General features: G+C 62.2%; 48 protein-coding genes (1 of these 48 running past the window's edge). 12 read left to right on the forward strand and 36 right to left on the reverse strand.

The window, feature by feature from the left end:
- Positions 1-46: 46 nt before the first annotated feature.
- Positions 47-808 (reverse strand): integron integrase, encoded by a 762-nt coding sequence (locus VES88_09640; GenBank protein HYN81751.1) that lies wholly within the window; start codon positions 806-808, stop codon positions 47-49.
- On the opposite strand from VES88_09640, the gene VES88_09645 reads away from it, so the two are divergent.
- Positions 779-1,888, forward strand: coding sequence for a HAMP domain-containing sensor histidine kinase (locus VES88_09645; GenBank protein HYN81752.1), 1,110 nt, complete (start codon positions 779-781; stop codon positions 1,886-1,888). The two genes, VES88_09640 and VES88_09645, sit on opposite strands and share 30 nt — an antisense overlap.
- Here VES88_09645 and VES88_09650 read toward each other — a convergent pair.
- From VES88_09650 to VES88_09755, 22 genes are all read right to left on the reverse strand, one after another.
- Entirely contained in the window at positions 1,868-2,689 is an 822-nt protein-coding gene (locus VES88_09650; protein HYN81753.1) for an ATP-binding cassette domain-containing protein, read from the reverse strand. The genes VES88_09645 and VES88_09650 overlap by 21 nt on opposite strands.
- Complete coding sequence (locus VES88_09655; protein ID HYN81754.1) at positions 2,686-3,681, reverse strand: ABC transporter ATP-binding protein; 996 nt, start codon at positions 3,679-3,681, stop codon at positions 2,686-2,688. The genes VES88_09650 and VES88_09655 overlap by 4 nt, the downstream gene beginning before the upstream one ends.
- On the reverse strand, positions 3,678-4,784 hold the full coding sequence (locus tag VES88_09660) for an ABC transporter permease (protein ID HYN81755.1): 1,107 nt from the start codon (positions 4,782-4,784) through the stop codon (positions 3,678-3,680). Before VES88_09660 ends, VES88_09655 begins: the two co-directional genes overlap by 4 nt.
- A complete protein-coding gene (locus VES88_09665; GenBank protein HYN81756.1) occupies positions 4,762-5,754 on the reverse strand; it encodes an ABC transporter permease in 993 nt (330 codons plus the stop codon). Before VES88_09665 ends, VES88_09660 begins: the two co-directional genes overlap by 23 nt.
- A 46-nt stretch (positions 5,755-5,800) precedes the next feature.
- Positions 5,801-7,288, reverse strand: a complete 1,488-nt coding sequence (locus VES88_09670) for an ABC transporter substrate-binding protein (GenBank protein HYN81757.1) — start codon at positions 7,286-7,288, stop codon at positions 5,801-5,803.
- 35 nt (positions 7,289-7,323) lie between these two features.
- Positions 7,324-8,850, reverse strand: a complete 1,527-nt coding sequence (locus VES88_09675; protein ID HYN81758.1) for an ABC transporter substrate-binding protein — start codon at positions 8,848-8,850, stop codon at positions 7,324-7,326.
- Complete coding sequence (locus VES88_09680; GenBank protein HYN81759.1) at positions 8,838-10,136, reverse strand: ABC transporter substrate-binding protein; 1,299 nt, start codon at positions 10,134-10,136, stop codon at positions 8,838-8,840. Before VES88_09680 ends, VES88_09675 begins: the two co-directional genes overlap by 13 nt.
- A 275-nt stretch (positions 10,137-10,411) precedes the next feature.
- On the reverse strand, positions 10,412-11,920 hold the full coding sequence (locus VES88_09685) for an ABC transporter substrate-binding protein (protein HYN81760.1): 1,509 nt from the start codon (positions 11,918-11,920) through the stop codon (positions 10,412-10,414).
- A gap of 6 nt (positions 11,921-11,926) precedes the next feature.
- Complete coding sequence (locus VES88_09690; protein ID HYN81761.1) at positions 11,927-13,465, reverse strand: ABC transporter substrate-binding protein; 1,539 nt, start codon at positions 13,463-13,465, stop codon at positions 11,927-11,929.
- A complete protein-coding gene (locus tag VES88_09695) occupies positions 13,462-14,904 on the reverse strand; it encodes an ABC transporter substrate-binding protein (GenBank protein HYN81762.1) in 1,443 nt (480 codons plus the stop codon). Before VES88_09695 ends, VES88_09690 begins: the two co-directional genes overlap by 4 nt.
- Positions 14,905-14,999: 95 nt before the next feature.
- Positions 15,000-16,532 carry an ABC transporter substrate-binding protein gene (locus VES88_09700; GenBank protein HYN81763.1) on the reverse strand — a complete coding sequence of 511 codons (1,533 nt, stop codon included), beginning with the start codon at positions 16,530-16,532 and terminating at the stop codon, positions 15,000-15,002.
- Between the two features lie 37 nt (positions 16,533-16,569).
- The gene (locus VES88_09705) at positions 16,570-18,108 is read right to left on the reverse strand and encodes an ABC transporter substrate-binding protein (GenBank protein ID HYN81764.1); all 1,539 of its coding nucleotides are present in this window, start codon (positions 18,106-18,108) and stop codon (positions 16,570-16,572) included.
- On the reverse strand, positions 18,105-19,631 hold the full coding sequence (locus VES88_09710) for an ABC transporter substrate-binding protein (GenBank protein ID HYN81765.1): 1,527 nt from the start codon (positions 19,629-19,631) through the stop codon (positions 18,105-18,107). The genes VES88_09705 and VES88_09710 overlap by 4 nt, the downstream gene beginning before the upstream one ends.
- Positions 19,632-19,658: 27 nt before the next feature.
- The gene (locus tag VES88_09715) at positions 19,659-19,976 is read right to left on the reverse strand and encodes a DUF5615 family PIN-like protein (protein ID HYN81766.1); all 318 of its coding nucleotides are present in this window, start codon (positions 19,974-19,976) and stop codon (positions 19,659-19,661) included.
- Positions 19,977-20,145: 169 nt separating this feature from the next.
- Entirely contained in the window at positions 20,146-21,522 is a 1,377-nt protein-coding gene (locus VES88_09720; protein HYN81767.1) for an erythromycin esterase family protein, read from the reverse strand.
- A gap of 44 nt (positions 21,523-21,566) precedes the next feature.
- Complete coding sequence (locus VES88_09725) at positions 21,567-22,526, reverse strand: hypothetical protein (protein HYN81768.1); 960 nt, start codon at positions 22,524-22,526, stop codon at positions 21,567-21,569.
- Entirely contained in the window at positions 22,523-22,822 is a 300-nt protein-coding gene (locus tag VES88_09730) for a hypothetical protein (GenBank protein HYN81769.1), read from the reverse strand. The genes VES88_09725 and VES88_09730 overlap by 4 nt, the downstream gene beginning before the upstream one ends.
- A gap of 120 nt (positions 22,823-22,942) precedes the next feature.
- On the reverse strand, positions 22,943-24,400 hold the full coding sequence (locus VES88_09735; protein HYN81770.1) for an isoaspartyl peptidase/L-asparaginase: 1,458 nt from the start codon (positions 24,398-24,400) through the stop codon (positions 22,943-22,945).
- A gap of 152 nt (positions 24,401-24,552) precedes the next feature.
- Positions 24,553-26,085 (reverse strand): ABC transporter substrate-binding protein, encoded by a 1,533-nt coding sequence (locus VES88_09740; protein ID HYN81771.1) that lies wholly within the window; start codon positions 26,083-26,085, stop codon positions 24,553-24,555.
- Positions 26,082-27,650 carry an ABC transporter substrate-binding protein gene (locus VES88_09745; GenBank protein HYN81772.1) on the reverse strand — a complete coding sequence of 523 codons (1,569 nt, stop codon included), beginning with the start codon at positions 27,648-27,650 and terminating at the stop codon, positions 26,082-26,084. Before VES88_09745 ends, VES88_09740 begins: the two co-directional genes overlap by 4 nt.
- Positions 27,647-29,173: an ABC transporter substrate-binding protein gene (locus VES88_09750; protein ID HYN81773.1), complete on the reverse strand. Its 1,527-nt coding sequence runs from the start codon at positions 29,171-29,173 to the stop codon at positions 27,647-27,649. Before VES88_09750 ends, VES88_09745 begins: the two co-directional genes overlap by 4 nt.
- A 105-nt stretch (positions 29,174-29,278) precedes the next feature.
- Complete coding sequence (locus VES88_09755; protein HYN81774.1) at positions 29,279-30,850, reverse strand: ABC transporter substrate-binding protein; 1,572 nt, start codon at positions 30,848-30,850, stop codon at positions 29,279-29,281.
- A gap of 335 nt (positions 30,851-31,185) precedes the next feature.
- Between VES88_09755 and VES88_09760 the strand changes: the two genes are divergently transcribed.
- Positions 31,186-31,308 (forward strand): hypothetical protein, encoded by a 123-nt coding sequence (locus tag VES88_09760; GenBank protein ID HYN81775.1) that lies wholly within the window; start codon positions 31,186-31,188, stop codon positions 31,306-31,308.
- A gap of 213 nt (positions 31,309-31,521) precedes the next feature.
- Here VES88_09760 and VES88_09765 read toward each other — a convergent pair whose 3' ends face one another.
- From VES88_09765 to VES88_09800, 8 genes are all read right to left on the reverse strand, one after another.
- Entirely contained in the window at positions 31,522-33,795 is a 2,274-nt protein-coding gene (locus VES88_09765; GenBank protein HYN81776.1) for a DPP IV N-terminal domain-containing protein, read from the reverse strand.
- A 121-nt stretch (positions 33,796-33,916) separates the two neighbouring features.
- Complete coding sequence (locus tag VES88_09770; protein HYN81777.1) at positions 33,917-35,446, reverse strand: ABC transporter substrate-binding protein; 1,530 nt, start codon at positions 35,444-35,446, stop codon at positions 33,917-33,919.
- Positions 35,443-37,038 carry an ABC transporter substrate-binding protein gene (locus tag VES88_09775; protein HYN81778.1) on the reverse strand — a complete coding sequence of 532 codons (1,596 nt, stop codon included), beginning with the start codon at positions 37,036-37,038 and terminating at the stop codon, positions 35,443-35,445. The genes VES88_09770 and VES88_09775 overlap by 4 nt, the downstream gene beginning before the upstream one ends.
- 11 nt (positions 37,039-37,049) lie before the next feature.
- Positions 37,050-38,597 carry an ABC transporter substrate-binding protein gene (locus VES88_09780; GenBank protein ID HYN81779.1) on the reverse strand — a complete coding sequence of 516 codons (1,548 nt, stop codon included), beginning with the start codon at positions 38,595-38,597 and terminating at the stop codon, positions 37,050-37,052.
- 201 nt (positions 38,598-38,798) lie between these two features.
- Positions 38,799-40,184, reverse strand: a complete 1,386-nt coding sequence (locus VES88_09785; protein HYN81780.1) for an ABC transporter substrate-binding protein — start codon at positions 40,182-40,184, stop codon at positions 38,799-38,801.
- A 264-nt stretch (positions 40,185-40,448) separates the two neighbouring features.
- Complete coding sequence (locus tag VES88_09790) at positions 40,449-41,990, reverse strand: peptide ABC transporter substrate-binding protein (protein ID HYN81781.1); 1,542 nt, start codon at positions 41,988-41,990, stop codon at positions 40,449-40,451.
- 309 nt (positions 41,991-42,299) lie between these two features.
- A complete protein-coding gene (locus VES88_09795; GenBank protein ID HYN81782.1) occupies positions 42,300-43,415 on the reverse strand; it encodes an FAD-dependent oxidoreductase in 1,116 nt (371 codons plus the stop codon).
- A gap of 133 nt (positions 43,416-43,548) precedes the next feature.
- The gene (locus VES88_09800; GenBank protein ID HYN81783.1) at positions 43,549-45,042 is read right to left on the reverse strand and encodes an ABC transporter substrate-binding protein; all 1,494 of its coding nucleotides are present in this window, start codon (positions 45,040-45,042) and stop codon (positions 43,549-43,551) included.
- A gap of 247 nt (positions 45,043-45,289) precedes the next feature.
- On the opposite strand from VES88_09800, the gene VES88_09805 reads away from it, so the two are divergent.
- From VES88_09805 to VES88_09825, 5 genes are all read left to right on the forward strand, one after another.
- Positions 45,290-45,712, forward strand: coding sequence for a tetratricopeptide repeat protein (locus VES88_09805; protein ID HYN81784.1), 423 nt, complete (start codon positions 45,290-45,292; stop codon positions 45,710-45,712).
- 168 nt (positions 45,713-45,880) lie between these two features.
- Positions 45,881-46,036 carry a hypothetical protein gene (locus VES88_09810; GenBank protein ID HYN81785.1) on the forward strand — a complete coding sequence of 52 codons (156 nt, stop codon included), beginning with the start codon at positions 45,881-45,883 and terminating at the stop codon, positions 46,034-46,036.
- Positions 46,037-46,148: 112 nt separating this feature from the next.
- Entirely contained in the window at positions 46,149-46,382 is a 234-nt protein-coding gene (locus tag VES88_09815; GenBank protein ID HYN81786.1) for a hypothetical protein, read from the forward strand.
- A complete protein-coding gene (locus VES88_09820; protein ID HYN81787.1) occupies positions 46,379-46,585 on the forward strand; it encodes a DUF2283 domain-containing protein in 207 nt (68 codons plus the stop codon). The genes VES88_09815 and VES88_09820 overlap by 4 nt, the downstream gene beginning before the upstream one ends.
- Positions 46,586-46,729: 144 nt before the next feature.
- Entirely contained in the window at positions 46,730-47,176 is a 447-nt protein-coding gene (locus VES88_09825; protein ID HYN81788.1) for a hypothetical protein, read from the forward strand.
- 48 nt (positions 47,177-47,224) lie between these two features.
- On the opposite strand, the gene VES88_09830 is transcribed toward VES88_09825, so the two are convergent.
- Positions 47,225-48,538 (reverse strand): amidohydrolase, encoded by a 1,314-nt coding sequence (locus tag VES88_09830; GenBank protein ID HYN81789.1) that lies wholly within the window; start codon positions 48,536-48,538, stop codon positions 47,225-47,227.
- 167 nt (positions 48,539-48,705) lie between these two features.
- On the opposite strand from VES88_09830, the gene VES88_09835 reads away from it, so the two are divergent.
- From VES88_09835 to VES88_09850, 4 genes are all read left to right on the forward strand, one after another.
- Positions 48,706-49,887: a serine hydrolase domain-containing protein gene (locus VES88_09835; protein ID HYN81790.1), complete on the forward strand. Its 1,182-nt coding sequence runs from the start codon at positions 48,706-48,708 to the stop codon at positions 49,885-49,887.
- Positions 49,888-50,040: 153 nt separating this feature from the next.
- Positions 50,041-50,331 carry a hypothetical protein gene (locus tag VES88_09840; GenBank protein HYN81791.1) on the forward strand — a complete coding sequence of 97 codons (291 nt, stop codon included), beginning with the start codon at positions 50,041-50,043 and terminating at the stop codon, positions 50,329-50,331.
- A 73-nt stretch (positions 50,332-50,404) separates the two neighbouring features.
- On the forward strand, positions 50,405-51,865 hold the full coding sequence (locus tag VES88_09845; protein HYN81792.1) for an Nramp family divalent metal transporter: 1,461 nt from the start codon (positions 50,405-50,407) through the stop codon (positions 51,863-51,865).
- A 105-nt stretch (positions 51,866-51,970) separates the two neighbouring features.
- A complete protein-coding gene (locus VES88_09850) occupies positions 51,971-52,303 on the forward strand; it encodes a multidrug efflux SMR transporter (GenBank protein ID HYN81793.1) in 333 nt (110 codons plus the stop codon).
- 1 nt (position 52,304) lies between these two features.
- Here the strand turns inward: VES88_09850 and VES88_09855 are convergent, their stop codons facing one another.
- The 3 genes from VES88_09855 to VES88_09865 form a co-directional block, all read right to left on the reverse strand.
- Positions 52,305-53,327 (reverse strand): hypothetical protein, encoded by a 1,023-nt coding sequence (locus VES88_09855; GenBank protein ID HYN81794.1) that lies wholly within the window; start codon positions 53,325-53,327, stop codon positions 52,305-52,307.
- Positions 53,324-54,361 carry a putative zinc-binding metallopeptidase gene (locus VES88_09860; GenBank protein ID HYN81795.1) on the reverse strand — a complete coding sequence of 346 codons (1,038 nt, stop codon included), beginning with the start codon at positions 54,359-54,361 and terminating at the stop codon, positions 53,324-53,326. The genes VES88_09855 and VES88_09860 overlap by 4 nt, the downstream gene beginning before the upstream one ends.
- Before the next feature lie 222 nt (positions 54,362-54,583).
- On the reverse strand, positions 54,584-54,802 hold the full coding sequence (locus tag VES88_09865; protein HYN81796.1) for a hypothetical protein: 219 nt from the start codon (positions 54,800-54,802) through the stop codon (positions 54,584-54,586).
- Between the two features lie 127 nt (positions 54,803-54,929).
- Here VES88_09865 and VES88_09870 point away from each other — a divergent pair, with 127 nt between their 5' ends.
- The gene (locus VES88_09870; protein HYN81797.1) at positions 54,930-56,006 is read left to right on the forward strand and encodes an endonuclease; all 1,077 of its coding nucleotides are present in this window, start codon (positions 54,930-54,932) and stop codon (positions 56,004-56,006) included.
- 69 nt (positions 56,007-56,075) lie between these two features.
- Here VES88_09870 and VES88_09875 read toward each other — a convergent pair whose 3' ends face one another.
- A protein-coding gene (locus VES88_09875; GenBank protein HYN81798.1) for a TonB-dependent receptor crosses the window boundary here: on the reverse strand, positions 56,076-57,671 show its final stretch. The gene runs 1,650 nt beyond the window's last position; 1,596 of the gene's 3,246 nt are visible here — the last part of the coding sequence; its start codon lies beyond the right edge, outside the window; it ends in the stop codon at positions 56,076-56,078.

Genomic DNA, 57,671 nt, shown 5'->3' on the forward strand with positions numbered 1-57,671 from the left:
GGACTCCGGACGCCTAACCCTCCGCGGTTCAGCACGTGGGTGTAGATCATCGTCGTACTGACGTCCGTGTGTCCGAGCAGTTCTTGGCAAGCGTCCGAATGTCGTACCCGTCTTCCAGCAGGTGAGTCGCGAAGGAGTGCCGCAGCGTGTGACACGTCGCCCGCTTCGCGATCCCGGCCTCGCGAACAGCGCGCTGCATTGCACGCTGCACCGCGCTCTCATGCACGTGATGCCGACGCTCTTGCCCACTGGCTGCGTCCCGATAGCGACGCGAGGCGGGAAACACCCACTGCCACGCCAGGTCCGTGGCCCAGGCGGGCGCCTTACGGTCGAGCGCCGTTGGCAACGCGACACGCCCCGCGCCGTCGTGCAGGTCGCGAGTGTGCAGCGCACGCACGCGCACCAGGTGCTTCTCCAGTGCTGCCCGGGCGGTATCGGGCAGCATGGTGACACGGTCTTTTCCACCTTTGCCGCGTCGCACACGGATTTCTCCGCGCGCGAAGTCGAGGTCCTTCACGCGTAACGTCAGGCACTCCAGCAAGCGCAGGCCCGCACCATACAGCAGCAGGACAATCAGTCGCGTGGTGCCGTGCAGCTGACCGAGTAGCGCACGCACTTCCCCACGACTCAGCACGGCGGGAAGGCGCGTCGGCGACGCGGATCGCAACACACACCGCAGATCGCCTATGGGCGTGGCGAGCACCTCGCGATACAACAGCAGCAGCGCGCTCAACGCCTGCATCTGCGTCGAACGTGACACGCTCCGCTCGGCGGCCAGATGCGTGAGAAACGCGATGATTTCGGTCACGCCCAAGTTCGGTGGGATGCCGCGTGCCGTGATATCGGATATAGCGGACGATCCATCCCACGGGGCGCCGACTGGCTCGCGGTCCATCGCCGGCTCGTCGATCCGGAAATCACTCTGACCATGGCAGCACCGCTCGGCGCGTATGTCGAGCCTTTCGAACACGCCGCTCGCACCGGGGTGATCACGCTGGCGGTCGTGGCGCTGCTCGCGCTCGTGCTGAGTGCGTTGCTCACCACGCGACTCACGGCATCCATCGAGCGATTGGCCCTCGCGGCAGACGCCGTTGCGGGCGGCGATCTCAACCACCGCGTTGACGGAAATGGAGCTGGCGAGGTCGGCCGGCTCGCCCTGGCATTCAACAGCATGACCGAGAGCCTGCGGCAAACTCTCACGGAGCTCACGAAGCGGCAGGCGCTCGCGGCCGTCGGAGAGTATGCAGCGTCACTCGCGCACGAGGTGCGCAACGGCCTCACCGCCGTGCGCGTCGATTTGCAGCGCGCGCAAGAGAAGAGCGCGAGAGACACACCCGGCCGGCCGCTGATCGATCGAGCGCTCGAGAATGTGAAACGACTCGATCGGACGGTCAGCGGATCATTGCGCACGGCGCGCAGCAATCATGCGCCTCGCCGGCGAATCGATCTGCGCTCCGTGCTCCGGTCGGCGACGCAAATGGCGGAAGGAGCATTCAACGAGAGCGGGAGCACGTGCGATCCGGTTGCGCCGGGCAGCGATGCCGTCTGGGTGCTGGGTGACGCACTCGCGCTCGAGCAATTGTTCCTCAACCTGCTGCTCAACTCGGCCCAGGCATTGCAGCGCGGCGCGCGCGCCGGAATAACGCTCGACGTTGACGGGGCCGAATTGCGAGTTGTGGTGAGTGACACGGGAGGCGGAATCCCGCCGCAAGATCTCGAGCACGTGCTCGATCCCTTCTTCTCGACGAAAGCAGACGGGACGGGGCTCGGTCTTCCAATCGCACGTCAGATCGCCACGGCGCACGGCGGCTCGCTGCGGATCGAGAGCGTACCGGGAGCGGGGACACGCGTCGAGGTGCGGCTCCCGTTAGCAGCCGCGCCGGGGTAGCATTGGAGCCTCGTACGGCAACACGGGCACCGCCGCTAGAAGGGTCCGCGTGTAAGCGTGCTCCGGCGTCGCGATCAGGCGGGCGGCATCACCCTCCTCCACGATCTTGCCCTTGTACATCACCGCGATTCTGTCGGCGACCCGCTCCACAACGGCGAGGTCATGGGAGATGAAGAGCAGCGACACACCCCGCTCGCGTTGCAGCTCAAGAAGCAGGTTGAGCACCTGGGCCTGGACCGACACATCGAGCGCCGAAACCGGCTCGTCGCAAATTATGAAGTCCGGCTCCAGTGCGAATGCGCGCGCGATCGCGATGCGCTGCCGCTGGCCTCCACTCATCTCGTGCGGGTAACGGTGCATGAAGTAGCGCTCCAGTCCTACCATCTCCAGGAGCGCCGCGACTTTTTTTTCGATATCACCCTTCGCAACGAGACGATGCAAACGCAGGGGCTCCGAAAGTATGTCGCGGATCTGCATGCGCGGACTGAGCGACGAGTATGGATCCTGGAATACGATCTGCATCCTCCGTCGCAGCGCACGCAGCTCGGGCCGTCCCAGGGTGAGGACTTCCTGACCGTCAAACCGAACGGAGCCGCTGCTCGGCTCGACCAGCCGCAGGATCGATCGGCCGAGTGTGGTCTTGCCGCTTCCGGACTCGCCGACGACTCCCAGGACCTCACCACGAGCGATACTCAGGTCAACGTCATCCACGGCGTGGACCCACTCGCGCGCGCCGAGCCAGCGGCCGCCGAGCGGGAACCAGGTTTTGAGCGCGGTGACCTCGAGCAGTGTATCGCTCACGACGCCCGCTCCGCATCAGTCGAAACCGGCACCACTTTATAGCAGGCGCAGCGGCGGACCGCGTCGATCTCGATCAGCGGCGGGAAAGTCACCGTGCAGCCTTCGTCGCCGATCGGGCAGCGAGGATGGAAGGTGCATCCGGAAGGCAAGCTGAGCAGATCCGGCACGCTGCCCGGAATTCCTCGGAGCGGCGTACCACGACCGGACCCAAGTCGCGGCGCCGACGCAAGCAGTCCGCGCGTGTACGGGTGAAGGGGACTCCGGAACAATGCCCCCGCCGGTGCTTCCTCGAACAGGCGTCCCGTGTACATCACCAGCACACGCTCGGCGATCGTCGCGACCACACCGATGTCGTGACTGATGATGAGGATCGCCATACCGTACTCGCTCTGAATGCGACGAAGCAGTTTCAGAATCTCGGCCTGCACTGTCACGTCGAGCGCCGTGGTTGGCTCGTCGGCGATGAGCAATTTCGGGTGGCCACTTATTGCCAGCGCAATAGCGACCCTCTGCCGCATCCCGCCTGAAAGCTCAAATGGGTACGAGCCGAATCTTTTATCGGGCTCTGGAATCCCGACGTCATCGAGCAGACGAAGCGCCTCTCGGCGTGCGTCGGTTTGTGAAAGACGGCGATGCAGGCGCAGAACCTCGACGAGCTGCGCCCCGACCGTGAACACCGGGTTCAGCGATGCACCCGGCTCCTGAAACACGAGGCCAATCTCACCACCGCGCACCTGTCGCAGCCGCTCGGTCGAAACTGTGAGCAGATCCTCGCCGTTGAACCAGACGTTGCCGCGCATGATCCGTCCCGGCCACTGAACGAGTCTGAGCAGCGACAGCGCGACGATCGTCTTGCCGCACCCCGACTCTCCCACGATCGCGACAGTCTCCCCGGCGCGCACGTCGAATGAGACGCCGTCAACCGCGCGCAGCACTCCCTCGTCGAGCAGGAAGTGAGTGGACAGATCCCGAACGCTGAGGAGCAATGTCACACGTACTTCCGCATCAGGGTCTTTGGATCGAGGGCGTCGCGCAGGCCGTCCGAGAGCAGGCTGAACGAAATGATCGTCAGCGCCAGCAGGCAGCCGGGGAAGAACGCGATCCACCATGCGACGAGCAGAGCGTCCTGACCCGCGCTGATCATGTTGCCCCACGAGGGAGTTGGCGGACGGATACCGATCCCGAGGAATGACAGCCCGGCCTCCGCGCCGATCATGCCTCCGACCATCAGCGCGGCGCTCACCAGTACCGGCGCGAGCGCGTTCGGTATGAGGTGGCGGGCAATGATGAGGTGCGCGGGCAGCCCGATTGCCCGGGCGCCCTCGATGAACTCGCGCCGCTTGAGCGAGAGGATCTCACCCCGCACGAAGCGCGCGGTGCCCGTCCAGGATGTGAAACCGAGGATCAGCACGAGGAAGAATATGTTGGCCTCGAAGAGCCCGACGAGCGTCAACATCAGAAAGAAGGTCGGAAACGCGATGATCACATCCACCAGTCGCATCAGCGAGTTGTCCATGGCGCCGCCGAAGTACCCGGCGATGGCGCCATAGAGCGTACCGAACGAGACAGCGACGAGCATCGCGAGGAGGCCGATCGAGAGCGAGACTCGCGCACCGTAAACTGCGCGGCTGAACAGATCGCGGCCGAAATCGTCGGTGCCGAATGGATGCTGCCACGAGGGTGCCTGATATCGCGTTGAGAGTACATCCTCTATCGCGGAGGGGTCGTAGCCGGCGATGATCGGGGCCACCAATGCCACAAGGTAGAAAAAGAAAATCACGTACAGCGACGCCACGGCAAGCCGGTTCGCGGCGAAGCGGCGCCACGCAAGTCGCAGAAGACTGCGCCCATGCACCGCCGGGTGCGCCAGCGAGTGCGCCGGCTGACTTCTCCGGTGGCGCGCGTCGTAAATCAGTAAGGCCACACTCGCGGGAAGTGCGAGCAGCACGAACAGCGATGCCGCCCAGCGGTCCGCGTGCGGCGTGGTGAACGCGGCGAACACGCGCTCGTGCCGCCACGCAAGGAGCAACGCCAGAGCTCCGGCGAACGCGAGCACGTGCGCCGCTCGGCGGTCAGGCCAGCCGCTTGCCGCCATACGATACTCTGGGATCCACGAGAGCGTAGGTCACGTCGGCGAACAGATTGCCCACCACGACGAGCACCGCGGCGATCATGCTCGTCGCCAGGATGACCGGATAATCGCGCGCGCCGATCGCTTCGACAGCAAGCAGGCCCATCCCCGGCCACGCGAATACTTTCTCGATCAACACGGCACCACCGAGCAGAAACGGCAATGCGAGCCCGTAGATCGTCACGATTGGAATAAGCGCGTTGCGCAGCGCGTGCTGAAGGATCACCGCCCGCTCGCTGAGCCCACGCGCACGTGCTCCGACGACGTACTCCTCGCTCAGCACATCGAGCAGCTTGTTTCGCATGAAGCGAGCGGTGCCAGCCGCGGACGCGACGCCGAGCACGAACACCGGGAGCGCGAGGTGCCACAGCCGGTCGAGCACCTTGCCAGGCAGCGAGAGCAGCTCGTAATCGAGCGAGCGGGTCTGTGACGTCGGGAACCAGTTCAGATTGACGGAGAAAACGAGAACCAGCATCAGTGCCAGCCAGAATCCGGGAATCGAGTACATGACGAGAGAGCCGACAGTGATCGCGCGGTCGGTGCGGCTGTACTGCCTCACCGCGGATATGATTCCGAGGGCGATGCCGATGAGCGCGTCAAAGAAAAGCGCGAGCACAGCGAGCTGAAGTGTGTAGGGCACTCGCTCGGCGATGAGCGACGTGACGGGCCTCCGGTAGCGGAACGACTCACCTAGATCACCTTGCGCGACGTTGCCAATCCATTTTGCGTACTGCACCGGCAGCGGCTGGTCGAGACCGTACTTCTTGCGCAGGAGCTCGATGACTTGGGGGTCCACCTCGCGCTGAAAGCGCTGCTCCATGTACATGTCCATCGGATCGCCCGGGGCGAGATGCACCATGGCGAAGGTGATGGTCGCGATCCCGAGGAGAAGTGGGATCGCCTGGAGCAGGCGCTTAAGGATGAAGCGGAGCATCAGTCAGCCACCAGACGCGGCCAATGTTGCGAGGGCACAGCGATTCTCATTTCTCCACCCACAGTTCATCCATGTACCCATCGGGCTCGGAACCTAACCCAGAGCGAAAACCGCGTATGCGCCGATGGACGAACAAGGCTTGGGAATGCGTAAGGAGGCGAACCATCGGAGGGTCATCCAAAAAGACTTTCGAGATCTCGCGGTAGATTCGGTCCTCCTCGTCTGGATCGGCCGTCTCCCGCAGGCGGTCGATCAGCTCGAATGCCTGAACGTTCGCGTACCCGAGCGGGTTGCCTCTCCCGAAAGGTCCGCCTAGTTGGCCCTGGACAAACATCCACGCCTCGAAATCGCCGCCGCGCCGCTTGTCCCACATGACTGATTCATCGAACATCTGGATATCCATCTGAATGCCGGCGCGCCGCAACTGTGCCTGGACGTAGACGGCCATCTTTTCGAGGCCGAAGCTGCTTCCTACGCTCGCCGTAAAGCGGAACGGGCGTCCGTCCTTGTCGAGGATTCCGTCGCCGTTGCGGTCCACCCACCCCGCAGCGGCGAGAAGCGTCCGCGCGAAAGTCGTGTCATAAGCCAGCGGCTCCGGCCACTCGCGCCGGCGGAACTGCCTGGACGTAAGAACAGCGTCTGTAATCGGGAGGTCGGGCGGGAGGTTCATGACGCCGAGTATGGCGCGGCGGTCCAGGGCGTGTATGAGCGCGCGGCGCACGCGCGAGTCCCGAAAGAGCGGATGGTCGGCCTTCCAATAAATAGGATGCGAGGCCGAAGTCACGGTACGATAGACACGGAAGCGCGGGTCGTTCGCGATGCCTGGAATTTGCGTCTGCTGCACCTGGGCGATGTCCACGTTCCCGCTCAGCAGCTCGGTCAGCGCTGCCCCGCCAACGAACTTGAGGATGAGGCGTTCAATTCGTGGCTTGCCCTTGTAATAGCCTGGATTGGCCTCGAACTCGATCAGTCTCTCGGGCAGGTAACGAACGAACCGGAACGGTCCGTTCCCCACCGGGTGCGTCCAGAAGTCCCACTCCCAGAACTTGCGCGGGTCGAGCGACTTGAGCAGGTGCTCGGGGTAGAAAACGATGTCGTCGAGGTAGTCCGGTTTCGCCGCGCGGATCCGTACTGTCGAGTCGTCGACGATCGTCGCGTTGTAGCCAACGTCTTTAAGGATGGCTGGATGTGCGAGCAGATCCAGCGTGAACTTGATGTCCCGGGCGGTAACGGGTTTCCCATCGTGCCATCTCAAGTCTGTGCGCAGGTGGTACGTCCACTCCTTGAAGTCGGCGGAATGTTCCCAGCTTCGCGCCAACCGACCCTCGAGCTCGCCGTGCTCATTGAGCGTCGCGAGCGGAAGAAAGATGAGGACTTCCAGGGCCAACTCGTCCGGTTTAATGTCGCTCACGTCCGGGACCGCCATCACTACGGTCGCGCCGCGGCCGAGCCCCGGGTCGCGCGCCTCGCGACAGCCGCCTGCAATGAGCAACGGCAGCAGCGCAAGCAGCGACGCTGAGCGAAGGGTGGTCATCGATGCACGCCCGGCTTCGGGATGTAGCGCCCCATCTAGCGCTCGCCGTCCACCCACAGATTCTCCATGTTGGTATTCGCATCCGCCCGGAACGGTGTGCTCAGCCCCCGCACGCGCCGGTGGACGAAAGTGACGTCAGGCTTCCAGACGAGGCGGGTGAGCGGCAGCTCCGCACGGAAGATTTTGGCCAGCTCACCATAGAGACGATCCTTCTCGTCCGGATCGGCCGTGGCCATGATCCGATCGATGACGTCGAAGGCCGCCGGGCTCCGATACCCGGTCCGGTTCTCCCTCCCGAAGTTCCGCCGTTGGGCCTCCGGGCCTGCGTTGTGGCGGAAGAGGAGGGCGTCGAAGTCTCCCGTGAGATTCTTCCACATCAGCGCGTCCTCCAGCATCACCACTTCCATCTGCACGCCGACCCGGCGCAGGTAGTCCTGGACGTAGACCGCGAGCTGAGGCGCCTGGTGCTCGTTCCACACCTTGGCAGTGAACCGGAAGGGACGACCTTCGCGCTCCCGCACTCCATCCCCATCGCGGTCGACCCACCCGGCCGCCTCCAGAATCCGGCGCGCCTCCTCTGGGTCGTACGGAAGGGCCTGGGCTTCCGGGAATTCCCCGCGGCGGGACTGCCGGAACGTTCTCGGCGCATCCGTGATGGGTGACCACGATGGCAGGTTCAAGCGGCGGGCGAGCTCCGGCCGGTCGATCGCGAGGGTGAGGGCGCGTCGCACGCGAGCATCCCGAAAGAGCGGATGATCGGTGCGCCAGTAGATCGCATATGCGGCGTAAGGGATACCGTAGTAGACCCGGAAGCGGGGATCACGGACAATTCTGGATACCTGCGCGAGGTCACCGCTGGCGATGTCAACGTTTCCGGCAAGGAGCTCTGCGAGCCAGGCGTCCCCCACGAACTTGAGGATTACCCGGTCGATCCGGGGCTTCGCCCCATAGTAGTCCGGGTTCGCCTCGAACTCCATCAGCGTCTGCGGCACGTGGCGCACGAAACGGTAGGGGCCGTTACCCACCGGCTTGAGCCAGAACTCCCACTTCCAGAACTGCTTCGGATCCAGCCCCTCCAAGAGGTGCTTCGGGTAATAGACGAGGTAGTCCAGGTACTCCGGATTCTCGGCCCGGATGGTGACCGTGGAGTCGTCGACGACAGTCGCCTTTTCGATCCCGAAACCGGGGACGCCGTCCTCGCTCAGAAGGTCGAGCGTGAACTTCACGTCGTGGGCGGTGGTGGGGACCCCGTCCTGCCAGCGGACATCGGTACGCAGGTGGAATGTGTACTCCTTGTGGTCTGCGGAATGCTCCCAGCTTCGGGCGAGCCGCCCCTCGAGCTCGCCCCGTCCGTCCTGCGTGGCGAGGGGGAGGAAGAAGAGGAAATCGAGGCTCACGGCGTCCGGGAGGATGTCACGCACGTCCCGGACGGCCATGACCACCGTGGAGTCGCGGGCGTAGGCCGGATCTTCGCCTGAGCGACAGGCGGTGAAGGCGAAGATGACGGCCGCGCAGGTGACGCCGTCGCAAAAGAACCTCGGCCACGCCTTCACTCGAGCCACAGCTCGTCGGCGAAAAGAAGCGGATTGGCTTGCCGCGAATCAACGAGCCCTCGGACGCGCCGGTGGGCGACGTGAGCGCCGGCGGCACGGAAAAGAAACGCCACCGGCCGATCCGCGCGCACGAGACCCGAAATCTCGCGATACGCTCCATCCTCAACCTCCGGGTCCGCTGCCGTCGCCGCCACCTTGAAAAGTCGCGCCAGCTGCGAATTGCGGTAGCCCGCGCCCGCCGTCCATTTTTCAGCGTAGCTGGGGCGCATGAGGAGGAAAGTTACGATCGCTTCGAACTTCCCCGCATGCAGTCTATCCAGAAGCGCATGTCTCTCGAGCCGCTGGAGCTCCATGCGCACACCCAATCGCCGCAGCTGATCCTGAACATAGAGAGCCGCCTGGTCACCCGGCGATTCCGCAAGCGTTAGAGCTGTGAAGTGGAAGCCATGGCCGTCCCGCTCGCGCATACCACCGCGGCTTTGTCGCCAGCCCGCCTCATCCAATAGACGCATCGCCTCCGCAACGTCATAACGCGGCTCGGCCAACTGGCCCCTGCGAAATTGTCTTATTGACTCCACCCCATCGACGAGCGAGAGCTGTGCGGGCAGGCCCAGGACCTGGAGCAGTTCCCGCCGATTGATGGCCAGGCTCAACGCGTGCCGCGTCTGCCGATCTCGAAAGAAGGGGTGCTGGTTCTGCCAGACTAGCGCCCAGGAACGACCAGGGTTTGGCTCCCAATACGTGCGGAAACGGGGATCGCTGGCGATCCCCCTTACATGCGCAGGATCGAGCTGGATCGCGTCTACATTGCCGCTGCGCAATTCGGTCACGCCAGACTGACCGGCGAACCTCAACACGACGCGCGGGATTCTCGGCTCGCCCTTGAAGTAATCGGCGTTCGCCTCGAGCTCAACCATAGTATGCGGCAGATGGCGGCTGTACCGATATGGACCGTTTCCGACGGGTCGCTCCCAGAAATCCCAGTCGTAGAATTTCTGATAGTCGAGGTCCTTGAGCAGATGCTTGGGGAGGATGCTTACGGCGGAGTCGGACCACTCGGAACCGCGCACGGTAAAGCTCGATCCATCGTGCACCGTCAGAGTCTGGATGAAGCGGGGTCCCCAGTATGGGGAGTCGGGACGCGAATGCAGCTTCAGCGTGAACTCTACGTCATCCATAGTGACTGGCCTTCCGTCGTGCCAGCGAACGCCGGTGCGCAGGTGATAAGTCCACTGCCGGTGATCCGCCGAGCGTTCCCAACGCGCGGCGAGGCCTTCCCGTCGATCGCCAGTCAACTCGTTTTCCCGAACGAGCGGGAGAAAAACGAGGAACTCACCTGCGAAATCCGGGCAGATCGGTTTGTAGTTGTTATTTATTGGTCCATCAATCCCGATGATCAGGGTGGAGGAGCGAGCCGACGCCCCGTTCTCCGTTTTGCGGCAGGCGCCAGCCACGCCAAGAGCAATTGAGCCCGCGCAGAGCTTTACGAACCCGCGACGATCGGGGAGGCTACGATTCGAATCGCAATCCGCGAGCATCAATCTGTGGATAGTCGTCGTTGATGCGCCCACTACGGCTTCCCATCCTCGACCCACAGGTCCTCCATGTACGTGTCGGGCTGGGCGTGAAACGGAGTGCTCAAACCGCGGATTCGCCGGTGGACGAACCAGTTATTCGAATACGGAACGAGGCGCACCATCGGAGGGTCCGTCAGAAAAATCTCCGAGATCTCGCGGTAGATCCTGTCCTCCACTTCCGGATCCGCCGTCTGCTGCAGACGGTCGGTCAGCTCGAATGCCTGCGCGTTCGCGTACCCAAGCGGGTTCCCGCTCCCGAAATCTCTGCGCAATGCGCCTGATTGCTGAACATGCATCCACGCCTCGAAATCGCCGGCGCGCAGCTTATTCCACATGACTGGGGCATCGACCATCTGGATATGCATCTGAACGCCCACGCGCCGCAATTGTGCCTGAACGTACACGGCCAGCTTGTCACGGTCTAATCCGCTTCCTACGCTAGCGGTAAAGCGGAAAGGTCGCCCGTCCTTTTCGAGGACTCCATCGCCGTTGCGTTCAGCCCAACCCGCAGCGGCGAGAAGCATCCTCGCCCGAGCCGTGTCGTACGGCAGCGGCTTCGGCCATTCGCGGCGGCGGAGCTGCCTGTACGTAAGGACCGCGTCCGTGATGGGCGCGTCGGGCGGGAGGTTCACGAAGCGCAGCAGCTCGCGGCGGTCAATCGCCAACGTGAGAGCTCGCCGCACGCGAGAATCTCGAAAGAGCGGGTGGTCGGCCTTCCAATAAATTGAGAACGCGGGCGGAACCACGTTATTATGGATTCGGAAGCGGGGATCGCTCGCGATGCGTGGAATCTGACCGGGCTCCCCCTGCACGATGTCCGCGTTGCCGCTCAGCAACTCGGTCATGCCCGCCTTCCCAACGAACTTGGCGATCACGCGCTGAATTCGCGGCTTGCCTTTGTAATACCTTGGATTCGCCTCGAACTCGATCAGTCTCTCCGGCAGGTAACGAACGAACCGGAAGGGTCCGTTCCCCACCGGCTGCGTCCAGAAGTTCCACTCCCAGAACTTGGCGGGGTCGAGAGCCGCGAGCAGGTGCTCCGGGTAGTAGACGATGTCGTCCACGTAGTGCTGGTTTGCCGCGCGGATCCGTACCGTGGAGTCGTCAACGATCGTGGCGTTGATTCCGGTGTACCCAGTGCCCGCTTTTGCGAGCAGATCCAGCGTGAACTTGACGTCGCGAGCGGTGACAGGCTTGCCGTCGTCCCATCTGACGTCTGTGCGCAGGTGGTACGTCCACTCCTTGAAGTCGGCGGAATGTTCCCAGCTTCGCGCCAGCCGGCCCGCGAGTTCGCCGTGCTCATCGAGCGTCGCGAGGGAGAGGAAGGTGAGGAAATCCAGTTTCGCATCGGGTTTCATGGCGCCGACGTCCTCGACGGCCACCACTACGGTGGCTCCGCGGTCGAGCGCAGGGTCACGCGCATTACGACAGCCTGCGAGAGCGAGCAATACACCCGCCGCGAGCGGAGCTCGTCCGGTTCCGCGCAATGACGCGATTCTCATCGACGCTCAGCCCTCCTCCTCCAGCCACAGGTGTTCCATGTACTTATCCGGTTTAGCATGATACGGCGTACTGAGCCCGCGAACCCGCCGGTGGACGAAGGTTGTGAGGGTTGTATTAACCAGGCGCGTGAGGGGCAGGTCGACCCGAAGGATCTCCGCCAACGCCCGGTAGATTCTATCCAGCTCATCCGGGTCGCCCGTGGCCTCCACCTGGTCAATCAGCCTGATGGCTTCCGGGTTCCGATAGCCGGTGGGATTGTCCCTTCCGAGATATCTCTTTCGGGCTTCGTCCGCGCCCCATTGTTGCCACATGAACGCGGCCTCGAAGTCTCCGGCATCCAACCTCTTCCACATCAGTCCCTCATCGAGAACCTGTAAGTCCATGCGGACGCTCACCCGGCTCAACAAAGCCTGGACGTAGACCGCCATCTGATTGAATCCGTCGCCGTCGTGCACGATCGCGGTGAATCGGAACGGCCGCCCGTCCCGCTCGCGCACCCCGTCGCCATCGCGATCCTGCCAGCCGGCTGCTTCGAGCAGCGCCCGAGTCTGCTCCGGATCGTACGACAGCGCCTCGGGAAACTGTCGGCGTGAGAGTTGGCGGCCCGTGATGACCCCGTCAAAGAGGGGGAGATCGGCGGGCAGGTTCAAGACTCGAAGAAGCTCTCGCCGGTTGATCGCGAGCGTGAGGGCCCGCCGTACTGCGACATCCCGGAAGAGAGCATGGTCGCACTTCCAATAGATGGCTTTGCCACCAGCGTAGATCTGGTGATACACGCGAAAGCGGGAATCTCTTTCCATTCGAGGAATCTGCGCCAGATCGCCACGCACGATGTCCGCATTGCCGCTCAAAAGCTCGGTAATGCCGGCCTTGCCGACAAACTTGAGCACCACCCGAGCGATCTTGGGTTTGCCTCGGTAGTAGTCCGGATTAGCCTCGAACTCGATCATCGCCTCGGGCACATGGCGGACGAAGCGGAAGGGCCCGTTGCCCACCGGACGCGTCCAGAAGTCCCAGTCATAGAACTGTTTCGGATTGAGGTGCTCCAACAGATGTTTTGGATAGAAGACGATATCGTCCCGGTAGCCCGGATTCCCCCGAATCTTGACGGTGAAGTCATCAAGAACCGTCACGGATTCGAAGACGTATTCGTGCACGTCGGGATGGCTCAGGAGGTCCAGGGTGAACTTGACATCGTGGGCGGTGACTGGTGTTCCGTCATGCCAGCGGACGTCGTTCCGCAGGTGATAGATCCAATCGCGATAGTCGGGGGAATGTTCCCAGTTCCGAGCCAGCCAAGGCTCAAGCTCTCCTCGTTCATCCCACTTGGCTAGCGGGAGAAACACGAGGAAATCGAGGTCGGTCACGTCCGGTTTGATGTCGTTGACGTCGGAAACCGCCATGACCACCGTCGAGCCGCGCCGATAGGCAGGGTCACCGCCTCGTCTGCATCCTGCCGCCGCGAGGATCAGCGAACCAGCACTCACCTGCATGAATTCGCGCCGGTCGATCGAGTTCGGCCACGCGCTCTCTTGCGCGTTCATCGCTGGCCGTCCTCCTCCACCCATAGCTCGTCCATGTACCAGAGGGGATCGGACCGGAAGGGCGAGCTGAGCCCCCGGACGCGACGATGGACCACGTACGTCCACTGCGCGGGATAGAGAGGAGTCATGGGAATCTCGGCCTGGAAGATCGGCCACAGCTCCCGGTAAATGCTGTCCCGCTCATCGGGGTTCATGCTCGTCGTTGTACGTTCGAGAAGATCGCCTACTCTCAGATTCGCGTAACCGAGCAGCGATTTCTTGCCAAAGATGATGGGGTTTGCGTTCTCGCCGCCCAGGCTCGTCACGATCGCGGCGTCGAACTCACCCCGTCGCCACCGATCCCGTCCCGCCAGCATGTCCATGCTGAGAATCTCCATGCGGATTCCCACACGACGCAGCTGCGACTGGATGAAGAGAGCCGCCTGGTGCCGGGATGTCCCCGCCGTCCACCCGCCTGTCATCATGAGCAGGCTGAAGTGAAACTGTCGGCCGGCGCGGTCGCGGACCCCATCGCCATCGGTGTCGCGCCACCCGGCTTCGTCCAGGAGACGGGCAGCCTCCACGGTATCATATGGTAGCGGTGCCGGGAGCTCGCCGCGGTCAAGCTGCCGCTCGGTGAAGATCACGTCGAAGACAGGCGTTGTCTCGGGCAGATTCCCGACGCGGTGCAGCTCACGCCGATCAATGGCCAGAGTCAGGGCTCTGCGGACTCGCGGATCCCGGAAGGCCGCGTGCCGATGGTTCCAGTAGACGGCGGTGAATACGCCGCCGCGCGCGAAGGAGGAATACGCGTGGAACCGGGCGTCGGCCTTCAGCTGAAGTAGACTGCCGGGGTTCACGTAGGCGACGGCGTCCACGTTGCCGCTCACCAGTTCCGTGGTTGACGGCTCCGGCGCGAGCTTGACGATCACCCGATCGATGCGGGGGCGCCCGCGGTAGTACTCGGGGTTTGCCTCGAAAATCATTGCGGTGTTCGGTATCCTCCGAACGAAGCGATATGGGCCGTTGCCCACCGGCGCTTTCCAGAATTCCCAACTGGCGTATTTGTCCGGGTCGAGCCCCTCCAGGAGATGCTTCGGGAGGTAGACCATCCACTCGTCCAGCGGGCTGCCAGGTCCTCGGCGGTGGTAGGTCAGCGTATAGGTGCTGTCGTCGAGGACCGCGACCGAATAGACTCGTGCGCCCTGCAGCCAGGCGCGGCGATGGAGCTCCAGCGTAAAGGCGGCGTCGTGAGCGGTGACCGGCACTCCATCGTGCCAGCGGACGTCGGTTCGAAGATGAATTGTCCAGCTGCGATAATCGGGCGAGTGCTCCCAGCTCCGCGCCAGTCGTCCTTCCACCTCGCCCTTCTCGTTCCGGGCCACGAGCGGGAGAAAGAGGAGGAACTGGGGCGCGTCGCTCCAGATTGTACTCTCGTCGCCGGGGAGGAGGACGGTCACCGTGGATTCCCCCTGCACCGTGCGCTCGCCGGCGCAGGCGAGACAAGCGAGTCCTGCGAGAAGTAAACTCGTGCGATTGACTCGGTTTACGTCGCTCAGGGATCGTCCTCGATCCACAGGTGCTCCGCCGCCCACAAAGGATTGGCCCTGAACGGACTGCTCATCCCCTTCACTCTCCGATGTGCGACGTAGGTCTCGACATTGAGCGCGAGAATGGTGAACGGCAGGTCCTCTGCGATTGCCGCCGACAAGCGGACAAAGGCGTCGTCCAGCTCATCGGCATCACGCGCGTTCCGCGCCGCGTTGAGCAGCTGGGTGACACGCGGGTTGCGGTAGCCGATATCAGAGCTGGACCCCAGGACCTTTTGATCCAGCTCGTCAACGGTCATAGAAAAGCCGGCGATTGCCGCGTCGAATTGCCCGCCCTCAAGCCGTGCCCGGAGTGCCAGATTCTCGAGCCTCACGATGTTCACCCGTACGCCCACCTGGCGGAGCTGGGCCTGAACGTACACCGCCGCCGCTTCCCACCTAGGAGTAACGATCAGGGAAAAGCTGAACTCCCGGCCATCACGCTCGCGAATTCCACTGGCATCACGGTCTCGCCAGCCCGCTTGATCGAGCAGCTCACTCGCCTGTACACGGTCGTACGGGAGCGCTTTAGGTAGCTCGCCCTGCCAGTATTGACGCTCGGTGTAGACCCCATCGACGATGGGGAGATTTTCCCACATGTCGAGCACTCGAAGGAGCTCGCGTCGATTGATGGCAAGTGTCAGCGCCCGACGCGCCCGGCTATCTCTGAAGAGCGGATTCCGTTGATTCCAGAGGATGGTTTGTATGCTCTTGATGTCATCCCAGACCTCGTAGTACACGCGAAAACGGGGGTCATTCTTGATCGTGACCACATCGCTCCTGACGAAATGACTCACTGCGTCCACATTTCCGCTCATCAGCTCCGTCACCGACGGTGGGCCGAACTTCACGATGACTCGATTGATCTTCGGCTTCGTCAGCGCGTAATCGGGATTCGCCTCGAACTCCATGAACGTCTTGGGCACATGCCGGACGTAGCGATATGGACCGTTGCCAACCGGGCGCGTCCAGAAGTCCCAGTTGCGGAACCCTGATGGAGCGAGGTCTTTCAGGAGATGTTTCGGCAGGATGACGGGCCAGTGCTCCGGTTCGGTCGGGATAGAGCCGCCGCTGTACGTGATGACAAACGTGCTGTCATCGGGAACGACTGTCGTATAAGATCCCGGCGCTCGCTGCAAAACGTCGGGGTGACTGATCAGTTCGAACGTGAACTTGACATCGTGCGCCGTAACGCGCACTCCGTCGTGCCACCGCACGTTCGTGCGCAGGTAATAAGTCCACGTCCGGAAATCAGGAGAGTGTGCCCAGCTCTTTGCCAACCGGCCCTGCCATTTCCCGTTCTCGTCCGGAAGCGCGAGCTCGAGGAAGGCGAGGGAGCGCGGCCAGGTCCGCTCGTCACTCGGATGAAGCACCGTGAAAGCCGAGCCGCGGGTCTGGCTTCGGTCGCCTCGGCTGCATTGGATACTTGCAAGCGCGACGAAGCAAACGCAGAGGCCGAACTTCAAACGCGCCGATGCCGCGCGGCGAACACGCATCATTGGAAGTTCCCCCGATAGGGGGTCGGCACCCACCCCACTAGTCCCTGTCGATCCAGAGCAGCTCCGCGCTACCCGCCGGATCTATGTGATGGCGGTCGATGCCGCGCACACGCCGGTGCGCGACCGTCACGACGCCACCCGAGGGGATGAAAGTGATTGGAAGGTCGGCGCTCAGCACAGGCCACGTCCGTCGATGCAACGCGTCTACAGCCGCCGGATCGACGGTGGTGTCGGCGGCTTGGAGCGCCGCCACTACTTGAGGGGCGTGATAGCCAATGGGCGATTGAGGTCCAAAGTACCGAATCGGTCCGCGCTCCTGACCTCCCGGAAACCGCCTCGAAATCGCGGCCTCGAAATCGCCGTCACGCACACGCTCGTCGAGGACGCTGAAACCTACGACTCGCAAATCCGCCTGGATTCCTAGCCGACGCAGCTGTGCCTGGAGGAGAACGGCGATTCTATCCCCCGCTTCGGCATTTGTCGCAAGCAACGCGAAACGAAAGCGCCTGCCATCGCGGTCGCGGATCCCGTCTCCATCCGTATCCTTCCAGCCGGCGCGCTCGAGCAACGCCACGGCCTCAGCGGTATCGAACGGTACCGGGGGCGGAAGCTCGCCGCGCCGGAACTGGCGCGGAGTGTAAATCACGTCAAAGATTGTCGGCTCGCCGGGCGCATTGAGACCGCGGTACAATGCGCGCCTGTCAATGGCGAGAGTCAGCGCACGGCGTATCACCGCGGGTGCGAAGAGCGGAGTGCGCTGGTTCCAGATGATTCCCCTGTTATAGCTCGAGCCCTCGGCTCGGTAAGTGACGAAGCGCGAGTCGCGCGCGATTTCCGGAAGTCGCATCGAGCTGAAATACGGTAGCACATCAACGTTGCCCGCGAGCAACTCGGGCACCGGTTGCTCCTCTCCTACGCCGAACCGCAGCATCACGCGGGCGATGCGCGGCCGGCCCGCGAAGAAGTCTGGATTGGCCTCGAATTCCATCATCTGGCCGGCGACGCGTCGGGAAAATCGGTACGGTCCATTGCCCACTGGCTCGCGCCAGAACTGCCATTTGTAGAAATCCGCTGGAGGGAGCCGCTCGAGCAGATGCTTCGGGTAATAAACCGTCCAGTCGTCGAGCGGAGTTCCGACGCGGCCACCACGGGTGGTGATGCGATATGTGCTGTCGTTGAGCACTTCAACGCGATACGCGTCGGGCGGCGCCTTCCCAACGTCGGGATGTCGCATCAGCTCCAGGGTGAATGCGACATCCTGCGCCGTCACGCGCACACCGTCGTGCCAGCGCACATCGTTGCGCAGCTGAACCGTCCACGTGCGCCAATCGGGCGTGTGCTGCCACGAGCGTGCCAGCCGCGGGCGCGGGTCGCCGAGCGAGTCGAGCGTCACCAGAGGCAGGAACACCAGGAATTTTCCGTGCATGTCCCACGACGGGTTCATGGCGTCTTCAGTGAAGTAGGCGATGCGCAGCGTTGAACCGGTCTCGTCCGCGCGATCTTTTGTCGCACAAGCGCCGATGAGCGTCGTCAACGCGACGAGCGCGGCGGCAGCGACCAGTGCACCGCGGCTCATTTCTCGATCCAAAGATCCTCCATGTACGCGGCGGGGTAGTAATGATGCGAAGCGCTCAAACCGCGGATTCGCCGGTGGACGAACCAGGCGATCGAAACCGGGATCAGTCGAACCATCGGAGGGTCCGCCCGAAATATTTCCGACACCTTGCGGTAAATCCGGTCCTCCTCGTCCGGATCAGCCGTCCGCTCCAAACCTTCGAGCAGCTTGAACGCCTCAACGTTCGCGTACCCGAGCGGGTTGCCTCTCCCGAAATCTGTGTCCAATGACTGTGGAGAGTGAGAATGCATCCACGCCACGAAATCGCCGCCTCGCAGCTTGTCCCACATAACCGGATTATCGAACATCTGGATATCCATCTGAACGCCGACGCGCCGCAACTGGGCCTGGACGTGCACCGCCAGCTTTTCGCGGCCCAATACAGTTCCTACGCTCGCGGTAAAGCGGAACGGGCGTCCGTCCTTGTCGAGGATTCCGTCGCCGTTGCGGTCCACCCAACCCGCAGCGGCGAGAAGCGTCCGCGCGAAAGCCGTGTCGTACGGCAGCGGTTCGCTCCACTCGCGCCGGCGGAACTGCCTGGACGTAAGAACCGCGTCTGTGATGGGCAAGTCGGCCGGGAGGTTCATGACGCCGAGCATCTCGCGACGGTCCAGGGCGTGTGTGAGCGCGCGGCGGACGCGGGGGTCCTGAAAGAGCGGATGGTTGGCCTTCCAATAGATGGCGGAGGCGTGATGACCCAGCCCTCTCCGATAAATGCGGAAGCGCGAATCGTTCGCGATGCGCGGAGTCTGACTGGGCTCGACCTGCGCCATGTCCACCTGCCCGGTCAGCAACTCGGTCAGACCCGCCTCGCCAACGAACTTGAGGATCACCCGCTCGATCCGGGGCTTCCCCCGGTAGTAGTCCGGGTTGGCCGCGAACTCCATCAGCGTCGGCGGCATGTAGCGCACGAAACGGTATGGGCCGTTCCCCACCGGCTGACGCCAGAACTCCCACTCCCAGAACCGCTTCGGGTCCAGCCCCTCCAAGAGGTGTTTCGGATAGTAGACGATGTCGCCCAGGTAGTAGAGGCTGGACGCTCGAATCGTCACCGTGGAGTCGTCCACGACGGTGGCCTTGATCCCGGGGTACTCGGCGACGTCGGGGTGGCCGAGGAGATCCAGCGTGAACTTCACGTCGTGGGCGGTAGTGGGGACGCCGTCCTGCCAGCGCACATCGGTACGCAAGTGGAATGTGTACTCCTTGTGGTCCGCGGAGTGCTCCCAGCTCCGGGCCAGCCGCCCTTGGAGCTCACCTCGCTCGTCCCACGTCGCAAGGCGGAGGAAGAAGAGGAAGTCGAGGTCCGGTCCGGCGTCAGGCAGGACTTCCCGAACGTCCGACACGGCCATGACCACGGTGGAGCCGCGGTCGTAGGCAGGATCGTCTGGGCGACCGCAGGCGATGGGACCAAGGGAGAGAACGAGGGTTGCCGCCAGCCGCCAGAACGGCGTCCCGATCCGCGTCACTCCTAACGTGAGTTTCACCCCCAGGCGGATTGAGTTCAACGCCAATTAGACGTTCACGAGCGTTACTTCGCCCGGTAGCGGGCTTGGCAGCGCCGCGATGACGGCCTGCACGAGTGTCTCGAGATCCTGCATTCGATTGCTCCGCGCGTCCAGCACGAGAATCGCGATGGGTCGGCCCCTTAGGTTCTGCTGATGGCGTAGGCTCTGGTCAAGCGTCAGGAACGCGTCGAACTCCCGCTGGCATGCATCGAGTAATTCACCGTTCAGATCAGACCACCCACGCTGATGGACGCTCTCCACATTATGGCCGACCAGAAAGGCGCCGAAGGCAACTGGCAGGTTGGCATCGAGGACCACGCGCACGACCGGCGCGTGACTTACGCGGCGGTCGCGTGAGCGACTAACGCTCGCTTCGCCACTTCCAGGACAGCGATCGCATGCTCCCGCGTGACGCTTGGGAACTGTGTAAGGAACACGTCGAGGGAATCGGAGCAGCGGCGCAACGAGAGGGCGTAGATGAAGTAGCCTTGCTCTATTTTTCTTGCGCCGGTCTTATGGAGTGAATGTAGAATATCGCATCCCATGCTTGAATCGGATTTAGTGGCTGATATTCCCGTTGCCACCGCATTTCCCTCACCTGGTTCAGCCATTCGTACACCGGCCCTGCTTTCGGTACGGTGCGTAGATCAAGGAAGAACATCGGCAACCCAATCTGGGCGAGCTCGCCATCCAGACTCCCCCTTTTCGAAGGTTCAACAATCGGAGCCCGGTAGGGTTCCTCCCAGCCGGATGATTGTACGCCTCGGTAAAAGGTGAACCCAATGTTGACGTAGTCACCTCCCAGCATCGAATCAAGAAATAGCCCGAGACGCGCCCGTTCCCCCCATTGCAGGACCTTCATGATGTGACTGTTGTGGGCCCACACCACAATACGACCACTGGGGCCTTCGCGCTGTAAAACCCAGAGAACATTGTCAGCCATCGCCCTGTCGCGCTCTAAGTCATAACCGTTCGCGTCGTCAGGTTTCTCTTCAGTGGCGGCGCCCCTGTAGGCGGTATCAAGTTGTCTGGCCGCGATGGCGTAGTGGTAAGCCCACTCATACTCATCCTCAGACGACCGGCGGATGTAGTCAACTCGCCGGGCTTCAAACCGCGACACCAGATCGGCAATTGCCGCCGTGTATGCGTTCCGTTCCTCAACCGCAAGCTTCTTGTATTTTTTCAGGGATACACCCCGTGCCTGGTCCCCGCCTCCCGAGCCCAGAAATCTTCCCACAAGCGGCAGTACGCTCTGGCGCCTGGCAAAAGCCGCATAGTCAGGGTCGACCTTATCCAGGTAGGTCAACGCCCCTTCGATTGCCGCCAACGGGCTGCTGTAACTAACCGCGACATCAATCCCGTAAAAATGGAGCTTGCGGGTGTGCTGCGGGTTCTCGTTGTAACGCCGCATCCACCGGACGAGCGCCAGCAGCTCCTGTTCATTCCCGAACCCCCAGGTGAACCAGTTATGCTGCCAGCGTTCGGGCTCATCGACGCGACCGAGCACGTAATCGTTGATTTTGACCGCTTCGGCAAATCCCGTTTCCATGGCAAAGGCCGTAAACCCCATCTCCTCGACAAGAAATTCGAGCAGGCGATGCCTGACCTGGTAGAACTCGTGTACTCCGTGCAGGCTTTCCCCGAGCGCAACCACCCGCGCCTTCCCGATCATCTTTTTGATCGGCTGCAGGTCCTTGAAGCCCTTTCCAGGTTCAGTCGTCGTGACCGGGATGGCGTTCTTTGCAGCCCATGCAACGAAGGCATCAGCCTCCCGCTCAGATTGCTTCGCCTCCTGCGCACGAACCAGCGGAGCGATGACCGCAAGACTGGCGACAAGAAAGACAACCATTGTTCCTTTTGGGCTATGCATTTTTGCCTCCTCTCCCCAATCACCTTTCAAAGGACGACCTGTGGTCACCAATAGGGGTGCCCATCCCATGCTTGATTGAAGGTGAGCCGTCGCACATTCGAGCCGTCGGCATCCATCACGTACATTTCGAAGTTGTCTCTCGGCTTCTTCGCTTTCCCGTCCCGGTTGGAGCCAAAGGCGATCTTCTTTCCATCTGGCGACCAAACGGGAGTCAAGCTACTTCTGCCCATAGCCGTTGCGTTCGAGAGCCTGTCTACATTGGACCCGTCGGCATTCATCACGTAAATCTCTGCGGCCCTGAGCCAGTTTTTCGAGGTTCGGTCCCAGCTTGAGTCGAAGGCGATCCTCTTTCCATCCGGCGACCAAGCGGGATGCTCACTGCCGAGGCTCTTGCCCGGTGTATAGGTGAGCCGCTTGACATTGGATCCGTCACCGTCCATGACATAAATTTCCTGTTTTCCGTCCCGGCTGGAGTCAAAAACGATCCTCTTTCCGTCGGGCGACCAATCCGGATTCTCGTTGCTCTTACCGCTACCCTTCGTGTGCGTGAGCCGGTGCACATTCGAGCCGTCGGTATCCATTACGTAGATCTCCATGTTCCCGTCCCGGTTGGATGCAAAGGCGATCCTCTTTCCATCCGGCGACCACGCGGGATTTTCGCTCTCCTTACCTGGCGTGTGCGTGCGTCGCTGCACATTGGAGCCATCCGCATCCATCTCGTAAACCTCCAGGTTCCCCTCTCGATTGGAGGCGAAGGCAATTCTCTTTCTATCCGGCGACCAGGCAGGAACCCAACTGGCTCCACCCTTGCCCGATGTGTGCGTGAGCCGCTGCTGGTGGGAACTGTCAGGGTCCATGACGTAGACCTCTTCGTGTCCATCCCGCTCTGAGTCAAAGACGATTTTCTTCTGTCTCCGGTCTGCTTGCCGTGCCTCCTGAGTACCACCCAAGGGAGGAACGATCGCAAGGCACGACAACATCATGAGAAACAAAGCTCGCTTCATCTTTCCCTCCTACTGTTTCCCTGCTTAACGGCGGGCAGGAAGTCCTTCAGCACCCAGACTTCGCTGCGGGCCTCCGTCCCTGCCGTGAAGGCGATGCGCGTGCCGTCGGGATCAACACTCAGGCCATACGGCACCAGTGCTTCCATCTTCAGCCCCAGGTTCTGCGGCTCTCCGCCGTCGGCAGAGATGCGCCAAAACTCGAACATCCCATTTTCCCCGGCGACGGTGCGGGCATAAATGATGTGGCGCGAGTCAGGTGTCCAGGCCGGCACACCAACAGTGGCCGGATCTTGCACTCGAAGTAGTTCAAGGGGTTGACCGCCGTCGGTCGGTAGGACCATCAGTGCAGTGGTTCTATCAACCGTTTTTCCAATATGCGAACGCGGAAGAGGACAGTCCGGGCGCGGGATCTGCCGCTACCGCACTTTTCGCCCCGTCCAGTCATACCGATACTTTCGCCCCGTCTGGTCAAGTCCGCTCAGGTGCACTACCAGGCCGGTCACCGTCCCGGCGGGGTTAACGACGAACGACAACTGCATGTCCGCGATTTTCAGAAAGAATTCTGTCGGTGCCTCGGCAAAGAGCTGCGCCCGCCGGTTCCCGGCCGGTTGAGCCCAGAGCGACCCATTCTCTTTCGTGATCACGATCGGGACAGGCACCGCGTATTCGCCGACGAACCGGTCCAGCGTAGCCGGGTCAAGCTTGATCTCCCGCCGCCTGACCAGCGCATCGTTCAACTCAGCCGTCCCATCATAGAAAGCCGCCAGCTCGACAAGCCTGGCGCCACTGGCGTCCGCCACAGCGTAGCTCACAAAGGGATAGTTGTCCGACAGGATCGCTCCGCCGAACTCGCCGCGCTTGTTCACCGCGTAGAAGGCGAGGCCGAATTTCGGCCGCCCCCGTTGATTGAGCAGCCGCGGCTCCGTAGTCGCCACCACGCGCCGCAGCGTTTCCAGGCACGCATCGGTGGGCGAGAGGCCGCGCCGCATTCCCTCTACAGTAAGGAACGCGCCGCAAACCTTCATGTTCGCCTCACCGCGCCCGGTCGAGCCCGCCGCGCCAACATCGTTGTCGCAGTACTGACCCGCGCCGATGATGGGCGAATCGCCGACGCGACCGGGGATCTTCCACGAGCGACCACTCGTCGACGTGCAAGAGCTGAGGTCACCATTGGCCGCGACCGCGTTCATGTTGATCGTGCCATGCGTCCACGCGATCTTGTCCGACCAAAGTGCCGCGTTCAATGGCTGGTCCTCCTCGTCCGTCCGTTTCTTCTGCGCTGCATTCCAGCGGAGCCAGTTCTCGCGCGCCTTGTCGTTGATCCACCCATCCCCGCTCTTGGCGCGCGTTGCCTTCCATTTCAGCCACTCCGCCTTCGACTTGTCGGTGAGGAGGTTCTGCTCCTTGAAGCCCATGGAGAGCGCGAAACGCCTAGCGTCCTTGCCCACGAGGAGCATGTGGTCCGTGTACTCCATCACGGCCCTGGCGACGAGCGATGGCGTGGCAATCCCCTCGAGCGCGCCGACGGCGCCGGCTCGCCTTGTGGGGCCGTGCATGCACGAAGCGTCGAGCTGTACGACTCCCTCCTCGTTGGGCAGTCCGCCGAGTCCGACAGACTGATCTTCCGGGTCGAGCTCCTGAATGTTCACGCCGGCAATGATCGCGTCGAGCGTGTCGGCGCCTTTCATCAGCATGTCGTAGGCGACCTTGACGCCGCGAATGCCGTTGTCCGAGGCAACCACGCAGGGCCGCGAGCCCTTCGGGATGATGATGGCGGGCGCCGGGAACGTCGGGGACCCGGCGATCCTTGCGCCGAGGACGGGTACGGCGGCGCCGGCCAGGAGGAACTCGCGACGGGAGATGGTCTCTCTCATTGATGCTCCGCGTTTGAACGTAAGGGATGATATCGATTTCAGACATGCGTTCTCCTGATCGGACAACGTGCCTCTCAACGAACCTATATGTAGTGCCGTCCGTGGCGAACGCTACGGATGGGCCGCTAGGAGGAGAGAGGAGCTTCCAACCCTCATTTCTCCAGCCACAGATCTTCCATGTACTTATCCGGTTTAGCATGAAACGGCGTACTGAGCCCGCGAACCCGCCGGTGGGCGAAGGTTGTGAGGGTTGTAGGAACCAGGCGCGTGAGAGGCAGGTCGGCTCGAAGGATCTCCGCCAGCGCGCGGTAGATCCGATCCAGCTCGTCCGGGTCGCCCGCAGTCACCGCCTGGTCAATCAGCCTGATGGCTTCCGGGTTCCGATAGCCGGTAGGATTGTCTCTTCCGAGATATCTCGTCCGGGCTTCGTCCGCACCCCAATGTTGCCACATGAACGCGGCCTCGAAGTCTCCGCCGCCCAGTCTCTTCCACATCAGACCCTCATCGAGAACCTGCAAGTCCATGCGGATGCCCACCCTGCTCAACATGGCCTGGACGTAGACGGCCATCTGATTGAATCCGTCGCCGTCGTGCACGATCGCGGTGAATCGGAACGGCCGCCCGTCCCGCTCTCGCACCGCACCGCCACCGCGATTCTGCCAGCCGGCTGCTTCGAGCAGCGCCCGACCTTTCTCCGGATCGTACGGCAGCGCCTCGGGAAACTGTCGGCGTGAGAGTTGGCGGCCCGTGATGACCCCGTCAGCAATGGGGAGATCGGCGGGCAGGTTCAAGATTCGAAGCAGCTCTCGCCTGTTGATTGCGAGAGTGAGAGCGCGCCGCACTGCGACGTCACGAAAGAGAGCATGGTCGCACTTCCAATAGATGGCTTTGGCGCCGGCGTAGATCTGGTGATACACGCGAAAGCGGGGATCTCTTGCCACTCGAGGAATCTGCGCCAGATCGCCACGCACGATGTCAGCATTGCCGCTCAGAAGCTCGGTGAACCCGGCCTTGCCCACGAACTTGAGCGCCACCCGAGCGATCTTGGGTTCGCCTCGATAGTAGGCTGGATTCGCGTCGAACTCGATCATCACCTCCGGAACATGGCGGGCGAAGCGGAATGGCCCGTTCCCCACGGGGCGCGTCCAGAAGTCCCACTGCGAAAAGTTTTTGGGGTCGAGGTGCTCCAGCAGATGTTTCGGATAGAAGACGATATCGTCGCGGTATTCGGGATTCCCCCGAATCTTGACGGTGAAGTCGTCAAGAACCGTCACGGAATCGAAGACGTATTCGTTCACGTCGGGATGGCTCAGGAGATCCAGGGTAAACTTGACATCGTGGGCGGTGACTGGTGTTCCGTCATGCCAGCGGACGTCGGTCCGCAGGTGATAGGTCCAATCGCGGTAGTCGGGGGAATGTTCCCAGCTCCGAGCGAGCCACGGCTCCAGCTCTCCTCTTTCGTCCCACTTGGCTAGCGGGAGAAACACGAGAAAATCAAGGTCACTAACATCGGGCTTGATGTCGTTGACGCTGGAGACCGCCATGATCAGCGTAGAGCCGCGCGCGTAGGCCGGGTCACCACCACGGCGGCAGCCGACCGTAGCGTAAGCCAGCGAACCGACGCTGAGCTGCATGAATTCGCGGCGATCGATCGATCTTAGCAAGGCTAACTTCTGCACGCTCATTGTTGGCTCTCATCCTCGAGCCACAGCTCCTCCATGTGCACGAGCGGATCGGCTCCCCACGGACGGATCAATCCGCGGAGGCGCTTGTGTGCCACGATGGTCCGGTTGCCGAGAAACAAAAACGTCGCAGGGACATCGGTGCGGAAGATCTCCGCGATCCTCCGAAATGCGCGGTCCTCGACGTCCGGGGCGGCTGTGGCGCTCACCTGATCGAGCAATCCAACGAGCTCGCTGTTCCTGTAACCGATCGGAAATGGCGGGCCGAAATGCTGCCTGAGCCAGGCCGCGCCGTGTTCGAGAAAGCTGAACGCGGCCTCGAATCGCCCGCTCTTCACCAGCGCGCGCACGGTCGCGTTCTCCATTCGCTGGATGCTCATGTCGACGCCTATCCGGCGAAGCCGATCCTGCACGTAGATCGCCATTTCCCGCACGGGAGACATGCCGATTGCGAGAGCCGTGAAGCGGAACACTCGACCCTCACGCTCGCGCATGCCATCGCCATCGCGGTCGAGCCAGCCGGCTTCATTTAGAAGACTGCGTGCCTGTTCAGGATCGTACGGCAGCGGCTCGGGCACGTCGCCGCGGCGAAGCCGCTGCGGCGGAAAGGGGCCATCGACTATGGGAATCTCCGGCCCGAAGTTGACGACTTGCCGGAGATCGTCTCGGTCGATCGCCAGCGTCAGGGCTCGCCGCACGCGAACGTCGCGGAAGAGGGGATTGTCGGCGTTCCAGAAGAGGGCCCACGATGCGGCGTCGGTGAGGTTCTGGTATACGCGAAAGCGCGGATCCTTGGCCAGCTTGGGAAGCTGAGCGGCGTTGGCTTCAGGGATGACATCAACACTGCCGCTCAACAGCTCCGTCAGCGGCGGATTGTCCCCGGCAAATTTGAGCACCACCCGTTCGATCTTCGGCTTCCTCCGGTAGTAGTCGGGGTTCACTTCGAACTCCATCATCGTCTCCGGGACATAGCGCACCAAGCGGTAGGGACCGTTACCGACGGGATTGGTCCAGAAGTCCCATTGGGTGAGCGTTGAACGGTCGAGATGCTGCAACCGGTGTTTCGGGTAGTAGACCACACTCACGTTGTAGAGGCGAGAGCCACGCCTTGAGCGCACCGTCAGCGTCGAGTCGTCATGCACGGCCACCGATTCCACGGCGTCCGCGGGAAGGATAAGGACATCGGGATGGCTGAACAGACTCAGACTGAACGCGACGTCGTGCGCGGTGACCGGGACCCCATCGTGCCAGCGCACGTCGGTGCGCAGGTGGTACGTCCACTCACGGTAATCAGCGGAATGCTCCCACCGGTGCGCCAGCCGACCCTCCAGTTCGCCGCGTGAATTCCAGACCATCAATGGCAGAAAGACGAGACGCTCGGCGTTGGTCATGTCCGGCTTGAGGACGTCGGCGCCACCATGGTACGCGATGATTAGCGTCGAGCTGCGGAAATCGCCACGATTCTTACCTCGGCCGCAGCCTACCGCAGCGAGGGCCAAAGAACCCACGCAGACCTCCACAAATTGGCGCCGGTCGATCTGGCTGTACTGGGCGACATCCTTCGTCATTGGTCGCTCCGATCCGCCACCCAAAGATGCTCCATGTGCTGTACCGGATCCGGCAAATAGCGCCCGTCGAGTCCATGGATTCGCTTGTTGACGAAGTAGCTCTGCGTCTGCGGAAAAAGAAACGTGACGGGGGCATCCTCGCTGAAGATCGCCATCAACTCGCGGTATACGGCGTCTAGAACATCAGGGTCGGCGGTCGCGAGCGCGCGATCAATGAGACGACCGACCTCGGGGTTGCGGTAACCGACCGGCGTGCCGGCCCCGTAATAAGTCCGGAGCCACCCCGGCAGATGTTGCGACAGGATGAAGGCAGCTTGGAATCGGCCGTCCTTCACGCGGCTGCTGAGAATCTCCGTCTCCATGGATTGCAGCTCCATCTGCACGCCGACTCGACGAAGCTGTTCCTGGATGAGCACGGAAATCACGGCGAAACTCGGATCCTGCCGGACAAGCGCGGTGAAGCGGAATTGCCGGCCGTTCCTCTCACGGACGCCGTCGGCGTCATTGACACGCCAGCCAAGCGAGTCCAGCAGCGCGCGGGCGTGCACCGGATCGTAGGTCATCGGCGCCGGCAGATCGCGCCGCAGGAATTGCCCGCTCGTGTATGGTCCATCCGCAACGGGAAGTGTGACCGGCAGATTGAGGGCGGACAGCAGCACGCGCCGGTCAATGGCCATCGTCAGGGCACGACGCACGCGCCGGTCACTGAAGAGAGGGTGATCGTTCTTCCAGTAAAGCGCGCGGACCACCGTTGGAGCTTCCGAGTGGTAGATCCGGAATCGCGGGTCCCGGGCGAGCATCGCGATCTGGGCGGGGTTCGACCCGGCGACAGCGTCCACGCCCCCGCTCAGAAGCTCAGTCAGCGCCGCGTCCTGCGCGAACTTGAGCACAACGCGCCGGATCTTCGGCGTCGTGAGAGGATACGGGGGACTGGCCTCGAATTCCATCAGTGTTTCGGGTATGTAGCGGACGAGTTTATATGGTCCATTCCCCACCGGATTCGTCCAGAAGTCCCAGTGATAGAATTTCTTCGGATCGAGCCGCTCGACGATGTGCTTCGGATAGATCACGAGCCACCAGTCTTCATGGAATCCGTTCGGCGCCCGGATTGTTACGGTGGAATCATCGGGCGTGGTGGACTCGACCGTGGCCGGGGGGAAATAGCCAACGTCGGGATTGCTCAGCAGGTCGAGCGTGAACTTGACATCGTGCGCGGTGACCGGCACGCCGTCCTGCCAACGCAAATCGGTACGCAGGTGATAGGTGGACTGGCGATGGTCCGCCGAGTGCTCCCAGGTGCGCGCCAGTCGCGGCTGTCGTTCGCCTGCCGAATCCAATTCGGTCAGCGATAGGAATACCAGGTAGCGAGCCGAGGCATCCGCCATCGGGCTGAGCGCGTCGCGGCCGCAGCAGTAGGCCACGGTAACCGTCGAAACGCGCGCGGGTGGAGAGTGTTCGGCTCCGCCGCACGCGGCTACCGCGAGGGCGATCACGACTGTTTTGGCGAGCGGAGGTAATCTCATCTCCGCCCAACGAAATGTTTCCACGTCGTGGTCGGATGGCGCGCGAGCCGATGACATCGCGTGAATCGTTTCACGTGGTGCCTGTGCCCACAATCCCCTGCATGCTCATCGCGGGCTGCTGTCCTCCAGCCACAGCTGCTCGGCGTACCAGAGGGGATCGGCCCGATACGGGGAGCTCAGGCCGCGGACGCGGCGGTGCACTATGCTCGTCCACAGCGCCGGATAGAGCGCTGTCATGGGAATCTCAGCCTGGAAGATCGGCCACACCTCCCGGTAGATGCTGTCCCGCTCCGCGGGGTTCATGCTCGCCGCTGCACGCTCGAGAAGCTCAGCCACTTTCGGATTCGCATAGCCAAGCAGAGAGCCTTTTCCGAAGACCCTCGCGTTTCCGTTCTCGCCGGTGACGCTCGTCACGATCGCGGCATCGAAGTCACCCCGTTGCCACCGATCCCGCCCCGCCAGCATGTCCATGCTGAGGATCTCCATTCGAATCCCTGCACGACGGAGCTGCGACTGGACCAGGAGGGCCGCCTGGCCCCGGGAAGTCCCCGCCGTCCAACCCCCCGTCATCATGAGGAGACTGAAACGGAAGGGCCGACCGTCCCGGTCGCGGATCCCGTCGCCGTCGCGGTCGCGCCACCCGGCTTCCTCGAGGAGCCGGGCCGCCTGCGCGGGATCGTGGGGCAGGGGCGCCGGGACCTCGCCTCGGTCCAACTGCCGCTGCGTGAAGATCACGTCGAAGAGAGGGGTTCCCTCAGGCTGGCTCGCGGCTCGGAGCACTTCCCGGCGATCGATGGCCAGGGTAAGCGCCCGTCGAACCCGCGAGTCGCGGAATGCCGAATGCCGATGGTTCCAATAGACAGCGGTGAACACCCCCATGCCGGAGTGGTGAGAATACGCCCGGAACCGGGCGTCGCCCCCCAGCTGGAGGAGGCTGCCAGGGCTCATGTAGGTGACGGCGTCCACGTTGCCGCTGAGGAGTTCCGTGATTGACGGCTCCGCCGCGACCTTGACGACCACCCGATCTATTCTAGGGCGCGCGCCGTAGTACTCGGGGTTCACCTCGAAAACCATTGCCGTGTTCGGCACCCGGCGGACGAAGCGATATGGGCCGTTGCCAACCGGCCGCTTCCAGAATTCCCAGCTGACGAACTCGTCCGGATCGAGCCCCTCCAGGAGATGCTTCGGGAGGTACGCCATCCAGTCGTCCAGCGGGCTGCCCGGCCCCCGCTGGTGGTAGGTGATCGTGTAGGTGCTGTCGTCCAGGACCACGACCGAGTAGACCCGCGATCCCCTCAGCTCGGTGCGGCGATGGAGCTCCATGGTGAACGCGACGTCGTGGGCCGTGACCGGAACCCCGTCGTGCCATCGGACGCCTGTCCGGAGATGAACGGTCCAGCTCCTGTAGTCCGGCGAGTGCTCCCAGCTCCGAGCCAGGCGACTCTCCAGCTTTCCCTTCTCGTTCCGGGCCACAAGCGGGAGGAAAAGGAGGAACCGCGACGGGTAGCTCCAGATGCTACTCTCGTCGCCCGGCAAGAGGACAGTGAGAGTCGATGGCGCAGCCCGCCGCTCACCGGGTGATCCGCAGCCGGCGAGGAGGAGCAGGCCCAAGGCGGCAGGCGCGACCGCGGCGAGCGGACGCTGCCGGGTTTCGCGCAATGACGTGATTATCATCATCCGTTGATGACCGATTTAACTTCTCCCGCGGAGGCGTCTACAATAATGCATGCCGGTTGCGAGGCCGCGCTCACAAAAGATTCTTACTGCGCGTGGCGGAGAAGCCAGCCCTGACGATGCCCCGCCGCGATATTGGACGCGCCTTAGCAACCGAGTGACCGTACCTCCTATAGACCCACGAAGTCTCGTGACGTAGTGTATTGGAGACCGTCCGCACAAATGGAAGACAGATCTCCAAGTGGGATGGCGATTGCCTGCGATAGGCCGCGTCCGCTTCACACATACAGCACGAGCGTCGGAAACATGGCCGTCACTACTCGTCGGAGGCAACCTTCATGTCCACGCACGAAGCCGCGTTAGCCGACCGCGACAAAGATGAGGGCTGGACGCTCTATCTCATGAACGCCGACGGTACCAACGTCAGGCGCATAACGCAACCCGGCTCGGGCGGAGGGTAGTGGACATGCACCCCGCGAGGTCGCCAGACGGAACGCGCATCGCGTTCTCCGCAATTCGCGGCGGAATGCCGACACTCCACGTGCTTCGTTTAGACGATCCCTCTAACTCGCGGCGGATCACCCTTCATAACCAGCCCGATCTGCACCCGAGTTGGTGAGCGCCGACCCGGTCGTTCCATCGCGGGCTACCAAGCTCGCTTATCGGAATTACTCTTACGGTTTCAGGTGCTCCTGGAAATAACTGCGATAGGCTTCCAGCCTGTAGTCCTCCAGCATATTGCCTGGAACCCAGTGGCCCCACTTAGGCAGGACGATCAGGTCGTAACGCTTACCCGCCCGGTTAAGCGCGTCAACCATCCTCATCGTGTGAGAGAAAGGAACCTCGACGTCGCTGGTGCCGTGCATCAGCAGCAGCTTGCCTCTGAGGTTGCCCGCCAATAAAAGATTAGAAGCGTACGCATAGGCTTCTTTATTGGTCTCCGGGGGGCCTAGCTGCCCGTGGTTTGGATGCTCATACAGGTCGGTGATCGGAGCTACACCAATGCCAACGTGATAGACATCGGGAGCTTGCAACATGGCGCGGATGGCGTAGTAGCCTCCCAGTGAGTTGCCCTGGATTCCCACCCGGGTCAGGTCCATGTAGGGCCGCTTTTCGGCCAACTGCTTGAGCGTGGCCACGTGGTCTGGGATCTCATAGCGACCCCACGTGCCGTAGGTCACGCTCTCGAATTCCCTTCCTCGTGCTCCTCCGATGAAGGGCCCCCGTCCGTCGACGATCAACGTGATGAAACCCAACTGAGCCATCGCTTGGGACCACACACCGCCACCTTCTCGCTCCGAAATATCGGCAAATGTGCGCGGCACGATGCTCAGACCGCCATAGATATGCTCGATGACCGGATACTTTTTATTCGGATCAAAGTCATAAGGCTTGTAGAGCACCCCATATAGATCGGTGCTCCCGTCAGCTGCCTTGACCACGAACTCCTCCGGCGGGCTCCACTTCAGATCCTTCAGGCCGTCGATGTTGGCCTTGGAAAGGGTTTGCAGCAGAGCGCCATCGGCGCGCCTCAGCTCGACTGCCGGCGGTCGCGCTGTGGTCGAGTGCGTGTCGAGGAAGAACTGCTTTGAGGGTGCAAACTGGACCCTGTGCAGGAAGCGCCCGAAGATTTGGAGGTCATGCTGGCCGGGCGCCTCGGTGAGCCGTGTGAAACCCTGGCCCTCCATATTCACCCGGTAGAGGTGGGTGTCGTAGGGCCGCTGCCGATCACCGTGGGCAACGAAGTAGATCCAACCCGCTTTCTGGTCCACAGAGACGACCCGTACCACGGGGAATTCGCCTTTCGTCAGTTGTCGGATAAGCGTCCCGTTCATGTCGTACAGATAGAGGTGCTTCCACCCCGATCGCTGCGACAGCCAGATGAATCCCGCTCCATCCTCAAGCAATGTGGTGAAAGGTGTTTGTCGCAAGACAAACGCTTCATCATGGGTGAGAACAATCCTGGTGGAGCCGGTTGCGGCATTGGCGGCCATCAGCTCCATCTTCAAGACGCCAAGGTCGTCTCTGGCGTAGGGAGGATTGCGTAAGAACAGCAGCTCCGAACTGTTGCTCGACCACGCGAGGAGGGAAATGTTCTGACCCGGGTCCCCGCCAGCGTCAACGCGGACCTTCCGCTTGGAGGCGATATCAATGATGAAGAGCTCTAGCTGCTCCTTCGGCTTACCAGCCATCCGGGGCCAGGTAATCCACTCCACTTCTTCAGCCGGATTGAGATAGTGGACGATTGGAATTTTGGGCACCTTGCGGTAGTCCACTTTTGTGACGGCCAGCTTCGAGCCGTCCGGGGACCAATGGGCTGCGGATCGGCCCCGGACCATCCATTCATAATCTTTGACACCATCGCTGGTAAGCTGCACCCTCCGGCCGTTATCGGTGGAGCGCAGCCACAGGTTGTAATCCTTGATACCAGCAAACCAGTGCCCATCGGGAGACGGCACCTCTGCAGCCTGAGGCACAAGCTGGATTTTCTGTTCTCCGGACAACGTGGGGGCGCGGATAATCTTGTAGGTATCGAGATGGAGGATGAACTCCTTGTTTTCCACCGTAAACTTGACCGCTTTCTCGCCGTCGAGAAAAGTGAACTCCGCAAACGGAAGTCCCTGGTAAGGCGGTTCGCGTCCTATCAGCGGCGTGAGTGACTGTCGTAATCGCGCAGTGTCGAACAAGGGCGTCCTGGTGTTGGCCCCGGGGTCAACTTTCCAGATGAGGGTGTTGGCCGGCAGTCCTTCGGCGTACCAGAAGCTCGAGCCATCTTCCATCCAGTGCGGCGTGATCGAGCCGCCCTTCACGTGAGAGGGAAACTCAAGGTAGCGGTGGTACATCGCCTCCCGCTCTGATTGCTTTGTCTCCTGAGCACCAACCAATGGAGGGTTGTTGATCGAGCCAACGACCAGAATGACAAATATTTTTGCGTTTGGTCCCACCACGAACGGCCTCCTTTAAGGTGTTACAGCGGAATTCGGCTTGGTATGCTGCACACGCCCACCCTCCAAGAAGCCGATGCAATGCGGTGTACAAAGATCATGGCCTGCTCCTGGTGAGTCTCATTCAGCGCTCATTCTCGATCCATAAGTGCTCCAGAGACCACAGGGGATTGGCCCTGAACGGACTGCTCATGCCCTTCACCCGCCGATGTACGACGTACGTCTCCACGCTCAACACGAGCGAGGTGAAAGGCAGATCTTCGCCAAACTCCGACATCAAGCCACGAAAGATCTCGTCCATTTCATCGGGGTTCCGCGTTTTCTGCGCTGCTGCAAGCAGCTTTATGACGCGTTCATTGCGATAGCCAAGCGGAGAGTCCTCCCCGAAGAAGCGGACGAGTTCGGGGATTTCGGACCAGAGAAGGCCGAGTGCGGCGTCGAAATCCCCGGCTCTCAGCCGGACGCCCGCGGCTCGGCCTTCCACTATGGTGATGTCCATCCGTATGCCCACCTGACGGAGCTGGGCCTGAACGTAAACCGCTGCCGCTTGCCACTCGGAATCGACCATCAGCGAAAACCTGAACTGGCGACCGTCTCGCTCGCGAACTCCATCGCCATCGAGGTCTCGCCAGCCAGCCTGGTCGAGGAGCCTGCCTGCCAATTCCCGATCGTACGGCAGCGGCTTGGGTACCTCACGCTGCCAGTATTGACGTTCGGTATAGACGACATCGACGGTGGGGAGATGTTCCCACATGGTGAGCACTCGAAGGAGCTCGCGGCGATTGATCGCAAGCGTCAACGCGCGGCGCACACGGGGGTCCGCGAAGAGAGGGTTCCGCTGATTCCAGAAGATGACCTGCAGAGCCAGGATGTCATCCCAGACCTCGTAATACACGCGAAAGCGGGGGTCATTCCTGATTGCAATCACGTCGGATTTGCGGAAGCGACTCACTGCATCCACGTTGCCGCTCAAGAGCTCCGTCACGGACGGGGGACCGAACTTGAGGATCAATCGATCGATCTTCGGCCTCCCGAAGACGTAGTCAGGGTTGGCCTCGAACTCCATGAAGGTCCGGGGCACATGCCGAACGTAGCGGTACGCGCCATTGCCCACCGGCCGCGTCCAGAAGTCCCAGCTGTTGAACTTCGTCGGATCGAGATTTTCCAGCAGATGCTTCGGGAAATAGTAGGCAAACATTTCCGGGGACGTAGGGGAAAAGCCTTTGTTGTACGTGATGACGAACGTGCTGTCGTCGGGGACAGCTGTCGAGTAAGACCCTGGCGCTCTTTTGAGAACAGCGGGGTGACTGAGCAGGTCCATGGTGTACTTGACATCGTGAGCGGTGACGGGCATTCCGTCGTGCCACCGCACGTTGGTGCGAAGGTGGTACGTCCAGGTGGCATAGTCGGGCGAGTGCTCCCAGCTCTTCGCCAGCCGGCCCTGAATTTTTCCGCTCTCATCGGGAAGCGCCATCTGAAGAAAGACGGTGGACCGCGGCCAGCCTCCCCAACCCTCGTCGTAAAGCGCGGTGAGAGTGGAGCGATCGTCAGGTTTTCGGTCGCCTCGGCTGTAGTCGATACATGCAAGCGCAACGAAGCAAACGCACAGGCCAGCCTTCCAACGGACGGATGCGATGCGGCGCATGAAGATCATGGCTTCCTCTTAGGGGCAGGCCGTCCCTCGTCGTCAAGCCATAAATCCTTCGCGAACCAGATTGGATCCGCGTGATACGGACCGCTGAGACCCCGTACCCGCCGATGCGCGACGTGAGTCGAGATTTTGGGGTAAAGGAACATTGCCGGAAGGTCCGCGTGAAACACCACACTCATTCGTGCATAGATCGCATCCAGCGCGTCCGGGTCAGCGATTTGCCGCGAGGAGTCCAGCAGCTGGATCATTTCAGCGTTGTGGTACCCGAGCGGGGATTTCTCACCGAAGAGTGCAGCGTCACGAGCGGGTGAACCGTTACTCATGTAGATCGCGGCGTCGAACTTGCCTGCGAGCAGGCGCTCGTTGACGAGAGTCGGGTCAAGTGGCTGAATGTCCATCAATACGCCGATCCGCCGAAGTTGGTCCTGGATGAACACAGCCGACTTCGACGGCTCTCCAAGCCAGGCACCATTCGGCACGATTAGCCCGAAGCGGAACGGGCGCCCATTCCGTTCGAGGGGCCCCCCGGCCGATCGGGAACGCCACCCATCAGCGCGCAACAGCGCGGCAGCGCCAGCGGAATCATACGGGACAGCCGGCATCAGCTCCCCGCGCTCGAACTGGCGCGCCGTGAACAGCCCGTCCGTAAGCGGGATGTCGGCGGGGAGGTCCAGAACCTGGTGCAGCACTTTTCGGTCAATGGCCATCGTCAGTGCCCGGCGTACGGCAACATCGCGGAACAGCGGGTTGCCCTCGTTCCAGAAGAGTTGCACGCGAGCGTACGGAATCCATTGGTAGTAAACACGGAAGCGCGAGTCGCCTTTCAGCTTCGGAACCATTGACTGCGCGATGTCATGCACGGCATCCACTTGCCCCGACAGCAGATCAGCGACGGACGGCGGACCGAATTTGAGAACAACCCGGTCAATCTTCGGTTTGTCTCCGAAAAACAGTGGATTCGCCTCGACTTCGAGAAGCGTGGCCGAAACGTGGCGCACGTATCGAAATGGACCACTGCCCACCGGATGAGACCAGAAGTCCCAGTTGAAGTAACTCTTTGGATCGAGCGTCTCGAGCTTGTGCTTCGGATAAAACACATCCCACCCGTTGAGCGGCTCTGCGCTCGGTCGACTGTAAAACACGCGGTAAGTGAGACTATCGATCACTACGAGTGAATCGATCCCGGCACCCCCGGGATGCGCGACGTCGGGACGCCGCCACAGGTCCACGTCAAACTTGATGTCGTGCGCGGTGAGAGGCTGCCCGTCATCCCAACGCACGCCGCTCCGAAGGTGGATTGTCCACTCGCGGTAGTCAGGCGAATGCTCCCACCGTTCCGCGAGTGCCGGCCGTGGCTGTCCACCGTGTAGCGGGCCCTCCTCGGCAACGAGCGGCGAGAACAGCATGAAACGGTTCACGTCGCCCCAGCAGCGCTCGCAACCGTCGTAGAGAATCGTCAGTGTCGATTTACGAGCGGCAGTTGAACGGCTTTCGCTCTGGCACGCCCATGCGCCGGCAGCGAGCGTGGCTAGAAGCAATGCGGTGAGGGTTCCGTTCCTGACGCCACGGAGTTGCCCGTCAGCCCTCCGGGACAACGGGCGTCTCTTCATTTCTCGTCCTTGCCTGAACGCCCGCCGTCGAGCCAGAGCTCCCCCGCGTACCAGAGTGGGTCGTCACGATACGGGCTGCTCAGCCCGCGCACACGGCGGTGCACTAGAGTCGTTCGCACCAGCGGATATAAAAACGTGACGGGCAGCTCCGCCTGGAATATTGGCATGAGCTTGCGATAGAAGCTGTCGACTTGGGCAGGATTGAATGCCACAGAAGCTGATTCGAGCAGGGCAGCCGCCTGCGCGTTGCGATACCCGATGCGCGAACTGGATCCGAAGTAGTCGCGGTGACCGCCATCTCCCGCAGTGGAGTTGTTGACGACCCAGACAGCCGCATCGAAAGCTCCGTTCTTGACGCGCGCCGCAGCAGCATGCGCATCGAGTGTGGTGATTTCCATGTGGACACCCACCTCTTTCAGCTGCGACTGAATGAAGACGGCCGCGCGCGCGAAGCTCTGATCCGGCTGAACTATCGCGGTGAACCTGAACGCCCGCCCGTTGCGGTCGCGCACACCATCGCCATTACTGTCGCGCCAACCAACGCTGTCGAGGAGCGCGTTCGCGCGCTGGCGATCGGACGGCAGGCCCGCGAGAAACTCGCCGCGGTAGAACTGCTCGTGTGTGAAGAGCACGTCGAACGTCGGGACCGCGTCGGGAAGGTTGAGCGTCTGAAGCAACGCGCGACGGTCAACCGCCAGTGTCAACGCATGCCGTACCCCGCGCTCGGAAAAGAGGGGATTGCGATGATTCCAGATCACCGCCCGGATGTGATCCGGCTTCACGGATGTATATACACGAAACCGCTCGTCTCCCCGAAGCTTCAGCAGGTCTGCCTCCTGAATCCACGGGATCGCGTCAACGTTTCCGCTGAGAAGTTCAGTGACCACCGGCTCACCGAACTTGAGAACCAGCCGCCCGATTTTCGGTTTTCCGCGGATATAGTCCGGGTTCGCTTCGAACTCGATCATCGTCTTCGGCAAGTGACGAACGTAGCGGTAGGGTCCGTTCCCGATCGGATTTGTCCAGAAATCCCACTCGTAGTACTTGCCCGGATCGAGCTTCTCGAGCAGGTGCTTGGGATACATAGGATCGTAGTACATCCAGTATTCGCTAGGCTGCTGCCGGAATGTCACGACGAACGTGGTATCATCGAGCACGCGGACCGAATATGCGTTGGGGGCCTCGGCGCCGATTTCCGGGTTGGCCAGGAGCTCGAGCGAGAACTTGGCGTCGGCGGCGGTTACCTGACGGCCATCGTGCCAGCGGGCATCGCTACGCAGGCGCACCGTCCACGTGCGCCAATCAGCCGAGTGCTCCCACGACCGGGCGAGCCAGCCGTGCATCCTCCCATCCTGCCCGCGCTCGGTGAGCGGCAGGAAAACGAGAAATTGCGCCGGGACGTAGAACGCCCAGCTCCGCTCGTCTACCGGATACAGGACTGTCAGAGTGCCGGGGTTCTGATCCTGGCGGTCGCTCCCCCTGCAACCCGTGATGAGCAGAGTCCCGGCAAGCGCGGCGCGGAGGATTCGGCATACGGCGTTCATCGAGAGTTAGTGTAAGAGGGTGAGAGACACTGGTGCACATCGAGGAAGCTCACCAGCCCCAGCGAGTCAGTCGTGCGATTGGCACCGCCTGATTCATGTGGCTCGCCCCCAGCATTCCGCACCATGGTCTCGCTCATGGATGCTCCGCATTTGAACGAAGGTGCTGTGCCGAGCCGGCCACCAGGCGCACGTGGTTTCTTTTCATTTCTCCACCCACAGATCCTCCATGTACGTGTCGGGCGCGGCGTGAAACGGCGTGCTCAAACCGTGGACTCGCCGGTGGACGAACCAGGGTCTCGAGGCTGGGATCAGTCGAACCATTGGAGGATCAGCTCGGAACATTTCCGAGATCTCCCGATAAATCCGGTCCTCCTCGTCCGGATTAGCCGTCTGCTGGAGACGGTCGAGCAGCTCGAATGCCTGAACGTTCGCGTACCCGAGCGGGTTGTTTCTCCCGAAATCTCTGCGCAATGCGCCTGATTGCTGGATATACATCCACGCCTCGAAATCACCTGCGCGTAGCTTCTGCCACATCACTGACGAATCGAATAGCCGAATTTCCATCTCAACCCCAACGCGTCGCAACTGCGCCTGGACGTACACGGCCAGTTGCGGGAGGCCACGTTCGCTTCCTACGCTGGCACTAAAGCGGAAAGGGCGTCCGTCCTTGTCCAGGATGCCATCACCGTCATGGTCACCCCAACCCGCAGCGCCGAGCAGGGTCCGCGCCTGCGCTGTGTCGTATGGAAGCGGCTTCGGCCACTCGCTCCGGCGGAATTGCCTGCCCGTAAGCACCGCGTCCGTGATGGGTGCATCGGACGGGAGGTTCATGAAGCGCACCAGCTCGAGGCGATCAATCGCAAGAGCGAGAGCCCGCCGCACGCGAGGATCTCGAAAGAGCGGATGATCGGCCTTCCAGTAGATGGGGGAGGCGCCCAGGCCCACACTATTATAGATGCGGAAGCGCGGATCGCTCGCGATGCGCGGAATCTGACCTGGCTCCCCCCGCGCCATGTCCACGTTCCCGCTCAACAGCTCAGTCAGGCCCGCCTCGCCAACGAACTTCAGGATCACGCGCTGAATTCGCGGCTTCGTTTTGTAATAGCCAGAATTCGCCTCGAACTCGATCAGTCTCTCGGGCAGGTAGCGGACGAACCGAAAGGGTCCGTTCCCCACCGGGTGCGTCCAGAAGTCCCACTCCCAGAACTTGCGCGGGTCGAGTGACGCCAGTAGGTGCTCAGGGTAGTAGACGAGGTCGTCGATGTAGTACGGTTTCGCCGCCCGGATGCGCACCGTTGAGTCGTCGACGATCGTCGCGTTGAGTCCGGTGTACTCCGCGACGGCTGGATGTGCGAGCAGATCCAGCGTGAACTTGACGTCCCGGGCGGTGACGGGTTTGCCGTCGTCCCATCTGACGTCTGTGCGCAAGTGGAAAGTCAGCTCCTTCCAGTCCTGCGAATGTTCCCAGTTCCGGGCCAGCCGGCCCTCGAGTTCGCCGTTCTCGTTCAACGTCGCGAGTGGAAGGAACGTGAGGAAATCCAGGTCCCACGCGTCGGGTTTCATGACGCTCGCGTCCGGGACAGCCATCACTACAGTCGCACCCCGTTCAAGCGCTGGGTCGCGTGCGTCGCGACGACAGCTGGCAGGCGCAACGGCTGCGAGCAAAAGCAGCGCGTGGGCAATTGGGGCTAAGAGGGTCTTTTGCTTTCGGCCAATCACGCGCCTGCGGATCGGTTCAAGCGATACCATCCGCTGCACGTTCATTGCTGGCTGCCGTCCTCCGCCCACAGGTCCTCCAGGAACATGACCAGGTCAGTGCCCGCGACGAATACTCGCCTCCACGGTTCGCGGCTATCGCGAAGTCGATCGCTCCAGCCACAGGTGCTCCATCCACACCGTCGGCTCCGCCCGGTAGGGACTGCTGAGGCCGCGGACCCGCCGTCGTGCCGCGGCGTGCATCACGCCCGGATACAGGAATGTCATCGGTACGTCCGCCTGAAAGATGGGCATCAGGCTCCGATAGATCGCGTCCAGCGAATCCGGATGAAGAGTCCTGCCCGCCGTCTCGAGTAGTTCCCGCACGCGAGGGTTACGATACCCGATCGGCGAGCCGAGACCGAACATCTTGAGCTGGCCGAAATTCCCGCTCAGCTCGTTATCGAACGTGCGAATCGCCGCGTCGAACTCGCCCGCGCGAATCCGTCGTCTGACAAGATTGAGGTCCAGACGATCGATGTCGATTCGGGCGCCGATGCGCCGCAGCGCGGCCTGCACGAAGATTGCCTCCGGCTCCTCCTCCGTTGAGACAAGGAGCTTGATGGAGAGCTGCATACCGTCCCGCTGGCGGACGCCATCACCGTCCGTATCCGTCCATCCGGCGGCGTCGAGCAGCTCCACGGCTCGGGCAGGGTCGTACGGGAGCGGCTCGAGAAGCTCGCCGCGCCGAAACTGCCGCGCCGTGGAGAGGACATCTGCGATTGGAAGATTTTGCGGGAGATCGAGAACGCCCAGCAGCTCGCGCCGGTTTATCGCCAGCGTGAACGCACGACGCACCCGCGGATCCTTGAGAGCCGGATGCTTTTGGTTCCATGCGATAGCGCGGAGCTGCGCGCCATAAACCTCGTGGTATGCCGCGAATCGTGGATCTCTGGATACCTTGAGCTTTTCGGTGGAGCTCAGGTACACGGCCGCGTCCACCTCACCGCTCAGCAGGTCCGTAACTCCGGTGTTGCTCGTAAGCTTCAGGATTACCCGCTGGATTCTCGGCTTGTCGCCGAAATAGCTGGAATCCGCCTCAAGCTCCACAAAGGTCTTGGGGACATGCTTCACGTAGCGATAAGGTCCGTTGCCGACGGGGTGCGTCCAAAACTCCCACTGCGCAAACTCCTTGGGCGGCAACTTTTCCAGCAGGTGCTTGGGGTAATAGACTCTCCAGGTGCTGAGCGGGTCGGCGAGACTCGCTCCATAGGTGACGGTGTAAGTGCTGTCATTCAGCACCTCGAGAGTGGCGGAGCCGGGCGGATCCCAAAGCACGTCGGGATGCGCGAAAAGATCGTGCGTGAACTTCACGTCGTGCGCGGTCACCGTCACGCCGTCGTGCCAGCGGACGTCCGTGCGCAGGTGGATCGTCCAGGTGCGATAGTCCGGCGAGTGTTTCCAACGCCGGGCGAGACGGCCCTGCAATTCGCCCCGCTCGTCTAAAGCGACGAGCGGCAGGAACACGAGGAACTTGGCGGGCATCTCCCAATACGGTCCGAACACCCGCTCGTCGCCGGGATATGACACCGTGATAGTCGATGACCCTCGCTCCTGGTCGCGCGCGCAGCCGAGCCCGGCCAGCAGCAGAGAGCACGCCAGCAGCAGGGGCCAAGCGAGTCGCGGCGCGGGGCTCACCGCGTGCTGTCGTTTCGGTGTCACAAAAGATTCTTCTGGAAAGGGGATTGCCACCGACGGCTCCTGAGTCTCGATGAACAGGAAAGCGTCGTAGCTGCTACCCCATCTGGACCGATCAACGGAATGCTGAATGGGTCGGGCCAGAACCCGAATGAGTGGGGGCCTCGGCCGCAGCCACTTTGTATTTCTTCGGATCTACCTTGCCAGGTTCCTGTGAGTTCAGGAGTGAGACCGCCAACGACGACAACATCGTAACGAACACAAATGGCCTCATCTTTCGCTCCGACTTACAAGCACTCGACCGGCCCCTTACTTCATCCGATTGAAGAAATCCATATGGCTTGCCATGACGCCGCGCATCGCGTCCTGATTTGGTTCGAGCGTCCAGACATTCGGTTCGCTTGTGCCGCCGAGCAGAACGCCGTCCTTCCGGGACACCATGTCGCCGGCGATGTCCGCGATGTAGTCAACCTCAGGCTGGGGTGGGAGGACCGTGAGTTGCCCCTTCCGTGGATTCAGTTCCTGATCGTTGAACAGCGATCGTGCCCCGAGGCCCGTACAGTTCATAAGCACCGGTTCCGGCAGGGCAAGCAGCGATCGGAGATCGGGAAACTCGCGGACGACGATTCGTCCTCCGGCAAGCTGGAAATCCCGCATCAGCGCGTTCAGGAAGATCGGGGGCTCAATCAGAAGAGTCAGCCACCGGAGCACCCCCGCCGCGGGGAACGGATGGTCTTCGGGTCCTAGCTCCTGGAGATCCACATACAGATCCCGAAACGGATCGTTCTTGAGGCGTGCGAGGCGGGCGGCTCCGCCGTCGGAGTAGTTCTCGCGCCAATGCACACCGTAGTCATCGCCGACAAGGTTCTGGAAGTACCGGTGCGAAAAACGGGCGGCGCCTGCATACCGCTCTCTGTAGTCAGACGGCGCCGTGGGCGGGAGGCCAACGGGGCCCCACGTGGCCAGCGCCACGTTGGAGGTGGTGTCCGGTGGCAGATCTTTGGCGTAGATGGTCACGTCATAGCCCCGCCGCTGAAGGAGGCGGGCAGTTGTGAGACCAACGACCCCGCATCCAATTACCGCAAAGCGCGTATTGAGCGTCCTCGACGCTTCTTCTACGGCGAGGTGAGCCGTCCCCCACGACAATGTCACACCGCGGCTGTCATGGCCGTAGTTGTGGATCACTGTTTTGGCGTCGAACTTCTCGCCCTTGACCAGAAACCCGCCCGCTCGCGCCGGCCGCAGACCGACGACGGTCCGGATGACGCGATCCCATGAGACGTTGACTCTCGCGAGCGTTCTCTGGATTCGCATGCCGCGCACGCGAGAGAAGCGGGGCGCACAGGATGATCCGAGCGTGGCGCCCAAGGTGGCGAGACCAACCGTCTTGAGGAGAGTCCGCCGGTTCATAGTTGATCCGCTCATAGGTTCTCTCTAGTGATGTTAGGCCGAAATCCACGAAGATCCAAAGATGAACATGTCTACGCGACAAGTTCGCCGAGTCGTTATGAACTCGCCGTCCCCTCGGCGCAAGTGGCGCAGCCCGCGTCGCGCAGGCTCAGTTCTCTACCCACAGATCCTCCATGCGCATCGCGGGCGAGACATGAAACGGGGTGTTCAGACCGCGGATTCGCCGATGGACGAACCAGGCGGTCGAAACTTGGATCAGCCGTACCATCGGAGGGTCAGCCCGAAATGTTTCCGAAATCTTGTCGGAGACCCGGTCCGCCTCGTCCGGGTCAGCCGTGTGCTCCAATCGTTCGATCAGGTCGAATGCCTCTTCGTTCGCGTACCTGAGCGGGTTGCCTCTCCCGAAATCTTTGCGCAATGCCCAGGGATAGTGAAGATGCATCCACGCCTCGAAATCGCCGGCGCCCAGCTTACCCCACATGATTGCGGCATCGTGCAACTGGATATCCATCTGCACGCCGACTCGCCGCAATTGCGCCTGGACGTAGACGGCCATCTTTTCGATGCCGGGTCCGCTTTCTACGCTGGCGGTAAAGCGGAACGGGCGTCCGTCCTTGTCGAGGATTCCGTCGCCATCGCGGTCCACCCAACCCGCAGCCTCGAGCAGCGTCCGCGCGAAAGCCGTGTCGTATGCCAGCGGCTCTGGCCAGTCGCGGCGGCGTAACTGCCTCCGCCTAACGATCGCGTCTATGATCAGCGCGTCGGGCGGTAGGTTCATCACACGCAGCAGCTCGCTACGGTCCAGGGCGTGCGTGAGAGCGAGCCGCACGCGCGGGTCACGGAAGAGCGGATGGTCGGCCTTCCAATAAATAGGAATCGCGGGCGAATTCAGTACACGATGGATACTGAAGCGCGCGTCGTTCGCGATGAGCGGGACCTGACTGTCCTCGCCCCTCGCCATGTCTACGTTTCCACTCAGCAATTCCGTCAGACCCGCCTCGCCAACGAACTTGAGGATAAGGCGTTGAATGCGTGGCTTGCCCTTGTAATAACCTGGATTGGCCTCGAACTCGATCAGTCTCCCGGGCAGGTAACGAACGAAGCGGAAGGGTCCGTTCCCCACGGGGTGCGTCCAGAAGTCCCACTCCCAGAACTTGCGTCGATCGAGCGACTTGAGCAGGTGCTCCGGGTAGTAGACGATGTCGTCGATGTAGTCCGGTCTCGGCGCGCCGATCCGTACCGTCGAGTCGTCGACGATCGTCGCGCTGTATCCGGTATACTCATCGTCGTACTGCGCGACCAGATCAACCGTGAACTTGACGTCCCGGGCGGTGACGGGTTCCCCGTCGTCCCATCTAACGTCGGTCCGCAGATGGTACGTCAACTCCTTGAAGTCGGTGGAAGGTTCCCAGCTTCGCGCCAGCCGGCCCTCGAGCTCGCCGTGCTCATTGAGCGTCGCGAGCGGAAGAAACATGAGGAAATCCAGATTCTGCCACTGGTCCGGCTGCAAGGCGCCCGCGTCCGGGACCGCCATGACTACTGTTGTGCCGCGGTTGAGCCCCGGATCGCGCGCCTCGCGACACGCGCCCGCAACAAGCAACGCAATGAGCGACGGAAGCAGCGCTGAACGGACGGTGGTCATCGACGCACTGTCTCATCTCCGGCTAGGGGTGCCGCGTGTGCTCCATCGGATCAGGAAAATCGCAATGAAAATATGGCCCGGTGAGCACTCTCCAGTCCACCGTTACGGGCGCGGGTCACTCCGACCGTTGCGCAATTCCGTAGATGAGTCTACACGATACGTGATCTGCGCATCGAGGCCGGGGCCGTTCATGTTCTGGGAGAAGCAAATTCGCTAAGCGGCAATTACACGGCAGCGATCGCGGCGAATGAGCGGCTTCTGGCGGTCAGTCGGGAGCTGCATGGACACGTCGCAGATCGCCCTCGCCTTCAATCAGCTTGCGATCGACTTCAGACACGTTGGACGCTTCGACGATGCCACCCGCGTGCTTGAACAGGCGCTTGCCATCAATCGGAGCAGGAAGAGCGAGGTCGGGATTGCACAGGGCCTTTACAACCTCTCGAACGTTGTCGCATCCACCGGAGATCTCGAGCGCGCGATTCAGCTTCGTGAGGAATCACTCGGCCACGCCGACCGGATCGGGGAGCGCCGGGGCCAGTCGCTCATCCTCACGTCACTCGGCGCCGCACAGCTGCAGATCGGGAATCGAGAGGCGGCGAGGCCGTACCTGGTGAGGGCTCTCGCTCTCGGCCCGCTGATTCATGCAGGAGTTCTACGACACGCTTCGTGACGGACGTCAGCCCGCACGCGCGCTACTGGAGGTACGTCAAAGGTACCTGGAGCGGGATGCAGGCGGGCATCCCTCGCGATGGGCTGCATTTGTGCTGGTGGGGGCGGTGCAACAGTAGACAACGTCCTGCGCGACTTACTCTGACGTTGCACAGTCATACACTGCGCAATGATTCCTGGCGCTAACGCAATGATTCCTGGCGCGACGACTCTTCCAACGCTTGCCACTGAGCGCCTCGAGCTCCGCTGGCTCGTACCCAGCGACCTGATTGGTTTTCGCGGGTGGGAATACGAGTTCTTCGAGTTTCGCATTCGGCAGGCCTAACATACGTTGCTGCGGACAAGCACTCTATTGAAGCTCGCTTCGCTCGCAACTATTTAGATGTGCTTGCAGCAGAACTTGAACGTTATCTAGCCGTAACTACCTGCGTATTGTATTGAAGACAACAGGATACTTCGAGCACGTTCGCAGGCGCCCCGATCGGGCTCGCATCCTCGACAAGTGGATCGAGCTAGCGATTAGCCAGCCGGTTGCCGAGAAGGTCCAATCCGATGGTCGTGTGCAGCGCTGGACATTCATCGCGTCGGAGGGGCGTTATCTTAGGATTGTATTGCTGGAGGATCGCGAGACCGTTCACAACGCATTCTTCGACCGCGGGTTCCGACCATGAATGTCAAGTACTTCAAGGACACAGATACAGCTCTGCTCGAGTTCTCAGATCAACCCGTGGACGAAACGCGGGAGATTTCGGAGAACGTGTATGTGGATCTGGACAAACAGGGGAACCTGGTCAGCATGACCATCGAACACGCCGCACGTCGGGCCTCCCTCCCGCACGTGAGTGTCGAAGAGATCGACGCGAGCGCCGTATAACGCCGGGCGTTAGACGGCGATGAGCCTCGGCCATGTTCAACGGCGATCAAGAACGCCTTCCGAGCCGACGTGTTGATTGCGCGAGGCGGACTCACCGTACTCTAGGGAATCATGGCCGCTGAATACACCTTATCGGACTGGTGAATGAGCCGACCGGGCTTGGTCGTGCAGTCGCTCGCTCGGCCATACAAGGTTACCATCCCGATGGTCGTGCTGGTGGGGATGGTCCCGTTTTACATCTTCATCGCCGGGCCAGCCCCGGGGCGGACGCAGCACGTTCCCGGGGTGGCGATCGGCGGCCTGCGTCCCAACGGCACCGTGATGGCGGGCGGCGGTGTCCGCGAGAAAAACGTGCGCAGTCTCTTGTCAGTCTCCGGGGTGCGAGAGGTTCACGTTCGACTCACTCGTCTGACACAGGGCGGACAACCGCCGGCTCGTCGTGACCTGAGTATCCGCAGGCCTTTGCCCAAAGACGAGGGAGCGTGGGAAGAGACGGACGAGCGGCGTGTGCGAAGCTTCGTCAGAACCGTGGCCGCCATATCCGAGCCCAGCCACGGCATGACCGCGGGTGAGTCAAGTCGCGACGCCTAGCGATCGCTGAAGCTGATCCAGCATCTCTTTATCTAGACATCAAGCAGTTCAGGCGGCCGACGTGGCGCCGACTCGCTTCAGCAATTCACGAACGGTAGCAGCGGCCTGCTCGACGACCTCACGCTCATCACATACCTCTACCACGCCGGCATGCATCATCACTCGGCCGTCGCATATCGTCGTATGCACGCACGCCGCGTTCGCGGCGTAAACCAGCTGCGACACGGGATCGTGCAGCGGCTGCGTCGCAGGCCCTGAGAAATCCACGAGAATGAGGTCCGCTGGAGCGCCAACCTCGATGCGACCGGAACCTAGGCGAAATACCTCCGCGGGCGTCGTCGTCGCCATCGCGAGCGCTTCCGCCGCCGACAGCGCAACGGCGCTGCGCTCTCTGTGCTTCTGCAGCAGCGCAGCGAGCTTCATCGCTTCGATCATGCTGAGCGTATTGTTCGATGCCGCGCCGTCGGTGCCGAGGCAGACACGCACACCCGCGGCGCGCGCTGCAGCCAGCGGGAAGATGCCGCCCGTAGCGAGCTTCAGATTCGCAGCCGGGTTCGTCACAAGCGACGCCCCGGCTGCGCCGAGGAGTGAGAGCTCGTCGTCGTCGAGGAACTGCCCGTGCGCCGCGACCAGCCGCGGCCCGATGAGACCTGACCGCTCGAGCAGCATTGTCGGCCGGCAGCCGTGGAGGCGGAGACAGTTCTCGACTTCGTCCTCGGTCTCCGAGAGATGGATGTGCACGAGCAGGTCGTGCTCGGTGGCGATCTCGCTCACCCATCTGAGATCGTCAGGTGTCACGGTGTAGACTGAGTGCGGCGCGGCGCACAGCCTGACGCGACCACTCTCGCTCGCAGGCGCTTCCCTCGCCAGTCGCTCGAGTGCCGCCTTCTGCCGCGTCACCATCTCCGCGTCCCCCGCGTCGATGATGGTCTGCCCGATCAGCGCGCGCACTCCCAGCTCCTCCGCCGCTCGCACGAGTGCCGGCCGATGCCAGTACATCTCGTTGAAGAACGTCGTCCCCCCGCGGATCATCTCGACGATGCCGAGTCGCGCGCCGGCGTAAACGTCCTCCTCGGTGAGCTGCGCCTCTGCCGGCCAGATACGCGTGCGCAGCCAATCCATCAGCGGCATGTCGTCCCCGTAACCGCGGAACAACACCATTGCCACGTGGGTGTGTCCGTTTCGGAAGGACGGGAACGCGTGCAGCCCCTGAGCGTCAATCACCCGAGCATCGTTTTTTTCACCACTTCGCCCGGTATCGGGAGTTCGCGCATGCGGACGAATCGATTCGATCCGCCCGTCGCTTATGGTGACGTCGTGCGCCTTGCCATTCAGGACGGCCGCGCGTATTTCCAGGTTCAAATTGCCTCGCTTCCTATTTCGAATTGAGAGTGCATTTGCGGACTGTCTCTCCAACCCGAGGTGACAAGCAAAATCGGGATGCGGCCTTCCACAAGCGTTGTAAACGTGCTCGAAGCCTGACTGTAGCGCTTAGCCCGCCATCGCTATCCGGAGAAACTATGCGCTCTATGTCGATAATCGCAGGACTCGTGACGTGCGCACTCCCGACGAGGGCACCTCCCGTCGCCGCTCAGAGCGCGGAGATCGCGCGTCTGATTGCAAAGATCGAAGCGCCGCAAGTGCCCAACCGGCAGGGCTACGACGCATTCACACTTGCGGAGCTGATGCAACGCGCGCGCGTGCCGGGAGTGAGCATCGCCGTCATCAAGGACTACCGGATCCACTGGGCGAAGGGTTACGGCGTCGCTGACGTCGAGACCGGTCGGCTCATTGACACGGGCACCGTGTTTCAGGCGGCGTCGATCAGCAAGCCGGTGTTCGCGATGACGGTGGTGAAGCTCGCACAGGATGGGAAGGTGTCGCTGGATGGTGATGTAAACGCCCTGCTCAAGTCGTGGCGCGTCCCGACGAGCGAGCACACGCGCGGACAGGTCGTAACGTTGCGCTCGCTGCTCAGTCACACTTCGGGCGCCGACGACGGATTCGGATTTCCCGGCTACAATCCCGACGAGCCGCGTCCTACGCTCGTGCAGATTCTGAACGGAGAAAAGCCGTCGAATGTCGGCCCGGTGACGTTCGCGCGCTCGCCGTATTCCGGCGCCAAGTATTCCGGTGGCGCCTTTACGGTCGCGCAGCTCGCAATCGTGGAGTTCATCGGGCGTCCGCTCGCTGATTTCACGCACGAGCTGCTCCTCGGGGCAATCGGCATGTCGCGCAGCTCATTCGAACAGCCGATCTCCGAAACGCTCGCTGCGAATGCGGCAAGCGCACACAATGGCGCGGGACGCCGGAATGTCGCGCCCTGGCACATCTATCCCGAGCAGGCGGCAGCGGGACTGTGGACCACGCCGGGCGATCTCGCGCGCTTCGCAATTGAGGTGCAACGCGCGATTCGCGGACCGAAGGGCGCAATACTGACGCAGACGTCAGCGCGCGAGATGCTAATGCCGATCGGAACCGGAGGATACGCTGTCGGGCTAGGGATCGCTCAGCGCGGCCAGGGCTGGTACTTCAGCCATGGCGGTTCCAACTGGGGCTTCCAGTGCCTCCTTGTCGCGCACGTCAGAAAGGGCTACGGCGTAGTGATCATGACAAACGGTGACGGCGGCGGTCAGTTACTCAGCGAGATCGAGGGACGCGTCGCCGCCGCGTACGGCTGGGATACGCTCGACAAGTCCATCCCTCGCTGAACCCGGCCAACGTCTTTCTGGCCACGAATCAGCCCCCGGAGCTAGAAGTTCGCTCATGACGAGCATTGTATTGGTGCCGGGCGACTATCTCTTTGGCGACATGCACGCTGGAGTACGTAAGTGAAATCGACTGCGAACCCTTTGTGAGGCTTCATGAGCATTGCTCCCACTACAGGCGGTCGAAGTCCCGCGAGCCGGCTCCGCATTTGGGTCGGCATCGTACTCCTTATGCTTGGGCTGATCGGCCATCTGTACGCGGCGCACGCCATGGGCGGAAGTACAGTGGCCTACACCCATCACGTGTTCGGCTTCTTCCTGATTCTCGTCCTGACGGGCGCCATCATCGCGGCCCTAGGGTGGCGCTTCTGGCGATCCCGCCCTGACATCACGGTGATGGCGGTTGGCGCGGTGCAGGCGCTCTTCGGTCTACTCGTGGCCGTCTAACCCACGCCCATCACAGGGCGCGGTTTGCCTCTTCGTTGAATCCTTCATCATTCCGCTCGCCCAGGGAGACACGGTGAACATCGAAGCCAGGTCAGGTCTCGACCCTTGGAAAAAAGCCGAGCTGCCCGAGCCGCCGATGCCCAGTGGGCTGGGCTGGCTCGGAGTCGTCGGCCCCGGCGTCATCGTACTCGGCGCAGCGATCGGCGGCGGCGAATTTCTGCTCGGTCCAGCCGTTTTCGTTCGCTACGGTTTCTCCCTCCTCTGGATCACGGCGGTCGCAGTATTCCTCCAGACCGTGTTCAACACCGAGCTGATGCGCTACACACTCGCCACCGGCGAGCCGGTATTCACCGGGTTCATGCGCACGCGCCCGTCGGCAACACTCTGGGGCTGGGTGTACGCGTTCCTCTTCATCCTCCAGCTCGGGTGGCCCGCATGGGCCGCGAACGCAGCGGCGGCCGCCTTCTTCCTTTTCACGAAGCGCCTGCCTGAAGCGGCCGATGCCAACGCGGTTTACCTCATTGGCGTCGGCACTTTCCTCGCGTGCGTAGCGATTCTTCTTTTCGGCCGCCGCATCGAGCGGACACTCGAGCTCCTGAACGCAATCCTCATTGTCTGCATCCTCGGCAGCTTTGTTGTGCTGGCAGTGATCTTCGTGCCGCTGACGATCTGGATTGCCGGTGCTGCAGGTTATGCAGGGTTCAGTGTGGAGCAGCGCGCGTTCGATTTTCTCCCGCAGAACGCTGACTTCTTCCTCCTCGGCGCGCTCGCGGCATACTCGGGTGCCGGCGGAGTTGCGAATGTCGTGTTATCCAACTGGGCGCGCGACCGCGGATACGGGATGGGACAACGCACCGGCTTCATCCCTGCCGCCGTCGGCGGCGAGAAGGGACATGTCGCACCCACCGGATTCATTTTCACGCCTGATGCCGAGTCCATGAAACGGTGGCGCGGCTGGTGGAACGTTGTGCGCGCGGACCAGTGGGGAGTCTTCTTCGTCGGCGCCATTCTCGGCATGCTGCTTCCAGCGCTTCTCTACGTGAACTTCCTCCCCGCTGGAAGCGACATTCGCGGACTTGGGATAGCCGCAGCACTCGCCAATGCGATCGGCGCCCAGGCCGGACCATTGCTCGCCGGATTCATCGCGTTCCTCGGTGTGTGGCTGCTTTTCAAATCACAGCTCGACCTGCTCGAGGCGACGGTGCGAGTTGTCACTGACCTGGTCTGGACCGGAAGCTCGCGTGCACGGAGCTGGCGTGGCGGCGACGTGCGTGCGCTCTACTATACGGTACTCGTCATCGTTGTTATCTGGGGCATGATTGCACTCCGCCTCGCCCAGCCGATCGTGCTGTTACAGCTCGGAGCCAACATTGCCGGAGCGACGTTCGTCATTGCCGCTGCGCACCTGCTCTACATCAACACACGATTGCTGCCCGAGGAGCTGCGTCCTCCCGTATGGCGACGCGCGTGTCTCGTAGGGATGATGTTGTTCTACTCTTTCTTCGCGGTGCTGTCGGCACGCACCCTGTTCTAGCTGAGTGCGGGCTTAGTGGACGGTCATCCGCGCTGGCGGTTGGGTCGGCCACAGCACAAAATCATGCAGGGCAGCCGACGGTCTCCACACATGATGAGCGACCTCATGAGAAACTGGGTTTACCTGGCAATAACTATCTTTGGCGAGGTGGTTGCGACATCTGCTCTGAAGTCCAGCGACGGATTCACCAAGCCTCTTCCGTCGGCTGTCGTTGTCGTTGGTTACGGCCTCGCTTTCTACTTCCTGTCTCTGGCGCTGAAATCGATTCCAGTAGGTGTCGCTTATGCGATCTGGGCGGGGGTTGGAATCGTGCTCGTCGCGACCATTGCCTGGATATTCCACGGACAGAAGCTCGACGTATGGGCCGTTGTTGGAATCGGCTTGATCATCAGTGGTGTCGCAGTCCTCAACCTGCTTTCAAGGACCAAGAGTCACTGATCTACTGCGCGCCGGCGCCCCGCCTTACCCCCAGGCTCAAGATCCTCGAAACGAGATCGCCGTACGTCATGCCCACCAACGCGGCCGCCGACGCGATCTCCTCGCCGTCGGAGATGTCAGGATTGGGGTTCGCGTCGAGAAAGTACGGCACGTTGGAAGCGCTCAACCGGAAGTCGATTCGCGCGTAGCCGTCCAGCTCGAGCGTGCGGTAGATGCGCTTCGCGAGGCGCGCGATCCGCTCCTTCACCTCCGGCTCCATCCCCTCGGCCGCCGCGAGCGCGATGCCGCGCTTCGCCTGATAGGCGAGATCGTGCTTGACCTTCGCGGTCGCGATGAGTGCAGCGTTTGCCGGCATGTTCTCGAAGACCAGCTCGATCGGCGGTAGCGCGACAAGCCGGTCGTTTCCGATTACGCCGACGTAGATCTCCCGCCCTTCAATGAAGCGTTCCGCGATGGCATCCGTGCCGATGCTCTCGTGCACGAAGTCCACGCGTTCCGCGAGCCGTTCGTCGTCTTCGACCAGCGACGCCTGCGCGATCCCGTACGACGCGTGCTCAAGGAGACTCTTCACGATCAGCGGAAACTCGAGCTTCCGCGGACGGCGCGTGCGGCGTCCTCGCGGAATGACGAGGAAATCCGGGACCGGAATGCGATGGTACGCGAGCAGTTTTTTGGAGAGCGACTTGCTGCGCGCGAGAATGAGCCCGCGCGGATTGCAGCCGGTGTACGGCACGCGCAGCAGCTCGAGCAGGCTCACCACGTTCTGATCGAAGAGCATGTTGCTGTGAAACTCCTCGAGCAGGTTGAACACCACGTGTGGCTTGAGCTCCTCGACCGCATCGCGAATCGGAAGGAATTCGTCCTGAACGCCGAGCACGCGTTCCTGATGCCCAAGTCGCCGAAGACATTGCACGATATCAAATTCCGCTTTGAGCGCGAGCGCCTCCTGCGGCGTGAGCCCCTCCAGCGAATCCGGTGGAACGTGGTCGGGGTGCACGAGCACAAGAACGCGCAGCTTTTTCACAGCGCGATCCAGTCCCGGCGCGCTTCGGTGTACAGGAAGTGCATCGTCTTCACCGTGAGGAGAACGGCGAAATCCATCCGGAGCTGGCGATCGCCACCGACTGCGCGCAATCGAAGCTCGCGCGAGCGGCGAAGCATCTGCCCCAGCACCACGTCGAGTGTGAATTCGTATTCGCCGGTCCACTTTGCGACCATTCGCCGGATCTCCGTGCGATTGCGTCGCAGAAAAGTTGACGCGCGCGGCTGGTTGCGGTGTGCCGGCGAGTCGGAGAAGATGCGACGAAGATCGCGATCGTAGATGTCCGGGAGCTCTTCGGTGTATTTCGCCTTACGCTCGGCGTAGTGCTGCGCGAGCGTCTTGGTGATTGTGCTGACGGGCTCCATTCGTTTTCGGGTGGCGATGAGCGGCGGCGTGTCCGCTATCTCATCCATCAGCTCGTCCACGTACTCGAGCTTTCTGAGGGCGGGCCAGCCGGCATAGCGTTTACGCCATTCGCCGCGCGACGACCGGAGCCACACGGCGAACGTCTCGGCGAAGTCCTCGTCCGGATGGCTCTGAGCGTACCAAAGTCGCAAGTGCTGTACGTATCGCTTGCTCGCGGGATTCGGCCGGTAGTACTCGGGGTAGCGTTTGGATGACTTACCGAAGAGACGCTGCCAGGCGCGGCGCCGCTGGAGCTGGTAGCCGTGTTGAATCGCGTGTCCCGTCTCGTGGCGAATGATGCGTGTGAACTCGTCACGGGTGCCGCCTTCGACGTCGAGCATCTGACTGCGTTCCAGCCGAATGAGACGGGGATGTGCGAGGTAAAACGGGATGGCGAAGCCTGGCACGCCCTGCGGCGAGAACCACTCCTCGGAGAGCCAGATGTGCGGGCTGAGGCGGAAGCCGCGGCGCTCGAGGGTCTCGTAGAGCGCATCGATGCGCGGCTCGAGCCACGTCCCCTCGATAGTGAGGCCGAGGTCCTTGACGCGGAGCTGAAGCAATCGATCGATGGACCAGGTGGTCCAGGGGAATCGTCGGTTCGTTGGGGACATTCCCGCAAAGGTGAAGAGGCTGGGCCAGCGTAACGGCGAGCGCGGCAGCCATCACGCTTGCTGCGAATATGCGTCGGGGGGCGGGGGTGACGCGATGGCGGGGGGCGAAATGCTTAAGCGGCGTTCATTGATGCGGTCCGGGCCTACCGGCCGAGTACGATCAAATCTTCGTGTGCCGCTGACGTTGTAGCGACAAGAATACGCTCGCCGGTAGACAGGTGTCTAATAAGACAGTGTGACCGAACAAGCGCCGTCGATCGAGCGGGCGTAGAGATCGTCGGGATCCAAGGATACCGGGATGCGTCCGGTGATCCATCCGGCGCCGCGAAGCAGCGACTCGATCCAGACGATCACCGCACCTTCCCTGCCGCTGGTCGAGTCCATCGCCATCAGTTGTTCCGCCAGCAGGCCGGCGTTGGTCGGTATGTTGCTCGGTGGCATGGGGAAAAGGTCGCACGCGACCGGTCCGGGTAGAGGGGCGGCGCGCGGGTGACCAGATTTCCGGTAAGTCTTCGACTTCGGATTGCCGATGCCGCGTTCTTTCCTGGCTTATCTTGCTGTTTCTTCGATGGTGCTCGGCCTCACCGCATGCGGTGACGGACCGGTAGCACCCATCTCCTTGCCGCTTACAGGCACCTTCAGCGGAATCGTCGCCCCTCAAGGGTTCGACGACGTCGGCTTTGTTGCCGGACGTACGGGCGCAACCATCGTCAAGGTCTGCGGCGTGATCGGCTCCGAGATCAACGTGGCCGTGGGCGCCGCGTCGGCGACGTCGGAGTCGAATTGCGAGCGGCTGGTCTTCGCCGCAACGGCCGGCACATCCTACACCATCCGCGTTACGGCGGTGAGCGGCGGCGGCGCCTACAACGGCTGCTGGAGCACCGCCCTCGCCGAGTGCACCGTGATCGCCCCGACCTCAGGCGCCGCGGCCTGTGATGCCGCCGGGTACTATGGGCCAGCCGCCGGCAAGACAGGAATCGACCTGTTGCGCTCGCTGCGCGACATCGTTACCACCAATTACAATCTCGGTTATCTGACGACGCCCAACGCGCGCGATTCCCTCTACGCGTTCGTCGACGATCCGGACGGCGACGACCAGATCACGGACGTTTACACCGGACGGACGGCCTTCGTCAACAGCCGATCGACGGCGGCGGCGGCCAACTTCAACACCGAGCATGCCTGGCCGCAGAGCCGCGGCGCCGACATCGACTTTGCCGCGGGCGCGGATCTCAACATCCTCTTCACAGCCGACGCCACCTCGAACGAGAAGCGATCGAACATCCCCTACGGCATCGTCACGCGGAACGTCCAATGGACCGGCGGCATCGGCGCCGAAGTCAGCCGCCTCGGCGCCGATGCCCAGGGCCGAACGGTGTTCGAGCCCCGGCCGTCCAAACGCGGCGACGTGGCGCGAGCGATCTTCTACTTCTACACGCGGTACCACGACGCGCCGACACCCACGTTCTCGTTGGCGAACTTCAACGTTGAGGAAGCCACGCTGATGCAGTGGTCGGCGGCCGATCCGCCGGATAACTTCGAGCGTGCCCGCAACGCGATGATCTGCCGCGCTCAGGGCAATCGCAATCCTTACGTGGACCATCCGGAATATCTCCCGGCTGCCGGAGACTTTCCGAACAACTGACGGCGCGGCCCCATCTGGTCCGGATGCGACGAGGGCTCCCTCTGCGGGGGCCCTCGTCTCAAATGCGAATCAGAACGAGTATCGCAGTCCCAGTTGTGTCGAGAACTGCAGCAGCAGATTGGCGCCCAGCGCCCTCTTGTCGCCGAAGTTCGTCGGCACGGTGTATAGAATGTTGCCCGAGGCCGGATCGTACCGCTGCGGCAACAGCAGACTGCGGTTAGCCGCGCTGATGGCGTGGTACTGTCCCCATGTCGACTTGAGACCGTTCAGAACATTGAACATGTCGACGTAGAGCTGAAGCGACTGCCCGCGCGTCGTCTCGATGCGTTTGCGCAGACTTACGTCGAGACGGTTGAACCACGGCTGCTTGCACGTGTTGCGCGGAATGATCTGGCCGACGTGGTTGCCGATGCACTCGTTGTTCGCCAGAAAGTCGGCGTACCGCGCCCGGTTCGCGGCGACGATCGAATCGGCCGTGCTGCCCGTCGCCGTGCCCGTGCTGACCGGCAGATCCTCGGGGCGGAAGATGAACGGACGGTCGTTGAAGCGCTCGCCGTCGCCGTTGAGATCACCACCCTGCTCCGGGCCCCACGGCGTGCCGCTCTGTATGCGCCAGATGGAGCTCATCTGGAATCCCCACGGCAGCGTTTTCGACCCCGACAGCACCACGGTATGGTTACGAACGAAATCCGCCGGACCCCATGCCGCGCGTTCGTCGCCCGGCTCGCCGATGAAGTTCGGCCCCAGTGCGCCGATGCGCGGAGTGCGGTACCCCTCGTTCGACGTGCAGCAATAGAACGACGAGTTGTCGTACGCCCGGGTGAAGGTGTACGAGCCGCGGAGATCGATGTCCGACAGCAGCCGCTGCTGCACCTCGAACGTCGCTGACGTCGCCCGCGCGACGCCGTCGGGATAGTTCATGTAGACGTTGGAGAAGTCGGTGTTCCGCAGCCGGTCCGATCCGGCTCCCTGAGACGGGTTGAAGGAGCCCGCCGGCACAAACACCTGGCGCCCGTCTTCCGAATCGAGCGTGAACTGCGTTTCGCGCAGGTTGAGGTTGCGCACCGTGTACAACTTTCGCGTCGTCGAGTAGAGGACATCGAGCGATGCACGTGTTCCGTTCCCAATCCGACGCTCGTAGCCGGCGTTGAACTTCCACGTTTCGGGCAGCTCGAAGCTGCTGTTCCAGAACGAGTACTCCGGCACTCCGGTCAGCGACGAACTGCCGAAGCATGACGACGGGTTCTCCGCGCCGCTGGTGGACCATGTCCGGTACTGGCCTGGATCCGGCGGCGCTGTCCCCTCACCTTCAGCGAACGAGCCGCGGCAGTCGATCACCAGAAGCGGTTGCTCAGTGATCGCCACATTGCCGCCCATCACGTACGGTACGCGGCCGTAAAACAGTCCCGCGCCGCCTCGGACGACGCTCGACCCGTCCCCGTCCAAGTCATAGACCATCGAGAGACGGGGTGACACGTTGTTGTTGTCCACCGGCGCGATGCCCGTCTCCACGCCGAACGCGCGCTCGACGTCGATCACCCGTCCCGGGCGGTCCGCGTAACGCTCGACGTCGTACCGCACGCCAAGCAACGTCGTCAGCTTCGACGTCATCTGCCACTGATCCTGCGCGTACACCGAATACTCCTGCGCGGCGAAGGTCGCCGT

The organism is Gemmatimonadaceae bacterium (assembly GCA_035633115.1).
In the GTDB taxonomy this organism is placed as follows: domain Bacteria; phylum Gemmatimonadota; class Gemmatimonadetes; order Gemmatimonadales; family Gemmatimonadaceae; genus UBA4720.

What these genes read in the sequence shown, in the direction of transcription:
- VES88_09645 (HYN81752.1), top strand. Translation starts at nt 779, where the DNA reads ATGCGTGAGAAACGCGATGATTTCGGTCACGCCCAAGTTCGGTGGGAT.
- VES88_09660 (HYN81755.1), bottom strand. Translation starts at nt 4,784, where the DNA reads ATGGCGGCAAGCGGCTGGCCTGACCGCCGAGCGGCGCACGTGCTCGCG.
- VES88_09665 (HYN81756.1), bottom strand. Translation starts at nt 5,754, where the DNA reads ATGCTCCGCTTCATCCTTAAGCGCCTGCTCCAGGCGATCCCACTTCTC.
- VES88_09670 (HYN81757.1), bottom strand. Translation starts at nt 7,288, where the DNA reads ATGACCACCCTTCGCTCAGCGTCGCTGCTTGCGCTGCTGCCGTTGCTC.
- VES88_09685 (HYN81760.1), bottom strand. Translation starts at nt 11,920, where the DNA reads ATGAGAATCGCGTCATTGCGCGGAACCGGACGAGCTCCGCTCGCGGCG.
- VES88_09690 (HYN81761.1), bottom strand. Translation starts at nt 13,465, where the DNA reads ATGAACGCGCAAGAGAGCGCGTGGCCGAACTCGATCGACCGGCGCGAA.
- VES88_09700 (HYN81763.1), bottom strand. Translation starts at nt 16,532, where the DNA reads ATGATGCGTGTTCGCCGCGCGGCATCGGCGCGTTTGAAGTTCGGCCTC.
- VES88_09705 (HYN81764.1), bottom strand. Translation starts at nt 18,108, where the DNA reads ATGAGCCGCGGTGCACTGGTCGCTGCCGCCGCGCTCGTCGCGTTGACG.
- VES88_09720 (HYN81767.1), bottom strand. Translation starts at nt 21,522, where the DNA reads ATGCATAGCCCAAAAGGAACAATGGTTGTCTTTCTTGTCGCCAGTCTT.
- VES88_09725 (HYN81768.1), bottom strand. Translation starts at nt 22,526, where the DNA reads ATGAAGCGAGCTTTGTTTCTCATGATGTTGTCGTGCCTTGCGATCGTT.
- VES88_09735 (HYN81770.1), bottom strand. Translation starts at nt 24,400, where the DNA reads ATGAGAGAGACCATCTCCCGTCGCGAGTTCCTCCTGGCCGGCGCCGCC.
- VES88_09740 (HYN81771.1), bottom strand. Translation starts at nt 26,085, where the DNA reads ATGAGCGTGCAGAAGTTAGCCTTGCTAAGATCGATCGATCGCCGCGAA.
- VES88_09745 (HYN81772.1), bottom strand. Translation starts at nt 27,650, where the DNA reads ATGACGAAGGATGTCGCCCAGTACAGCCAGATCGACCGGCGCCAATTT.
- VES88_09750 (HYN81773.1), bottom strand. Translation starts at nt 29,173, where the DNA reads ATGAGATTACCTCCGCTCGCCAAAACAGTCGTGATCGCCCTCGCGGTA.
- VES88_09755 (HYN81774.1), bottom strand. Translation starts at nt 30,850, where the DNA reads ATGATGATAATCACGTCATTGCGCGAAACCCGGCAGCGTCCGCTCGCC.
- VES88_09760 (HYN81775.1), top strand. Translation starts at nt 31,186, where the DNA reads ATGTCCACGCACGAAGCCGCGTTAGCCGACCGCGACAAAGATGAGGGC.
- VES88_09770 (HYN81777.1), bottom strand. Translation starts at nt 35,446, where the DNA reads ATGATCTTCATGCGCCGCATCGCATCCGTCCGTTGGAAGGCTGGCCTG.
- VES88_09780 (HYN81779.1), bottom strand. Translation starts at nt 38,597, where the DNA reads ATGAACGCCGTATGCCGAATCCTCCGCGCCGCGCTTGCCGGGACTCTG.
- VES88_09785 (HYN81780.1), bottom strand. Translation starts at nt 40,184, where the DNA reads ATGGCTGTCCCGGACGCGAGCGTCATGAAACCCGACGCGTGGGACCTG.
- VES88_09795 (HYN81782.1), bottom strand. Translation starts at nt 43,415, where the DNA reads ATGAGCGGATCAACTATGAACCGGCGGACTCTCCTCAAGACGGTTGGT.
- VES88_09800 (HYN81783.1), bottom strand. Translation starts at nt 45,042, where the DNA reads ATGACCACCGTCCGTTCAGCGCTGCTTCCGTCGCTCATTGCGTTGCTT.
- VES88_09805 (HYN81784.1), top strand. Translation starts at nt 45,290, where the DNA reads ATGAGCGGCTTCTGGCGGTCAGTCGGGAGCTGCATGGACACGTCGCAG.
- VES88_09810 (HYN81785.1), top strand. Translation starts at nt 45,881, where the DNA reads ATGATTCCTGGCGCTAACGCAATGATTCCTGGCGCGACGACTCTTCCA.
- VES88_09820 (HYN81787.1), top strand. Translation starts at nt 46,379, where the DNA reads ATGAATGTCAAGTACTTCAAGGACACAGATACAGCTCTGCTCGAGTTC.
- VES88_09825 (HYN81788.1), top strand. Translation starts at nt 46,730, where the DNA reads ATGAGCCGACCGGGCTTGGTCGTGCAGTCGCTCGCTCGGCCATACAAG.
- VES88_09835 (HYN81790.1), top strand. Translation starts at nt 48,706, where the DNA reads ATGTCGATAATCGCAGGACTCGTGACGTGCGCACTCCCGACGAGGGCA.
- VES88_09840 (HYN81791.1), top strand. Translation starts at nt 50,041, where the DNA reads ATGAGCATTGCTCCCACTACAGGCGGTCGAAGTCCCGCGAGCCGGCTC.
- VES88_09850 (HYN81793.1), top strand. Translation starts at nt 51,971, where the DNA reads ATGAGAAACTGGGTTTACCTGGCAATAACTATCTTTGGCGAGGTGGTT.
- VES88_09860 (HYN81795.1), bottom strand. Translation starts at nt 54,361, where the DNA reads ATGTCCCCAACGAACCGACGATTCCCCTGGACCACCTGGTCCATCGAT.
- VES88_09865 (HYN81796.1), bottom strand. Translation starts at nt 54,802, where the DNA reads ATGCCACCGAGCAACATACCGACCAACGCCGGCCTGCTGGCGGAACAA.
- VES88_09870 (HYN81797.1), top strand. Translation starts at nt 54,930, where the DNA reads ATGGTGCTCGGCCTCACCGCATGCGGTGACGGACCGGTAGCACCCATC.